Annotated in this window: 53 protein-coding genes, 1 pseudogene and 1 riboswitch (1 of these 55 only partly in view); of the genes and pseudogenes, 25 read left to right on the top strand and 29 right to left on the bottom strand. The window is 73.6% G+C overall.

Annotation, left to right across the window (positions count from 1 at the left end; genetic code table 11):
- Positions 1–46: 46 nt before the first annotated feature.
- From ACFWAR_RS13720 to ACFWAR_RS13735, 4 genes are all read right to left on the bottom strand, one after another.
- Positions 47–568, bottom strand: coding sequence for a SixA phosphatase family protein (locus ACFWAR_RS13720; protein ID WP_385776488.1), 522 nt, complete (start codon positions 566–568; stop codon positions 47–49).
- A 78-nt stretch (positions 569–646) separates the two neighbouring features.
- Positions 647–865 (bottom strand): hypothetical protein, encoded by a 219-nt coding sequence (locus ACFWAR_RS13725; RefSeq protein ID WP_385776490.1) that lies wholly within the window; start codon positions 863–865, stop codon positions 647–649.
- Positions 866–1,039: 174 nt separating this feature from the next.
- On the bottom strand, positions 1,040–1,156 hold the full coding sequence (locus tag ACFWAR_RS13730; protein ID WP_385776492.1) for an SGM_5486 family transporter-associated protein: 117 nt from the start codon (positions 1,154–1,156) through the stop codon (positions 1,040–1,042).
- 5 nt (positions 1,157–1,161) lie between these two features.
- Entirely contained in the window at positions 1,162–2,484 is a 1,323-nt protein-coding gene (locus tag ACFWAR_RS13735) for a CynX/NimT family MFS transporter (RefSeq protein WP_385776494.1), read from the bottom strand.
- A gap of 99 nt (positions 2,485–2,583) precedes the next feature.
- On the opposite strand from ACFWAR_RS13735, the gene ACFWAR_RS13740 reads away from it, so the two are divergent.
- A complete protein-coding gene (locus ACFWAR_RS13740) occupies positions 2,584–3,255 on the top strand; it encodes a FadR/GntR family transcriptional regulator (protein WP_385776496.1) in 672 nt (223 codons plus the stop codon).
- An 18-nt stretch (positions 3,256–3,273) separates the two neighbouring features.
- Here ACFWAR_RS13740 and ACFWAR_RS13745 read toward each other — a convergent pair whose 3' ends face one another.
- The 3 genes from ACFWAR_RS13745 to fabG form a co-directional block, all read right to left on the bottom strand.
- Positions 3,274–3,852, bottom strand: coding sequence for a hypothetical protein (locus tag ACFWAR_RS13745; RefSeq protein ID WP_385776498.1), 579 nt, complete (start codon positions 3,850–3,852; stop codon positions 3,274–3,276).
- Between the two features lie 237 nt (positions 3,853–4,089).
- A complete protein-coding gene (gene fabI, locus ACFWAR_RS13750) occupies positions 4,090–4,869 on the bottom strand; it encodes an enoyl-ACP reductase FabI (protein WP_354382284.1) in 780 nt (259 codons plus the stop codon).
- A 5-nt stretch (positions 4,870–4,874) separates the two neighbouring features.
- On the bottom strand, positions 4,875–5,594 hold the full coding sequence (fabG, locus tag ACFWAR_RS13755) for a 3-oxoacyl-[acyl-carrier-protein] reductase (RefSeq protein ID WP_385776500.1): 720 nt from the start codon (positions 5,592–5,594) through the stop codon (positions 4,875–4,877).
- A gap of 146 nt (positions 5,595–5,740) precedes the next feature.
- On the opposite strand from fabG, the gene ACFWAR_RS13760 reads away from it, so the two are divergent.
- The 3 genes from ACFWAR_RS13760 (at position 5,741) to tyrS (ending at position 10,035) form a co-directional block, all read left to right on the top strand.
- Positions 5,741–7,303 carry a TldD/PmbA family protein gene (locus ACFWAR_RS13760; RefSeq protein ID WP_385776502.1) on the top strand — a complete coding sequence of 521 codons (1,563 nt, stop codon included), beginning with the start codon at positions 5,741–5,743 and terminating at the stop codon, positions 7,301–7,303.
- Positions 7,303–8,703 (top strand): metallopeptidase TldD-related protein, encoded by a 1,401-nt coding sequence (locus ACFWAR_RS13765; protein ID WP_385776504.1) that lies wholly within the window; start codon positions 7,303–7,305, stop codon positions 8,701–8,703. The genes ACFWAR_RS13760 and ACFWAR_RS13765 overlap by 1 nt, the downstream gene beginning before the upstream one ends.
- 66 nt (positions 8,704–8,769) lie before the next feature.
- On the top strand, positions 8,770–10,035 hold the full coding sequence (gene tyrS, locus ACFWAR_RS13770) for a tyrosine--tRNA ligase (RefSeq protein ID WP_385776506.1): 1,266 nt from the start codon (positions 8,770–8,772) through the stop codon (positions 10,033–10,035).
- Positions 10,036–10,134: 99 nt separating this feature from the next.
- Here tyrS and ACFWAR_RS13775 read toward each other — a convergent pair whose 3' ends face one another.
- Entirely contained in the window at positions 10,135–10,413 is a 279-nt protein-coding gene (locus ACFWAR_RS13775) for a GlsB/YeaQ/YmgE family stress response membrane protein (protein ID WP_385776508.1), read from the bottom strand.
- Between the two features lie 177 nt (positions 10,414–10,590).
- On the opposite strand from ACFWAR_RS13775, the gene ACFWAR_RS13780 reads away from it, so the two are divergent.
- Together ACFWAR_RS13780 and ACFWAR_RS13785 are read left to right on the top strand one after the other, a co-directional pair.
- Entirely contained in the window at positions 10,591–10,923 is a 333-nt protein-coding gene (locus ACFWAR_RS13780; protein WP_385776510.1) for a DUF3099 domain-containing protein, read from the top strand.
- A gap of 147 nt (positions 10,924–11,070) precedes the next feature.
- Positions 11,071–11,313 carry a hypothetical protein gene (locus tag ACFWAR_RS13785; RefSeq protein ID WP_385776512.1) on the top strand — a complete coding sequence of 81 codons (243 nt, stop codon included), beginning with the start codon at positions 11,071–11,073 and terminating at the stop codon, positions 11,311–11,313.
- 50 nt (positions 11,314–11,363) lie between these two features.
- Here the strand turns inward: ACFWAR_RS13785 and moaA are convergent, their stop codons facing one another.
- The 3 genes from moaA to ACFWAR_RS13800 all read right to left on the bottom strand — a co-directional run bounded on the left by moaA (position 11,364) and on the right by ACFWAR_RS13800 (position 14,558).
- Entirely contained in the window at positions 11,364–12,353 is a 990-nt protein-coding gene (moaA, locus tag ACFWAR_RS13790; protein WP_385776514.1) for a GTP 3',8-cyclase MoaA, read from the bottom strand.
- 208 nt (positions 12,354–12,561) lie between these two features.
- Positions 12,562–14,190, bottom strand: a complete 1,629-nt coding sequence (locus tag ACFWAR_RS13795; protein ID WP_385776516.1) for a cation acetate symporter — start codon at positions 14,188–14,190, stop codon at positions 12,562–12,564.
- Positions 14,187–14,558 (bottom strand): DUF485 domain-containing protein, encoded by a 372-nt coding sequence (locus ACFWAR_RS13800; RefSeq protein WP_385776518.1) that lies wholly within the window; start codon positions 14,556–14,558, stop codon positions 14,187–14,189. Before ACFWAR_RS13800 ends, ACFWAR_RS13795 begins: the two co-directional genes overlap by 4 nt.
- A gap of 287 nt (positions 14,559–14,845) precedes the next feature.
- Here ACFWAR_RS13800 and ACFWAR_RS13805 point away from each other — a divergent pair, with 287 nt between their 5' ends.
- Complete coding sequence (locus tag ACFWAR_RS13805; RefSeq protein WP_385776520.1) at positions 14,846–16,378, top strand: S8 family serine peptidase; 1,533 nt, start codon at positions 14,846–14,848, stop codon at positions 16,376–16,378.
- 98 nt (positions 16,379–16,476) lie between these two features.
- On the opposite strand, the gene ACFWAR_RS13810 is transcribed toward ACFWAR_RS13805, so the two are convergent.
- From ACFWAR_RS13810 to ACFWAR_RS13820, 3 genes are read right to left on the bottom strand one after another with little or no spacing between them, the layout of a single operon-like run.
- Positions 16,477–17,520, bottom strand: a complete 1,044-nt coding sequence (locus ACFWAR_RS13810; protein WP_354382272.1) for a zinc-dependent alcohol dehydrogenase family protein — start codon at positions 17,518–17,520, stop codon at positions 16,477–16,479.
- Positions 17,521–17,566: 46 nt separating this feature from the next.
- Entirely contained in the window at positions 17,567–18,268 is a 702-nt protein-coding gene (locus ACFWAR_RS13815) for a lysoplasmalogenase (protein WP_385776522.1), read from the bottom strand.
- Positions 18,265–19,179 (bottom strand): sterol desaturase family protein, encoded by a 915-nt coding sequence (locus tag ACFWAR_RS13820; protein WP_385776524.1) that lies wholly within the window; start codon positions 19,177–19,179, stop codon positions 18,265–18,267. Before ACFWAR_RS13820 ends, ACFWAR_RS13815 begins: the two co-directional genes overlap by 4 nt.
- A 113-nt stretch (positions 19,180–19,292) precedes the next feature.
- Between ACFWAR_RS13820 and ACFWAR_RS13825 the strand changes: the two genes are divergently transcribed.
- Entirely contained in the window at positions 19,293–22,403 is a 3,111-nt protein-coding gene (locus ACFWAR_RS13825; protein WP_385776526.1) for an NACHT domain-containing protein, read from the top strand.
- A 31-nt stretch (positions 22,404–22,434) separates the two neighbouring features.
- Here ACFWAR_RS13825 and ACFWAR_RS13830 read toward each other — a convergent pair whose 3' ends face one another.
- The 4 genes from ACFWAR_RS13830 to ACFWAR_RS13845 are packed head-to-tail and all read right to left on the bottom strand — an operon-like array spanning position 22,435 to position 26,675.
- On the bottom strand, positions 22,435–23,685 hold the full coding sequence (locus ACFWAR_RS13830) for an amidohydrolase family protein (protein ID WP_385776528.1): 1,251 nt from the start codon (positions 23,683–23,685) through the stop codon (positions 22,435–22,437).
- Complete coding sequence (locus tag ACFWAR_RS13835) at positions 23,682–24,968, bottom strand: amidohydrolase family protein (RefSeq protein ID WP_385776530.1); 1,287 nt, start codon at positions 24,966–24,968, stop codon at positions 23,682–23,684. The genes ACFWAR_RS13830 and ACFWAR_RS13835 overlap by 4 nt, the downstream gene beginning before the upstream one ends.
- Before the next feature lie 11 nt (positions 24,969–24,979).
- Positions 24,980–25,864 (bottom strand): SDR family NAD(P)-dependent oxidoreductase, encoded by an 885-nt coding sequence (locus ACFWAR_RS13840; protein ID WP_385776532.1) that lies wholly within the window; start codon positions 25,862–25,864, stop codon positions 24,980–24,982.
- Between the two features lies 1 nt (position 25,865).
- Entirely contained in the window at positions 25,866–26,675 is an 810-nt protein-coding gene (locus ACFWAR_RS13845; RefSeq protein WP_385776534.1) for an acetoacetate decarboxylase family protein, read from the bottom strand.
- A 158-nt stretch (positions 26,676–26,833) separates the two neighbouring features.
- Here ACFWAR_RS13845 and ACFWAR_RS13850 point away from each other — a divergent pair, with 158 nt between their 5' ends.
- The 6 genes from ACFWAR_RS13850 (at position 26,834) to ACFWAR_RS13875 (ending at position 33,240) form a co-directional block, all read left to right on the top strand.
- Positions 26,834–27,499, top strand: coding sequence for a TetR/AcrR family transcriptional regulator (locus tag ACFWAR_RS13850; protein ID WP_385776536.1), 666 nt, complete (start codon positions 26,834–26,836; stop codon positions 27,497–27,499).
- A 141-nt stretch (positions 27,500–27,640) separates the two neighbouring features.
- The gene (locus ACFWAR_RS13855; protein WP_385776700.1) at positions 27,641–30,265 is read left to right on the top strand and encodes an MXAN_6230/SCO0854 family RING domain-containing protein; all 2,625 of its coding nucleotides are present in this window, start codon (positions 27,641–27,643) and stop codon (positions 30,263–30,265) included.
- 41 nt (positions 30,266–30,306) lie between these two features.
- Complete coding sequence (locus ACFWAR_RS13860) at positions 30,307–31,293, top strand: DEDDh family exonuclease (protein ID WP_385776538.1); 987 nt, start codon at positions 30,307–30,309, stop codon at positions 31,291–31,293.
- A gap of 64 nt (positions 31,294–31,357) precedes the next feature.
- Complete coding sequence (locus ACFWAR_RS13865; protein WP_385776540.1) at positions 31,358–31,591, top strand: hypothetical protein; 234 nt, start codon at positions 31,358–31,360, stop codon at positions 31,589–31,591.
- Between the two features lie 83 nt (positions 31,592–31,674).
- Positions 31,675–32,475, top strand: a complete 801-nt coding sequence (locus tag ACFWAR_RS13870) for an SURF1 family protein (RefSeq protein ID WP_385776542.1) — start codon at positions 31,675–31,677, stop codon at positions 32,473–32,475.
- Positions 32,476–32,484: 9 nt separating this feature from the next.
- The gene (locus ACFWAR_RS13875) at positions 32,485–33,240 is read left to right on the top strand and encodes an SDR family oxidoreductase (RefSeq protein WP_385776544.1); all 756 of its coding nucleotides are present in this window, start codon (positions 32,485–32,487) and stop codon (positions 33,238–33,240) included.
- Between the two features lie 39 nt (positions 33,241–33,279).
- Here the strand turns inward: ACFWAR_RS13875 and amaP are convergent, their stop codons facing one another.
- The 8 genes from amaP to ACFWAR_RS13915 all read right to left on the bottom strand — a co-directional run bounded on the left by amaP (position 33,280) and on the right by ACFWAR_RS13915 (position 38,891).
- Positions 33,280–33,876 (bottom strand): alkaline shock response membrane anchor protein AmaP, encoded by a 597-nt coding sequence (amaP, locus tag ACFWAR_RS13880; RefSeq protein WP_385776546.1) that lies wholly within the window; start codon positions 33,874–33,876, stop codon positions 33,280–33,282.
- A gap of 19 nt (positions 33,877–33,895) precedes the next feature.
- Positions 33,896–34,510: a DUF6286 domain-containing protein gene (locus tag ACFWAR_RS13885; protein ID WP_385776548.1), complete on the bottom strand. Its 615-nt coding sequence runs from the start codon at positions 34,508–34,510 to the stop codon at positions 33,896–33,898.
- Entirely contained in the window at positions 34,507–34,917 is a 411-nt protein-coding gene (locus ACFWAR_RS13890; protein ID WP_385776550.1) for a hypothetical protein, read from the bottom strand. Before ACFWAR_RS13890 ends, ACFWAR_RS13885 begins: the two co-directional genes overlap by 4 nt.
- A gap of 7 nt (positions 34,918–34,924) precedes the next feature.
- Positions 34,925–35,155 carry a hypothetical protein gene (locus tag ACFWAR_RS13895; RefSeq protein ID WP_385776552.1) on the bottom strand — a complete coding sequence of 77 codons (231 nt, stop codon included), beginning with the start codon at positions 35,153–35,155 and terminating at the stop codon, positions 34,925–34,927.
- A gap of 17 nt (positions 35,156–35,172) precedes the next feature.
- On the bottom strand, positions 35,173–35,628 hold the full coding sequence (locus ACFWAR_RS13900; RefSeq protein WP_385776554.1) for an Asp23/Gls24 family envelope stress response protein: 456 nt from the start codon (positions 35,626–35,628) through the stop codon (positions 35,173–35,175).
- A gap of 173 nt (positions 35,629–35,801) precedes the next feature.
- Positions 35,802–36,581 carry an enoyl-CoA hydratase/isomerase family protein gene (locus tag ACFWAR_RS13905; RefSeq protein ID WP_385776556.1) on the bottom strand — a complete coding sequence of 260 codons (780 nt, stop codon included), beginning with the start codon at positions 36,579–36,581 and terminating at the stop codon, positions 35,802–35,804.
- A gap of 130 nt (positions 36,582–36,711) precedes the next feature.
- Complete coding sequence (locus tag ACFWAR_RS13910) at positions 36,712–36,936, bottom strand: helix-turn-helix domain-containing protein (protein ID WP_354382253.1); 225 nt, start codon at positions 36,934–36,936, stop codon at positions 36,712–36,714.
- 356 nt (positions 36,937–37,292) lie between these two features.
- Positions 37,293–38,891, bottom strand: coding sequence for an ABC-F family ATP-binding cassette domain-containing protein (locus ACFWAR_RS13915; RefSeq protein ID WP_385776558.1), 1,599 nt, complete (start codon positions 38,889–38,891; stop codon positions 37,293–37,295).
- A gap of 278 nt (positions 38,892–39,169) precedes the next feature.
- On the opposite strand from ACFWAR_RS13915, the gene ACFWAR_RS13920 reads away from it, so the two are divergent.
- Positions 39,170–40,060 (top strand): neutral zinc metallopeptidase, encoded by an 891-nt coding sequence (locus tag ACFWAR_RS13920; protein ID WP_385776560.1) that lies wholly within the window; start codon positions 39,170–39,172, stop codon positions 40,058–40,060.
- Between the two features lie 61 nt (positions 40,061–40,121).
- Entirely contained in the window at positions 40,122–40,517 is a 396-nt protein-coding gene (locus ACFWAR_RS13925; RefSeq protein ID WP_385776562.1) for a VOC family protein, read from the top strand.
- Between the two features lie 26 nt (positions 40,518–40,543).
- Here ACFWAR_RS13925 and ACFWAR_RS13930 read toward each other — a convergent pair whose 3' ends face one another.
- Both ACFWAR_RS13930 and ACFWAR_RS13935 read right to left on the bottom strand, forming a co-directional pair.
- On the bottom strand, positions 40,544–41,959 hold the full coding sequence (locus tag ACFWAR_RS13930) for a hypothetical protein (protein WP_385776564.1): 1,416 nt from the start codon (positions 41,957–41,959) through the stop codon (positions 40,544–40,546).
- A 105-nt stretch (positions 41,960–42,064) separates the two neighbouring features.
- Positions 42,065–43,216 carry an alpha/beta hydrolase gene (locus tag ACFWAR_RS13935; protein ID WP_385776566.1) on the bottom strand — a complete coding sequence of 384 codons (1,152 nt, stop codon included), beginning with the start codon at positions 43,214–43,216 and terminating at the stop codon, positions 42,065–42,067.
- Between the two features lie 377 nt (positions 43,217–43,593).
- Between ACFWAR_RS13935 and ACFWAR_RS13940 the strand changes: the two genes are divergently transcribed.
- From ACFWAR_RS13940 to ACFWAR_RS13970, 7 genes and pseudogenes are all read left to right on the top strand, one after another.
- Positions 43,594–44,874: an anion permease gene (locus ACFWAR_RS13940; RefSeq protein ID WP_385776568.1), complete on the top strand. Its 1,281-nt coding sequence runs from the start codon at positions 43,594–43,596 to the stop codon at positions 44,872–44,874.
- Between the two features lie 20 nt (positions 44,875–44,894).
- Positions 44,895–45,116 carry a hypothetical protein gene (locus ACFWAR_RS13945; RefSeq protein WP_385776570.1) on the top strand — a complete coding sequence of 74 codons (222 nt, stop codon included), beginning with the start codon at positions 44,895–44,897 and terminating at the stop codon, positions 45,114–45,116.
- 103 nt (positions 45,117–45,219) lie between these two features.
- Positions 45,220–45,367: riboswitch (cobalamin riboswitch) on the top strand.
- 34 nt (positions 45,368–45,401) lie between these two features.
- Positions 45,402–46,394: a cobalamin biosynthesis protein gene (locus ACFWAR_RS13950; protein ID WP_385776572.1), complete on the top strand. Its 993-nt coding sequence runs from the start codon at positions 45,402–45,404 to the stop codon at positions 46,392–46,394.
- Positions 46,391–48,035: pseudogene (locus tag ACFWAR_RS13955) on the top strand (cobyric acid synthase). The gene ACFWAR_RS13950 and the pseudogene ACFWAR_RS13955 overlap by 4 nt, the downstream one beginning before the upstream one ends.
- A 126-nt stretch (positions 48,036–48,161) precedes the next feature.
- The gene (locus ACFWAR_RS13960) at positions 48,162–50,354 is read left to right on the top strand and encodes a putative cobaltochelatase (protein ID WP_385776574.1); all 2,193 of its coding nucleotides are present in this window, start codon (positions 48,162–48,164) and stop codon (positions 50,352–50,354) included.
- The gene (gene cobO / locus ACFWAR_RS13965) at positions 50,354–50,953 is read left to right on the top strand and encodes a cob(I)yrinic acid a,c-diamide adenosyltransferase (RefSeq protein ID WP_385776576.1); all 600 of its coding nucleotides are present in this window, start codon (positions 50,354–50,356) and stop codon (positions 50,951–50,953) included. Before ACFWAR_RS13960 ends, cobO begins: the two co-directional genes overlap by 1 nt.
- Before the next feature lie 5 nt (positions 50,954–50,958).
- Positions 50,959–52,359, top strand: a complete 1,401-nt coding sequence (locus ACFWAR_RS13970) for a cobyrinate a,c-diamide synthase (RefSeq protein WP_385776578.1) — start codon at positions 50,959–50,961, stop codon at positions 52,357–52,359.
- A gap of 2 nt (positions 52,360–52,361) precedes the next feature.
- Here the strand turns inward: ACFWAR_RS13970 and ACFWAR_RS13975 are convergent, their stop codons facing one another.
- Positions 52,362–53,108 carry a ZIP family metal transporter gene (locus ACFWAR_RS13975; RefSeq protein WP_385776580.1) on the bottom strand — a complete coding sequence of 249 codons (747 nt, stop codon included), beginning with the start codon at positions 53,106–53,108 and terminating at the stop codon, positions 52,362–52,364.
- A 139-nt stretch (positions 53,109–53,247) separates the two neighbouring features.
- Here ACFWAR_RS13975 and cobC point away from each other — a divergent pair, with 139 nt between their 5' ends.
- Entirely contained in the window at positions 53,248–54,648 is a 1,401-nt protein-coding gene (gene cobC / locus ACFWAR_RS13980) for an Rv2231c family pyridoxal phosphate-dependent protein CobC (RefSeq protein WP_385776701.1), read from the top strand.
- A 120-nt stretch (positions 54,649–54,768) separates the two neighbouring features.
- Positions 54,769–55,971: the 5' portion of a CapA family protein gene (locus ACFWAR_RS13985; RefSeq protein WP_385776582.1), read on the top strand. Its footprint extends 15 nt past the window's final position; only the first 1,203 of its 1,218 coding nucleotides appear in the window; it begins with the start codon at positions 54,769–54,771; the stop codon falls past the right edge of the window.

Consider the following 55,971-nt stretch of genomic DNA (forward strand, 5'->3'; position numbering starts at 1 on the left):
GGCCCCGGCAGTGTGCCGGGGCCCGTCGCCGTCGTAGGGGGCCGGGTCAGTGGTCCTTGGGGGTCCAGAAGTCCAGCAGCGTGCCGACGCCCAGTTCCAGGGACTTCCACGGGCCGGTGAAGGAGACCACGGCCAGGGCGGAGGTCGGGAAGCCGCTCCGGGTCATCCGGGTGCGGGTGTCGCCCTCGGAGCGGCCGGTGAGGCCGTCGGCGAGGGCGTGCATGCCGGGGTTGTGCCCGATGACGAGGAGGTCGGCCACCTCGTCGGGGGTCTCGTTGAGCAGGGCGATGAGCTCGCCGAGGGAAGCCTCGTACAGCCGGTCCTCGTAGAGGGTCTTCGGCCGGTGTGGCAGTGCGTGGACGGCGAGCTTCCAGGTCTCGCGGGTCCGGGCCGCGGTGGAGCAGAGGGCCAGGTCGAAGGCGATGCCGGTCTCGGCCAGCTTCAGGCCGACGGCGGGTGCGTCGACGCGGCCGCGCTCGGCCAGCGGACGGTCGTGGTCGGTACCGTCCGACCACTCGGCCTTGGCGTGCCGGAGGAGGACGATCCTGCGGGGTGATTCGGCGCTCATGGCTCCCAGCTTCGCATGAAATCAGCCACGGGGCGCAGGGTGTTGGGCGCTTCACTCCTGCGGGGCGGGTACGGGCCGTCAGCCGACGACGCGCAGGATGTGCTGGGTGACCTGGGCGAGCGGCGAGCCGTGCACCGGCGCGGCCTGGGCCTCGCCGGATCCGGCGAGCAGCAGCAGGAGCAGCCCGAAGGCGAGCGCGGGCAGGGCCAGCACCCACCAGTGCAGCCGTGCGTCCGCGACGCCGCCGGTGCGGGGGCGGACGGGACGGACGGGACGGGTGTGCAGGGGGGCCGACATGACCGCCTCCGGGGTGCTGGGGTGTTCGGCCGGGAGTGGCTCGCTCCCTTCGAATCTATGGATCCGACGGCGCGCTGCCCATCCGGGGCACACCCCACTTCACCCTGAGCCTGACCCCCTAGGGGGTGGTGGGGTTATCCCCACCACCCTCCGGGGTCCGGCCCGGTGGGGGCCTCAGCGGGAGGCGATGCTCGCGATGATGGCGATGATCACGGTCACGCCGAGCATCGCGCCGAGCACGATGCCGAGCTTCTTGTGGCCGTTCTGGGGGTTCGGTTCTAGGACTGGCATGCCGATCAGTCTCGCACGCCGCATTCGTCCTCGATCGTCCGGTCCCGGCCCGCGAGGATGCCGAGCACGAGCTGCGGCACGGTCAGGCAGGCCATCAGCGCGAGGGGCAGGTCCCAGCCGCCGCTGTGCTGGTAGAGGGTGCCGATGAGGAGCGGCCCGGGGATGGAGATGAGGTAGCCGGTGCTCTGCGCGAAGGCGGAGAGCTTGACGACTCCGGCCGGGGACTTGGCGCGCAGTCCGATCATCGTGATGACGAGCGGGAACGCGCAGTTGGAGACGCCGAGCAGGAGGGCCCAGGCCCAGGCTCCGGCGGCGGGGGCGAGGTAGAGCCCGAGGTATCCGGCGAGGCCGAAGACGCAGAGGGTGACGGCGATGGGGCCCTGGTTCTTCATCCGGCCGGCCACGCGGGGGATGACGAAGGCCAGGGGCACGCCGAGGGCCATGGTGACGGCGAGCAGGACGCCCGAGCTGGCGGCGGAGACCCCGGCGTCGCGGAAGATCTGCGGGAGCCAGCCCATCGTGACGTAGGCGCTGGTGGCCTGGAGGCCGAAGTAGCATCCGAGCGCCCACGCGGTGCGGCTGCGCAGGACGCCCGGGCCCGCGTCGGGCCGGGGCTCCGGGGTGGTCGCGCTCTCCGCGGCGGCCCGTAGCGCCCGCTTCTCCCGGCGGGCGGTCAGGGCGATGGCCAGCCAGGGCAGTACGGCGAGGACCGCGAGCACGGCCCAGACCATCAGCCCGGCGCGCCAACTGCCGCCGAGCGCTTCGGTCATCGGGACGGTCGCGGCGGCGGCCAGGGAGGTGCCGGCGGCCAGGGCCATGGAGTACAGGCCGGTCATGGTGCCGACCCGGTCGGGGAAGTACCGCTTCACGATGACGGGCAGCAGCACGTTCGTGAGCGCGATGCCCGCGAGGGAGAGCGCGCTGGCGGCGAGGAATCCGGCGGCGCTGTCGGCGAAGGGCCGGATCAGCAGGCCGCTCGCCACGGCGACCATGCCCGCGCAGACGACGGCGGCCGGGCCGAAGCGGCGGGAGAGCCGGGGCGCGGTGACGCCGAAGACGGCGAAGCAGAGGGCGGGGACGGAGGTGATGAGTCCGGCGACCGTGCCGCTCATGCCGAGGCCGGTGCGGGTCTCCTCGAAGAGGGCGCCGAGGCTGGTGATGGCGGGCCGCAGGTTGAGGGCGGCCAGCACGATTCCGACGAGGAGCACCGGGCCGAGCCAGGTGGGAGTGGGGGCGACGGCGGGCTCCGCCGCCGTCGGGTGGAGCGGCTCGGGTGCCGTGCGCGCGGCCGCGGGCCGGTTCAGGGTCTGGATTTCTTCGTCGGACATTGAACCATCATAGAATCATGGGATGATTGGTTGTCCACCCCCGGGGCCCGGCCAGTAGCCTTCCGGCCACCGGCTCCACCGATCTCCGAAGAGGGCTCCATGCCGCTGACGTCCCCCCGCCGCTCGGCGCTCGTCGACCAGGTGATCGCCCAACTGCGCAACCAGATCACCTCCGGCGAGTGGCCGGTGGGGTCCCGCATCCCCACCGAGCCGGAGCTGGTCGAGCTCATGGGGGTGGCGCGCAACACGGTGCGCGAGGCCGTGCGGGCGCTCGCGCACAACGGGCTGCTCGACATCCGCCAGGGCTCGGGGACGTACGTCATCGCGACGAGCGAGCTGGCCGGGGTGATGCACCGGCGCTTCGCGGGGGCCGACCCGCGGGACATCGCGGAGCTGCGCTCGACCCTGGAGGCCTCGGCGGCCCGGCTGGCGGCGGAGCGGCGCACCGAGCGCGACCTGGTCCAGCTCGACGCGCTGCTGGCGCGCCGGGAGCAGGCCTGGGCGAGCGGGGGCACGGAGCTCTTCGTGGCGGCGGACGTGAGCCTGCACATGGCGGTGGTGACGGCCTCGCACAACGAGGTGTTGATCGAGCTGTACGCCGACCTGGGCGACCTGGTGGCGGACTGGCTGCGCGGGGACGTGGGCGCCGTCCTGTCGCCCGAACTGCACGTGGACCACGCGCGGCTGATCGAGGCGATCCGGCGCGGCGACGCGGACACGGCGGCCTCGGAGGCAGCCGGCTACCCGTTCGTCTGCCTGGGCCGCCGCTGAGCCCGCCGCGGCCGCGGCCTACGGCCGCTGGTGGCTGACCCAGGCGGAGCGGACTTCCTTCCAGCACCGACCGCTCAGCTCGGCCCGGCCGGCCGGGCCGAGGGCGACGGGGGCGCCGTCCCCGTCCACGTCCCACCAGCGGTCGCACTCGACGTGCAGCCGGACCCGGTCGGTCTCCGTGAAGCGGTTGTGGCAGGAGGCCTTGACCTGGGACCCCTCGATGCGGGTGGCGCAGTCGGCGCCGAACAGCTCCTGGGGGGCGCCGCGCACGGGACGCGCCGGGGGTTCCACGGGCAGGTCCGCGACGCTGACGACCGCCATGTCGGGCGCCGCCGCACGGGCCGCCGGGCCCACCGGGTCCGCCGGGCCCACGGGGACGCCCCGTCCTCCGGCGCCGGAGCCCGCGGCCCCGGAGCCGCCGCCGACGCCCGCACCGGGGCCGGGATCGGCGCTCGTACCGGCGCCCGTGCCGACGCCCGCCGCCGTGACCGGGTCGGCCGCACCGGAGCGCGAGCCGGCCGTGGCCGGGAGCAGGACGCCGGTCACCACGATCGAGGTGACCAGCAGCGACACCGCCCGGCTGCGCCTGGTACGCACTCCCCGTGCCTCCTCCCCGACGCGCTCCGGGAAGATCCCGGCTCGGCCAGTTTGCAGGCATATGTCCGCCTTTTCGACTCGGGAAGATCCCGGCGGGCGGCGCACATGCGATCGAAGACCGTGCGGAAAGCGCCTCCCCACCCGGTGCCCGCACGGAAAACGGCGACGGCCGCGCTCCCCGGAAGGGGGAAGCGCGGCCGCCGCCGTACGGACGCGGTGCGGGTGGGACCGGGAGGGTCAGGCACCCATCGCGTGCAGGCCGCCGTCCACGTGGACGATCTCGCCGGTGGTCTTCGGGAACCAGTCCGAGAGCAGGGCCACGACGCCCTTGCCCGCGGGCTCCGGGTCCGCCATGTTCCACTCCATCGGGGAGCGGTGGTTCCAGACGTCGGCCAGCTCCGAGAAGCCCGGGATGGACTTCGCGGCCATCGAGCCGATCGGGCCGGCCGAGACCAGGTTGCAGCGGATGTTCCGCTTGCCCAGGTCGCGGGCCATGTAGCGGCTGGTGGCCTCCAGCGCGGCCTTGGCCGGGCCCATCCAGTCGTACTGCGGCCAGGCGTACTGCGCGTCGAAGGTCAGGCCCACGACGGCGCCGCCGCCGTTCTCGCCCTCCGGGAAGAGCGGCAGACAGGCCATGGTCAGCGACTTCAGCGAGAACGCCGAGACGTGCATGGCGGTCGCGACCGACTCGAAGGGGGTGTTCAGGAAGTTGCCGCCCAGGGCGTCCTGAGGCGCGAAGCCGATGGAGTGCACGACCCCGTCGAGGCCGCCGAGCTCCTCGCGGACCAGGTCCGCGAGACGGGCCAGGTGCTCCTCGTTGGTGACGTCCAGCTCGATCACCTTGGCGGGCTTGGGCAGCTTGCGGGCGATGCGCTCGGTCAGCGTCGGCCGCGGGAAGGCGGTGAGGATGACCTCGGCGCCCTGCTCCTGCGCGAGCTTCGCGGTGTGGAAGGCGATGGACGACTCCATCAGCACACCCGTGATCAGAATGCGCTTGCCGTCGAGAATTCCACTCATGGTGATCAGTGACCCATGCCCAATCCGCCGTCAACGGGAATGACGGCTCCAGTGATGTACGCGGCGGCGTCGGACGCCAGGAAGCTCACGGCGGCCGCGATCTCCTCGGGCTGCGCGTAGCGGCCCAGGGGGACCTGCCCGACGATGCCCGCGCGCTGCTCGTCGGTGAGCACCTTCGTCATGTCGGTGTCCACGAAGCCGGGGGCCACCACGTTGAAGGTGATGTTGCGGGAGCCCAGCTCGCGGGCGAGGGAGCGGGCGAAGCCGACCAGGGCCGCCTTCGAGGCGGCGTAGTTGGCCTGGCCCGCGGAACCCAGCAGGCCGACGACCGAGGAGATCAGGACGACGCGGCCCTTCTTGGCGCGCAGCATGCCGCGGTTGGACCGCTTCACCACGCGGAAGGTGCCGGTGAGGTTGGTGTCCACGACCGAGGCGAAGTCCTCCTCGGACATGCGCATCAGCAGCGTGTCCTTGGTGATGCCCGCGTTGGCGACGAGCACCTCCACGGCGCCGTGCTTCTCCTCGATCTCCTTGTAGGCCTGCTCCACCTGCTCCGAGTCGGTGATGTCGCAGCGGACCGCCAACACGCCCAGTTCGGCCAGGACCTCCGGCGGCTCGCCGGAGCGGTACGTGATCGCGACCTTGTCGCCGGCTTCGGCGAAGGCTCGGGCGATGGCGAGGCCGATGCCCCGGTTTCCTCCGGTGACGAGAACCGAGCGGCTCAACGGATCACCCTTTCGCTAGCAGTCTGGATACCTGAAAACCTATCGCTCGCAGATGGTTTCCAAAGAATCGGGCTCCGACAGGGCCTTGGGACGCGCTCTGTCGAGTCCCTACAGAAAGCGGTAGGCACCGGGGCCCCCGGCGCGACATGATCGAGGGAACCGATCCACACCACGGGAGGACATCCGTGACCCATTCCATCGACGCGGCATTCGCCGCGCTGCCCTTGCGGGCGCTGGCCGACGCGGCCCTCGCCCGGGCCCGCGCGCTGGGCTCGGACCACGCCGACTTCCGGCTGGAGCGGATCCGCAGCGCCTCCTGGCGCCAGCGGGACGCCAAACCATCGGGCGGATCCGACACCACGGACCTCGGCTACGCGGTCCGGGTCGTGCACGGGGGCAGCTGGGGCTTCGCCTCCGGGGTGGACCTCACGATGGACGGCGCCGCCAAGGTGGCCTCGCAGGCCGTGGCCATGGCGCAGCTGTCGGCCAAGGTGATCAAGGCGGCCGGTTCCGACGAGCGGGTGGAGCTCGCGGACGAGCCGGTGCACGCGGACCGCACCTGGATCTCGGACTACGAGGTGAACCCCTTCGAGGTCGCCGACGAGGAGAAGGCGGCGCTGCTCGCCGACTTCAGCGCCCGGCTGCTGCGCGCCAAGGGCGTGGCGCACGTGGACGCCTCGCTGCTCGCGGTGCACGAGAACAAGTTCTACGCCGATACGTCCGGGACGGTCACCACGCAGCAGCGGGTCCGGATCCACCCGGAGCTCACGGCGGTGGCCGTGGACGGCGACACCGGCGAGTTCGACTCCATGCGGACCATCGCCCCGCCCGTCGGACGCGGCTGGGAGTACCTGACGGGCACCGGCTGGGACTGGGACTCCGAGCTGGAGCGGATCCCGGAGCTGCTGGCCGAGAAGATGCGGGCGCCGAGCGTGCGCGCCGGACGCTACGACCTGGTGGTCGATCCGTCGAACCTGTGGCTCACCATCCACGAGTCCATCGGGCACGCCACCGAGCTGGACCGGGCGCTGGGCTACGAGGCGGCGTACGCGGGCACCTCCTTCGCCACCTTCGACCAGCTGAACAAGCTGACCTACGGCTCCTCGATCATGAACGTGACGGGCGACCGCACCGCGCCCCACGGGCTGGCCACGATCGGCTACGACGACGAGGGCGTCGCGGCGCAGAGCTGGGACCTGGTCAAGGGCGGCACCCTGGTCGGCTACCAGCTGGACCGGCGGATCGCGAAGCTGACCGGGCTCGGCCGCTCCAACGGCTGCGCCTACGCGGACTCCCCCGGGCACGTGCCCGTGCAGCGGATGGCGAACGTCTCGCTCCAGCCGGATCCGGGCGGGCTCTCCACCGAGGACCTGATCGGCGGGGTGGAGCGCGGGATCTACGTGGTCGGCGACCGGTCCTGGTCGATCGACATGCAGCGGTACAACTTCCAGTTCACCGGACAGCGGTTCTTCCGGATCGAGAACGGCAAGCTGGCCGGTCAGCTGCGCGACGTCGCCTACCAGGCCACGACCACCGAGTTCTGGGGCTCCATGGAGAAGGTCGGCGGCCCGCAGACCTACGTCCTGGGCGGCGCCTTCAACTGCGGCAAGGCCCAGCCGGGCCAGGCCGCGTCCGTCTCGCACGGCTGCCCCTCCGCGCTGTTCCGCGACGTGAACATCCTCAACACCACGCAGGAGGCCGGACGCTGATGTCGATCCGTACCAAGCCCCACGAGATCGTCGAGCGCGCGCTGGAGCTGTCCACCGCCGACGGCTGCGTCGTCATCGCCGACGAGGAATCGAGCGCGAACCTGCGCTGGGCGGGCAACGCCCTGACCACGAACGGCGTCACCCGGGGCCGCACCCTCACGGTCATCGCCACGGTCGACGGCAAGGAGGGCACGGCCTCGGGGGTCGTCTCGCGCTCCGCCGTCACCGCCGACGAGCTGGAACCGCTGGTGCGGGCGGCCGAGGCGGCGGCCCGCGGCGCGGGTCCGGCCGAGGACGCCCAGCCCCTGGTGAGCGGCACCCCGGCCGCGCCGGACTTCACCGACGGGCCGGCCGAGACCTCCTCGGCGGTCTTCGCGGACTTCGCGCCGGCGCTGGGCGAGGCCTTCGCGCGGGCCCGCGCGGGCGGCCGCGCCCTGTACGGCTTCGCCCACCACACGATGGTCTCCACCTACGTGGGCACCTCGACGGGGCTGCGGCTGCGGCACGACCAGCCCAACGGCACCCTGGAGGTGAACGCGAAGGCGGCCGCCGCCGACGGCCGTTCGCGCTCGGCCTGGGCCGGCCGCTACACCCGGGACTTCAAGGACGTCGACCCGACCGCGCTGGACGCGGAGCTCGCCGTACGCCTCGGCTGGGCCGAGCGGAAGATCGACCTGCCCGCGGGGCGGTACGAGACCCTGCTCCCGCCGACCGCCGTGGCCGACCTGCTGATCTACCAGATGTGGTCGGCGGCGGCCCGGGACGCGGCGGAGGGCCGGACGGTCTTCTCCAAGCCGGGCGGCGGCACCCGGGTCGGCGAGCGGCTCTCCGGGCTGCCGCTGACGCTGCGCAGCGACCCGAACGCGCCGGGCCTGGAGTCCGCGCCGTTCGTGATCGCGCACAGCTCGGGCGACGACGCCTCGGTCTTCGACAACGGCCTCCCGGTGCCGCCGACCGAGTGGATCAGCGGCGGCGAGCTGGCGCGGCTGACCACGACCCGGCACAGCGCGGCCCTGACCGGGCAGCCGACGGCCCCGGGCTTCGGGAACCTGATCCTGGACGCGGGCGGCGAGAAGTCCCTGGAGGAGATGGTGGCGGCCACCGAGCGGGGCCTGCTGCTGACCTGCCTCTGGTACATCCGCGAGGTGGACCCGGCGACGCTGCTGCTCACCGGGCTGACCCGGGACGGGGTCTACCTGGTGGAGGACGGCCAGGTCGTGGGCGAGGTCAACAACTTCCGCTTCAACGAGTCGCCGGTGGACCTGCTCTCGCGGGCCAGCGAGGCCGGGCGGACCGAGAAGACCCTGCCGCGCGAATGGAACGACTACTTCACCCGGACCGCGATGCCCGCGCTGCGGATCCCGGACTTCAACATGAGCTCGGTCAGCCAGGGCGTCTGACCCACCTAGACTGACCGAGGCGTCGGAAACCAGACGGGCGCCGGACATAGAAGGAGTCGAGAGACCGTGACGGACATCGTCGACGAACTGAAGTGGCGCGGGCTCTTCGCCCAGTCCACCGACGAAGAAGCGCTGAGCAAGGCGTTCGCGGACGGTCCCGTCACCTTCTATTGCGGTTTCGACCCGACCGCGGCCTCCCTGCACGTGGGACACCTGGTGCAGGTGCTGACCGTACGCCGGCTCCAGCAGGCCGGGCACCGGCCGCTGGCGCTGGTCGGCGGGGCGACCGGGCAGATCGGTGACCCGCGGCCCACGGCCGAGCGCACCCTGAACGACCCGGAGACGGTCGCGAACTGGGTGGCCCGGCTGCGGACGCAGATCGAGCCGTTCCTGTCCTTCGAGGGCGAGAACGCCGCGGTCATGGTGAACAACCTGGACTGGACGGCGGGCCTGTCCGCCATCGAGTTCCTGCGCGACATCGGCAAGCACTTCCGCGTCAACAAGATGCTGACGAAGGACTCGGTCGCCCGGCGACTGGAGTCCGACCAGGGCATCAGCTACACGGAGTTCAGCTACCAGCTGCTCCAGGGCATGGACTTCCTGGAGCTGTACCGGCGCTACGGCTGCACCCTCCAGCAGGGCGGCTCCGACCAGTGGGGCAACCTGACGGCCGGGCTCGACCTGATCCACCGGCTGGAGCCGAAGGCGCACGTCCACGCGCTGGCCACGCCGCTGATGGTGAAGGCGGACGGGACCAAGTTCGGCAAGTCCGAGAGCGGCGCCGTCTGGCTCGACCCGGAGATGACCACGCCGTACGCGTTCTACCAGTTCTGGCTGAACGTGGACGACCGCGACATCTCCACCTACATGCGGATCCTCTCCTTCAAGACCCGTGCGGAGCTGGAGGAGCTGGAGGCGCAGACCGCCGAGCGGCCGCAGGCGCGCGCCGCTCAGCGGGCGCTGGCCGAGGAGCTGACGACCCTGGTGCACGGCGCGGACCAGTGCGCCGGCGTGATCGCGGCGTCGAAGGCGCTGTTCGGCCAGGGCGAGCTGACGGACCTGGACGGGGCCACGCTGGCCGCGGCCCTGTCCGAGCTGCCGCACGCCCAGGTGGCCGAGCTCCCGCAGGTCGTCGACCTGCTCGTGGAGAGCGGTCTGGTCGCGAGCAAGTCGGCCGGTCGGCGCACGATCAAGGAGGGCGGGGCCTACGTGAACAACGTCAAGGTCACCGCCGAGGACGCGGTGCCCGCCGCGTCGGACCTGCTGCACGGGCGCTGGCTCGTGCTGCGCCGCGGCAAGAAGAACCTGGCCGCGGTCGAGGTCACGGGCTGAGCGCCCACCCGGACGCACGGCGCGGGGGCCGGTACGGACGCGAGCGTCCGACCGGCCCCCGCGTCATGTCCCGGTGACGCGTCCCGATGGCCGCGCCGCTCAGGTCACCTGCCGCTTGTTGCCGCGGAACATCATGTAGACCATGTCGCCGAGCCCGACGACGACGACGGCTCCGGCCAGTTGCAGCAGGTGGCGGATCCAGTCGATGCCCCGGGTGTCGTGCACACCGATCCAGCCGGCGACGGCATTGCCGAGGATCCCGCCGATGATGCCGAAGATGGTGGTCAGCCAGAGGGGCTGGTGCTGCTTGCCGGGCAGGATCGCCCGGGCTATGAGGCCCAGTACGAACCCGACGATGATCGCCCACAACCAATGCATGTCGCCTCCTCGTGGCGCGATGTGCGCATGTCAGCCCAGTCTCGGGCCGGTCCGTCGGGTCCGCATGTCGGACGACTCCGTTCGGGCGACACCCGCCCTCCCCCGCGCTCGGGGCGCGGCGTACGGTGGAAGGGTCCGGACCGGGGAGTGTCCGGCGGGTGGATCGGGTGGTGGAACGTGCAGCGGAAGAAGCGGAACGGGGCCGAGGTCTTCCGGATCACCGGGGCGCGCATGGGCCTCGCGGAGGACGTGCGGGGGCGCCAGCGCCGGTACGTGATCTCGATGGGGATCAGGACGCTGTCGGTGATCCTCACCGTGCTCCTGTGGGACGTGGAACGGCCTGTGGCGATCGTGACGCTGGTGCTGGGCGCGCTGCTGCCGTACGTCGCCGTGGTCATCGCCAACGCGGGGCGCGAGTCGACGCCCTCGCTGCCCTCGCACTTCGTGCCCGCGCCTGTGCACCCCGCACTGGAGGCGGGAAACCTCAATAAAAGCTCAGATCAATCATGAAGTTCCGGTGCACCGCACCGGGTCCTGCGTGACATACTGCCTACGCGCTCCGCATCCCCCGTCGGAGCGACGGACCGACGCCGGGCAGCTCCCCCCGTGGCTGCTCGGCGTCGCCCTTCCGTTCGTGTGGTTTGTAGGGTTGAGGTTGTGAACTCCCCTGATGCGAACGAAAACCCCACCTGCTCCGGCAAGGGCTGCCGCGACGCCGCCGTGTGGGTCCTGGCGTGGAACAACCCGAAGCTGCACGCCCCGGAGCGGCTCAAGACCTGGCTGTCCTGCGAGGCGCACCGAGAGCACCTGAGCCAGTTCCTGGGGGTCCGCGGTTTCCTCAAGGACGTCGTGAAGTTCGAGGAGTGGGTACAGCCGGAGGGCTCGGAGCGGCAGGTCTGACGACCTCGCTCCGAGCCCTCCGTCGCTCTTCCCGTCCGCTCCCGCTCCGGTCAGCCGCCGATCGCCGACATGGGGCGGTCGGGCTGGAGGAAGGTCGGGTCGTCCAGGCCGGATCCGGCCTTCTTGCCCCACATGGCGACCTTCCAGAGCCGGGCGATCTCCTCGTCCGGGGCGCCCGAGCGCAGGGCGGCGCGCAGGTCCGACTCCTCGGTGGCGAACAGGCAGGTGCGGATCTGGCCGTCGGCGGTGAGCCGGGTGCGGTCGCAGGCGCCGCAGAAGGGCCGGGTCACGGAGGCGATGACGCCGACGGTGGCCGGGCCGCCGTCGACCACCCAGCGCTCGGCCGGGGCGGAGCCGCGTTCGTCGGCGCCCTCCTCGGTGAGCGTGAAGCGGGTGCGCAGGGACTGGAGGATGTCACCGGCGGTGATCATTCCGTCGCGCTTCCAGCCGTGCTGGGCGTCGAGCGGCATCTGCTCGATGAAGCGGAGCTCGTACTCGTTCTCCACGGCCCAGGCCAGCAGGTCGGGAGCCTCGTCGTCATTGAGCCCGGGCATCAGGACGGCGTTGACCTTCACCGGGGTGAGGCCGGCCTCGCGGGCCGCGGCCATGCCCTCGATGACGTCCTTGTGCCGGTCGCGGCGGGTGAGGGTCTTGAAGACCTCGGGCCGCAGGGTGTCCAGGGAGACGTTCACCCGGTCCAGGCCGGCGGCCTTGAGGGCGGCGGCCGTGCGCTTGAGGCCGATGCCGTTGGTGGTGAGGGACATCTTGGGGCGCGGCTCCAGGGCCGCGCACCGCTCGACGATCCCGACGAGGCCGGGGCGCAGCAGCGGTTCGCCGCCGGTGAAGCGGACCTCGGTGATGCCGAGGCTGGTGACGGCTATGCGGACCAGGCGGACGATCTCGTCGTCGGTCAGCAGGTCCGGCTTGCCCAGCCACTGCAGCCCCTCTTCGGGCATGCAGTACGTGCAGCGCAGGTTGCACCGGTCGGTGAGCGAGACGCGCAGGTCAGTGGCCACGCGGCCGAAGGTGTCGATGAGCACTGTGGGCCCCCTCCCCTGTCCGGTACTAGTAGAGGTTCACGCCGCGATCGATGGTGCGGGCGTCTTATTCGAGCCTACGCGACACGTGTGTCCTGTAGGGGTGCCCAAAGGAACGAGACGTGGCCCGGCCGTGTCGTAGGGAACTACGACACGGCCGGTTCGGTCCTTCGGTCCCCCGCACAGGGGCGGGGCCCTCACGGGGTCGGGGTCAGTGGGCGCCCGTACCGGTGAGGGACCGTACCTCCAGCTCCGCGAACTTCTGCGGGTCGGCCGGCTCCTTGGACAGCAGGGTGCCGAGCCAGCCCAGCAGGAAGCCGAGCGGGATGGAGATGAGGCCCGGGTTCTCCAGCGGGAACCAGTAGAAGTCGGCGTTCTTGAACATCGAGGTGGGCTTTCCGGACACGACCGGGGAGAAGAGCACCAGGACGACCGACGAGATCAGGCCACCGTAGATGGACCACAGCGCGCCCTGGGTGGTGAAGCGCTTCCAGAAGAGGCTGTAGAGGATCGTCGGCAGGTTCGCGGAGGCCGCGACCGCGAAGGCGAGGGCGACCAGACCGGCGACGTTCATGTCGCGGGCGAGGGCACCGAGCAGGATGGCCGCCGCTCCGATGAAGACCGTGGACCAGCGCGCGGCCCGCATCTCCTCCTTCTCGGTGGCCTTCCCCTTGCGGATCACGTTCGCGTAGATGTCGTGCGCGAACGAGGAGGACGAGGCGAGGGTGAGGCCCGCGACCACGGCGAGGATGGTGGCGAAGGCGACCGCCGAGATCACGGCGAGCAGGACCGCGCCGCCGGTGGTGCCGACGCCGCCGCCCAGGTGCTCGGCGAGCTGCGGGGCGGCCGCGTTGCCCTGCGGGTGCGCCGCCTTGATCTCCTTGGGCCCGATGAGGGCGGCGGCGCCGAAGCCGAGCGCGATCGTCATCAGGTAGAAGGCGCCGATGATGCCGATGGCCCAGTTCACGGACTTACGGGCGGCCTTAGCGGTGGGCACGGTGTAGAAGCGGATCAGGATGTGCGGCAGGCCCGCGGTGCCGAGGACCAGGGCGAGGCCGAGCGAGATGAAGTCCAGCTTGGAGGTGCCGTTCACGCCGTACTTCAGCCCGGGCTCCAGGAACTTGCCGCCCTTGCCGCTCTTCTCCGCGGCCGTGCCGAGCAGGTCGGACACGTTGAAGTGGAACTTCCACAGCACCATGACGGTCATCAGCAGGGCGCCCGCGATGAGCAGCACGGCCTTGACCATCTGCACCCAGGTGGTGCCCTTCATGCCGCCGATGGTGACGTACACGATCATCAGGACGCCGACCAGCCCGACGATGAGGATCTTGCCCGCGTCGCCGGTGATGCCGAGGAGCAGCGAGACCAGCACGCCCGCGCCCGCCATCTGCGCGAGCAGGTAGAAGATCGAGACGACGATGGTGGAGACGCCGGCGGCGGTGCGCACCGGGCGCTGGCGCATCCGGAAGGCGAGCACGTCGCCCATCGTGTAGCGGCCGGCGTTGCGCAGCGGCTCGGCGACCAGGAGCAGCGCGACCAGCCAGGCGACCAGGAAGCCGATGGAGTAGAGGAAGCCGTCGTACCCGTAGAGCGCGATGGCTCCGGCGATGCCGAGGAAGGACGCGGCGGACATGTAGTCGCCGGAGACGGCGAGCCCGTTCTGGAAGGCGGTGAACTGGCGGCCGCCCGCGTAGAAGTCGGAGGCGCTCTTGGTCTGCCGTCCGGCCCAGACGGTGATGCCCAGGGTCGCGGCGACGAAGACCGCGAAGAGGGTGATGATCAGCGGCCGGTGCTCGGCGGTCGAACCGGCGGCGAGCTGGATCACGGCGGAGCTGCTCATGCGTCGGCCTCCATGCGGGACTTGATGGCCTCGGCCTGGGGGTCGAGCTTCGTCGAGGCGTGCCGGGAGTAGAACCAGGCGATGAGGAAGGTGCTGAGGAACTGGGCGAGGCCGAAGACCAGGGCGACGTTGATGTTGCCGAAGAGCTTGGTCCCCATGAAGCCGCCCGCGTAGTTCGAGAGGAACACGAACAGCAGGTACCAGGTGACGAAGGCGATGGTGAGCGGGAACGCGAAGCTGTGGTGCGAGCGGCGCAGGGCCGCGAACTCGGCGCTCTGCTGCACCTGGACGAACGCTTCGGGCGTGGGGCCCGGGGAGAGCGCCCCGGGATCCGCGGCGTCGGGGGGCGGCGCTGCTTTCGAGGTCACGGGCGGCTCTCCTTGCGACGTGGGCGCGGTGGGGACGACGGACAAGACGACCTCCATGGGGGGGGTGGTGGTGCTGAGCCCCCCTGTCAACGGCACGGTCGGCGCGTCGGGACGGTTCAACACCCGCTGAATCTTCGGAAAGTGGGCTTCCGGATCGGTTTCGTGGGGGACTGATTTCTCGAACTGATGGCGCGGACACGAACACCGGCGCTAGCTTCACCTGTCATGAACCCGTCGTGACGCGACCCGCGTCACGACGGCTTTTTCACGGATGATGTGGAGAACCCATGGCTCATCTGGGATCCGCCCGCAGGCGTGCGCTCGCCGTGCCGGTCGGCCTGCTGCTCACGGCCTCGCTCGCCTTCCTCCCGTCGGCCCTGGCTTCCGCCGCGCCGCTGGAGCCGGTGGCGGCCAAGTCCGCCGCCACCGCCGGACCGGAGCTGTCGTACGTGGTGAACCTGACCACCTACGCCTCGGCCAAGGAGGCGAAGAGGGCCGTGGAGCGGGCCGGTGGCACGGTGGTGACGGCCTATGAGCAGATCGGGGTGGTCATCGCGCACTCCTCGAACCCCGACTTCGCCAAGACGCTGCGGACGCAGCGCGCGCTCGTGGTCTCGGTGGGCGCCACCCGTACGGCTCCGCTCAAGGCCGTCCAGACGGACGAGGAGGGCACCACCCAGAAGCTCAGCGCGGCGGACGCCGCGAAGGCGGCGGCGCAGGCAGCGCCGGGCGAGGAGCCGCTGGAGCCCAACCAGTGGGACCTGCGGGCGATCAAGGCCGACCAGGCTCACAAGATCAACGATGGCAGCCCGGACGTGACCGTGGGCGTCATCGACACGGGTGTCGACGACACCCACCCCGATCTGGCGGCCAACTTCTCCAAGTCCCAGTCGGCCAACTGCGTCGGCGGGATCGCCGACACCACCGACGGCGCCTGGCGCCCGTACGTCGACGGCAGCGACCACGGCACCCACGTGGCCGGGACCATCGCGGCCGCGCGCAACGGCATCGGCATCAGCGGGGTGGCGCCCGGGGTGAAGGTCGCCGCGATCAAGGTGGCCGAGCCCGGCACCAACCTGTTCTTCGCCGAGGCGGTGGTCTGCGGGTTCGTCTTCGCCGCCGAGCACCACATCGCGGTGACGAACAACAGCTATTACATGGACCCCTGGTACTTCAACTGCAAGACGGACGACGACCAGAAGGCCCTCGTCGAGTCGCTCACCCGGGCGAGCCGCTACGCCGAGCGCAAGGGCACCCTGACGGTGGCCGCGGCGGGCAACGAGAACTGGGACCTGGCCGCGCCCTCGATCCTGGACGGCACCAGCCCCGACGACGCGACCCCCGTGCCGCGCACCGTCGACCCCAAGGTCTGCCCGTCCCTGCCCGCACAGCTGCCGGGCGTGGTCACGGTGACGGCCACCGGTGACCAGGGCCTGCGCTCGTACTACTCCAGCTACGGGCTGGGCGTGGCCGACGTGAGCGCGCCGGGCGGCGACAAGTGGCAGCTCCCGGCCACCCCGGACGCCAACGGGCGGGTCCTGTCGACCCTGCCGGGCGGCGGCTACGGCTACAAGCAGGGCACCTCGATGGCCGCCCCGCACGTCGTGGGCGTCCTGGCGCTGCTCAAGAGCGCGCACCCGTGGGCCGCGCCCGCGCAGCTCCAGTCGCTGCTCAAGCTCCAGGCGGACAAGAAGGCCTGCCCGGACAAGATCTACGACGCGACCGGCGCCCTCGTGGACGCGACCACCTGCACCGCCAAGTGGGGTCAGACGAGCTACTACGGCGCGGGCCAGGTCGACGCCCTCGACGCGGTGAAGTAGCCGCGCGGGAGCGGAACACGACGCGGGGGCCGGGCGGGGAAGTTCCCGCCCGGCCCCCGCACCGCGTCGAGGCCGTCAGGCCGTCGGCGGGCCGCCGATCAGGCCTTGATCATGACCTTGAGGGCGCTGCGGTCGTCCATCGCGCGGTAGCCGTCCGGCACCTCGTCCAGGGCCACGGTCCGGTCGAAGACGGGCGCCGGGTCGATCGTGCCGTTCAGCACGTCGGTGAGCAGCTCCGGGATGTAGGCGCGGACCGGTGCCACGCCGCCGCGCAGGGTGATGTTGCGGTCGAACATGACCCCGAGGTCCAGGCCCGTCCCGCTGCCGTGCGGCACGCCGACGTAGCCGATGGCCCCGCCGTCGCGGGTGATGTTCACGGCGGTGCGCATGGACTGCTCGGTGCCGACGGCCTCGATGACCGCGTGCGCGCCCTGCCCGCCCGTCAGCTCGCGCACGGCCGCCTCGGCGGCCTCGCCGCGCTCGGCCACCACGTCGGTGGCCCCGAAGAGCTTCGCGATGTCGGTGCGGGCGGTGTGGCGGCCCAGCGCGATGATCCGCTCGGCGCCGAGGCGCTTGGCGGCGAGCACGCCGCACAGGCCGACCGCGCCGTCGCCGACGACGGCGACCGTGGAGCCCTTGCGGACTCCGGCGCCGAGGGCGGCGTGGTGGCCGGTGCCCATGACGTCGGAGAGGGCGAGCAGCCCGGTCAGGAGGTGCTCGTCGGAGGCGGCCTCGGCGGGCAGCTTCACCAGGGTGCCGTCGGCGTGCGGAACGCGGACGGCCTCGCCCTGGCCGCCGTCGAAGCCGACCGAGCCCCAGAAGCCGCCGTGCACGCAGGAGGTGTGCAGGCCCTCGACGCAGTAGTCACAGGTGCCGTCGGACCACATGAAGGGGGCCACGACCAGGTCGCCCGCGCGCAGCCCGGAGACCGCGGAGCCGGTCTCCTCGACGATGCCGAGGAACTCGTGCCCGATGCGCTGGCCCGGCTGGCGCTTGGCCTCGCCGCGGTAGGCCCACAGGTCGCTGCCGCAGATGCAGGCGCGCAGCACGCGCACGACGGCGTCTTCGGGTCGCTGGACCGCGGCGTCGGGCACCTCCTCCACGCGGATGTCGTGCGGGGCATGGATGACGGTGGCGCGCATGGTGCGGTCCTTCGGTGACTTCAGGGGATCAGAGTGGCCAGGGCGGTCAGACTGGTACGACTTCCCTACGGTACGCCCGGTCGTTGGCGAGGGCGCCCGCGGCCAGCAGGTACTGGGCCGCCGCGTAGGTCGCCATGACCCAGAAGTCGGGCCGGGGCAGCTGCGGCCAGTCGGCGACCCCGGTCGCGATGAGCGTGTCGGAGAGCAGGAAGAGCGCCCCGCCGACTCCGGCCCGCCACCCCAGCGCCCCGGACCGCCAGGCCATCGCGGTCAGCAGCAGGCTGTATCCGGCGACCGGGATCCGCAGGTCGGCCGGGAGGTCCCCCCAGAGCAGGGTCACGGTCCCCAGGAGCGCGCCCGCGTACCCGGCCCCGGCGAGCGGGGAGGCCGGGCGGCGCCCGAAGAGCGCCAGGTAGCACAGGTGCCCGACGGCGAAGGAGCCCATGCCGACGAGGAAGGCGGGGTCCGCGTCGGAGAGCAGGGCGAGGTCCCCGCCCCACCCGAAGAACAGCGCGGCGACCAGCGCCCGGGGCGCGCCGCGGGTGAGCGCGTAGCCGATGAGCAGGGGCATCAGCAGGGGCTTGAAGAGCAGGTGCCCGGTGTCCCAGCCCGCGAGCAGGGAGCCGAGGTCGGCGGCGGTGGCGACGGCGAAGCCGACGAGCGCGGCGGATCCGAGGGCGGTGGTCCGGGAGTCGGCGGGCCGGGAGGCGGCGGGCCCGGCGGCGGCTCCGGTGCGGGCGGCGCTCACGCGGCGGGCTCGGCGGGAGCGGGGGCCTGCGCGGCCGCGGCGGCGGGTGCGGGGGTCGGGGCGAGCGCGGCGGCGGCCGTCGGCGCGGGCTGCCAGCCCGGGCCGCGGAAGACCCGGCCCGCGCGCTCGCGCCAGCTGGTGGCGGCCCGTACGTCCCGGGCGATGGCGGCGTACTCGTGCGTGGCCACGCGCAGCGGGTTGTAGGTCGCGATGTTCTTGGTCAGGCCGAACTCGGGCCGCTCGGTCTCGCCCACCCACGAGCCGAAGATCCGGTCCCAGAGGATCAGGATCCCGGCGAAGTTGCGGTCCAGGTAGCCGCCCTGGGAGGCGTGGTGGACGCGGTGGTGGGAGGGGGTGTTGAAGACGTACTCGATCGGCCGGGGCAGCTTGTCGATGCGCTCGGTGTGGATCCAGAACTGGTAGACGAGGTTGATCGAGTAGCAGAAGGCGACGGCGGCCGGGTGCACGCCGAGCGCGATCATCGGCAGGTAGAACGGCCAGGAGGTCCAGCTGGTCCAGGGCTGGCGCAGCGCGGTGGTGAGGTTGAACTTGCGGCTGCTGTGGTGCACCACGTGGCAGGCCCACAGGACCCGGATGACGTGGTGGCCGCGGTGCTGCCAGTAGTAGAGGAAGTCCTGCACGAGCAGCATGAGCGGCACGGTCCACCACAGGACGGGCACGCGCAGCGGGGTCAGCTCGTAGACCGCCGCGTAGATCAGGGCGATCGGGATCTTCCAGACGAAGTCGAAGGCGAGGCTGCCGATCCCCATGCCGAGGCTGGTGACGGCGTCCTTGGTCTCGTACCCGGCGGCGTCCTCGTCGGGATGGAACCGGTAGCTCACCAGCTCCACCACGGTGAGCAGCACGAAGGCAGGTATGGACCACAGCACGACATCGGGCAGGTTCGGCATGCCCGCACCATAGAGGCGCTCTCCACCGGCCCGCTAGATGTTGTTACCGATCGGTATCCATCGGTGTTACCGACGGTACCGACGATACTGTCCGACCGGGGCGGGGAGGCCATGTGAGCGGGTGGGAAGCGGCTCTGCTGAAGGTCGCGGGCACGGCGGTGGGCGCGCTGGTGAAATCGGTCCTCGCGCAGGCGCCGGGGGCGGGGACGACCACCGGCCCGGCCCGCCCGGCCCCGCGCTGGCGGCGCCCGACGGAGCTGGGCGAGGCGGAGCTGGCCCACCTCACCGCCACCCTCGCGGCGCGCCTGCACGCCCCCGGCACCCGACTCCCCGAGCACGAGCGGCTGGCCGCGCTGGACGCCGTGCGCGACGCCTTCGGCGCGCTCGGCCCGCTGGACCCGGACGCCGTGTTCGCCCTCGACCTCGACCCGGTCCGGCTCGCCGCCGCGCTGCCCGGGCCGCCCGCCGGCCTCGGCGGCGGCGCGCGGGCGCTCTACGGGGAGCTGCTCGACCTGTGCTGCCGCCACGCGGTGGAGTACATGACCACCCTGCCGTCCTTCGCCGCCCGCGCCGACCTGGAGCTGATCCGGCGCACCGGCGACCTCGGCCGCGCCCTGGACCTCGTACGGGAGCGACTGGGACCCGCGCCGGGATCCGCGGCGGCCGCCTTCGAGGAGCGGTACGCGGCCTACGTCGCGGCGGCGCACGGGCGCCTGGAGCTGTACGGGCTGACCCTCGGCCGGGACCACCGGGACTGGCCGCTGGACCTCGCCTACATCGGCCTGTCGGTCAGCGGCGACCAGCCCTGCGAGGAGCTGGGGCGACAGACCGTGAGCTCCGTCGACAAGGCGCTCGCCGCCTCCGGCCGGGTGCTGCTGTCCGGTCCGGCGGGATCGGGCAAGTCCACCCTCGTGCAGTGGCTGGCGCTCAACGCGGCCCGCCGCAGCTTCGGCCCGCAGCTGCGCGAGCTCAACTCCTACGTGCCGTTCGTGCTGCGGCTGCGCGCCTTCACCTCGCGGGACGAGCTGCCGATGCCGGAGGACTTCCTGCGCGCCTGCGGGGTGCCGGTCCACGGCGAGGCGCCGCCCGGCTGGGCCGGTTCGGTGCTGCGCGCCGGCCGGGCCCTGGTGCTCGTCGACGGCGTCGACGAGGTCCCCCAGCGGCTGCGCCGGCGGACCGGGGCCTGGATCCGGTCGCTGATCGACGCCTACCCCGACTCCCGCTACCTCGTCACCACCCGCCCCTCCGCGGTCCACGACGACTGGCTCGCGGGCCACGCCTTCACCCCGATGTCGCTGCTGCCGATGGAACGGGCCGACGTGCGCTCCTTCCTGACGCACTGGCACGACGCGGCGCGCGCCGAATGCCCCGCGGCCGACGGCCGGGCCGAGCTGGACCGCTACGAAGCCGCGCTCGGGCGGGCCGTGGGGCTGCGCCGCGACCTCGGCCGACTGGCCACCAACCCGCTGATGTGCGCCCTGCTGTGCGCGCTCAACCGCGACCGGCACACGCACCTGCCGCGCGCCCGCAAGGAGTTGTACGACGCGGCGCTCGACATGCTGCTGGTCCGGCGCGACAGCGAGCGCGAGATCACCGACGTCGAGGGGGTCTACCTCACCCGGGACGAACAGACCCTGCTGCTCCAGCGGCTCGCCTACTGGCTGATCCGCAACGGCCAGGTCGAAGCGGACCACGACGAGGCCGTGGAGCTCTTCGACCAGTGGCTGGAGGCCATGCCGCAGGCCCGCGCCCAGGGCGGCGCCGCGGAGGTCTTCCGGCACCTGCTGATCCGCAGCGGACTGCTGCGCGAGGCGGTGCCCGGCACGGTGCACTTCGTCCACCGCACCTTCCGCGACTACCTGGGCGCCAAGGCGGCCGTCGAGGCCCGGGACTTCGGCGTCCTGGTCCGCAGCGCGCACGAGGACGAGTGGTACGACGTCGTCCGGATGGCCGTGGGGCACGCCCGGCCGGACGAACGCGCCCTTCTGCTGCGCCGGTTGCTGCGCCGGGCCGACCGGTCCGCCGGGGACGGCGACCGGCTGGTGCTGCTCGCGGCCGCCTGCCTGGAGCACGCCCCGGAGCTGGACCCGCAGGTCTGGCGGGAGGTCCGCGACCGGACCGCGCCCCTGCTGCCGCCGCGCTCGGCGCGCCAGGCGCAGGAGCTGGCCAAGGCGGGCGAGCTGGTCCTGGAACTGCTGCCGGAGCCGCAGGGCCTCACCGAGGCCGAGGCGGCCGCCACGGTCCGCACCGCGGCCCTGGTCGGCGGGGACCGGGCGCTCCAGGTGGTCGCGGGCTTCCGGCGGGACGACCGCTTCGAGGTGGGCCACGCCGTCGCCGAGGCGTGGAGCCTGTTCCCCACCGAGGAGTTCGCGGACGCGGTGCTCGCCGACGCCCCCCTGCGCACGGCGCACCTGCACGTGCGCAGCGCCGCACAACTGGCGGCCTGGCAGCGGCTGACGCACCTGCGGCGGCTCCACCTCACCTGGGACACCGGGGTGCCGCCCGCCGTGTCCGGGCGGCGGGACCTGGAGTGGCTGGTCCTCTTCCGCAATCCCGGGCTGACCGGTCTGTCGGGGCTGGCGGACCTGCGGGCGCTCGGGCACCTCGGGATCTACGACTGCCCGCACCTCACCGGCATCGAGGGCGTCGAGGACTTGGCCGCGGACCGCCTGGCCTTCGGCTACCTGCGCGACGGCCTGTCGCTCGCCCCGCTGGCCGGGGTGCGCGGGCTGCGCGCGCTGACCATCGGCTACGAGCCCCGGGAGCGCCGGATCGGGGACGTACCGGCCGACGCGGGCCTGACCTCGCTGTCGCTGTGGCAGGGCGCGCGCGGGCTGTCCCTGGACGGGCTCGAACGGTGGCCGGGGCTGGTGGACCTGGCGATCGCCGGGCCCCGGCAGCTCGCGGAGCTGATGGCGCGGCCGCCGCTCGACGGGCTGCGGAGCCTGGAGGTCCGACACACCGCTCCGGTCTCCCTCGACGCCTTCACCGGGTACCGGGGGCTGACCGAGCTGGTGCTGCGCCGCTGCGGGATCGAGGGGTCGACGGCGGCGGTCGCCGAGCTGCCGGCGCTGCGGCGGCTGGTGCTGACCGAGTGCACCGGGCCGGTGGACCTCGCCCCGCTCGCGGACCTGGAGCGGGTGTGCGTCGAGCTGGACCGGCGGACCGCGGTCGTCGGGGCCGAGCGGTTCCCGCCCGGGCGGCTCACGTACGTCTTCAACTGAGCCGCCCGGCGGGAGGGTCGTGGCGGTGGCGCTACCAGACCCGGACGGAGGCGCCGCGGGCGAAGGCCGGGCTGGTGGCCTGCGGCGGGACCTGGGTGAGGGGCTCGGCGACCTCCGAGACGAGCGGGCCGTGCTTGGCGGCCAGTGCGTCCAGGAGCGGCAGGTCGAACCCGTACACGCGGGCCGCGTTGCCGCCGACCATGGCGGCGACCTCGGCGCGCGGCAGGCCCGCGTAGGCGATGCGGAGGCCTTCGCGGGAGAAGGGGGTGGTGCCCTCGTCGTGGGGGTAGTCGCTGCCCCACATGATCTTGTCGAGGCCGATCCGGTCCCGCAGCGGCACCTCGTGGGGGCGCATGAAGCTCGCGCCCACGAAGCAGTTGTCCCGCCATACCTCGGTGGGGCCCTTGCCCATCGATTCCGCCAGGCCCGCACCGAACTTGGACTCCGCGGTGGCGGCCCTCGCCGCCGCGTTCACCAGGCGGCCGTGGTAGTAGTCGAGCATCTCCAGCACGCCCGGGATCCAGCCCGACCCCTGCTCGGTCAGGACCAGCTTGAGGCCCGGGTGGCGCCGGAAGGCGCCGCCGAACATGAGGTGCCACAGGGCGCGGTGCGAGAACCAGGTGGTCTCCACCATGAAGACGGCGCGGGCCGCCGGTTCGTCGCCGAGCGGGGGCGAGGCCGAGCCGCCGTGGTGGTTGACCGGGACGTCCAGCTCGTCGCAGACCGCCCAGATCGGGTCGTACGCCGCCGAGTACAGCTCCGGGACGGGCGAGCCCGGCGGAACGCCCGGCAGCAGGATCCCACCGGTCAGCCCGGCCGCCTTGGTGCGCCGGATCTCCGCGACCGCCGCGTCCACGTCGTTGAGCAGGATCTGGACCACTCCGGCCCGCCGCCCCGGCGCGTCCGCGCAGAAGTCGGCCAGCCAGCGGTTGTGGGCCTGGAGCCCGGCCCAGCGCAGCGCGTACTCGGCGGCGTCGGGCGGCTGCGCCATCAGCGAGGCCTTGGGGAAGAAGGGCGGGATCGTGTTGGGGAAGAGCACCTCCGCCACGATGCCGTCCGCCTCCAGCTCGGCCAGGCGGCGCTGGGAGTTCCAGTTGCGGTCGGCGGTGTCGGCGAGGAGGTCCTCGTAGGGGTTGACGTAGCCGGCGGCCCAGGCGTCGAACTCCTCGTGGTGGCGCTTCTCCAGGTACGGCTTGTAGTCCAGGAGGTCGGCGCCCGCGTGGCAGTCCGCCGAGATGACCGTGTAGCGGTCCTCGGCGGTCGTCGGCCGGTCGGAGGTCATCGGTCGACCCCCAGCACCGGGAAGTCGTTGTCGGTCAGCCAGTGCCGGCCGACCTCGCGGGAGCGGGCCCAGGAGGCCGTCACGGCCGCCTGGTCGGCCGACTGGCCCAGCTCGGCCGGGGTCGGTCCGATCCGGCGGGCCAGCGGGGCGAGCGCGGCGGTGTCGAAGCCGAAGACCTCGGCGGCGGCCAGCCCCAGCATGCGGCGGGTCTCGTCGACCGGGATGTCGTGGAAGGTCTTCTTCAACCAGCCGCGGGTGTTCGGCCAGGTGCCCTCGGGGTGCGGGAAGTCCGAGCCCCACAGGATGTTGTCCACGCCGATCTCGTAGCGCTGGGCCAGCTCGCGGCGCTTGGTGTTGGTCGCGCAGACGAAGACCTGCCGGTCCAGGTACTCGCTGGGCGGCCGCTTCAGCTCCGCGAAGGGCGAGAGCTTCTTGCCGCCGTGCGCGCCGAGGTAGAGCCGGTCCATGAACCACAGTTGGTTGGGCAACCACCAGCAGCCGGACTCGGCGACCCCGAACTTCAGGCCGGGGTGGCGCTCGAAGACCCCCGACCACAGCAGGAACCACAGGGGCCGGGCGGGCCACCAGGTGACCTCGGAGACGTAGATGCCGAGGTGGTCGCCGTACTCGTGGCGCGGCGCCGCCCCCGAGTGGGTGACGATCGGCATCGCGGTCTCGGCGGCGGCCGCCCACACGGGGTCGTAACGGCGTTCGTGGTAGGGCGCCTTGTCCACCCACATGGACGGGATCATCAGGGCGCCGAGCCCGGACTCCTTGGCCCGGTGGATCTCGGCGACGACCCGGTCCGGCTCCCCGGTGATGGGGAGCAGGGCCACCCCGCAGTGCCGTTCGGGGTTCTGCGACACGAACTCGGCGAGCCAGCGGTTGTGCGCCTGCGCGCCCGCCATGCCCAGCTCGGGGTCCTGGTCGCCGGAGAGGCCGAGGCCGACGCCGAAGGGAGCGGCGGTCTGGCTGTCGACCGCGTCGGCGTCGGGGAAGACGACTTCGGCGGCCACGCCGTCGCCGTCGAGCTCCTTGAGGCGCTGGGTGGCGTCCCAACCGCCCTTGAGGCCCTCTTCGTGGTCGTGGAACCACTTCTCGGCGAAGGCTTCGTTGCGCACCCCGAGCCGGGTGGCCTCCTCGCGGCGGGCGTCGCGCTGGCCGAGGAACTCGTCGAACTGGGGGTGGAAGCGCCGGTCCAGGTAGGGGCGGTACTGCTCGGTCGGCAGCCCGGCGTGGCAGTCGGAGGAGATGATCAGGTACGGGTCTTCGTACGCGTTCACTGCGAGGCCCCTCAGTCGAGGATGAAGCTTTCCAGGTAGGCGGGGTTGGCCCGGTCGAGCATCGACTGCGACCGGGCGCGGATCTGCCGGTCGCTGTGCTCGCTCGTCGGGAGCATCCAGAAGCGGTCGGCCCTGATGCCGTCGACCACGTGCTCGGCGACCTCCTCGACCGGCGTGAAGTTCACCTCGTGCCCGGCCTGCTTCATCGCCGCCTCGTACTGGTCGAGGGTGCGGTACGGCGCCTTGCGCGGGCGTTCCTTGGCGTAGCGCTCGGGCCGGTTGCGGTGGGACTCCCACAGTCCGGTGCGCAGCATGTGCGGCCCGGGGAAGAGGACGGAGGCGCCGACCTGCGCGCCCTCGGCCTTGAGGTGGGCGTAGAGCGACTCGGTCATGGTGACCACGGCCGCCTTCGTGACGGCGTAGACGGAGGCGGTGGGCAGCGGGGCGATGCCGCCGTCGCCGGAGGAGGTGTTGACGACGTGGCCGGGGACGCCGCTCGCGATCATGCGCGGGACGAAGGCCTGGATGCCGTGGAAGACGCCCCAGACGTTGACGGAGAAGGCCCACTTCCAGTCGTTGGGCTCGTGCTCCCACATGCGGCCCTCGGCACCCGATCCGACGCCCGCGTTGTTGCAGAGCACGTGGACCGCGCCGAAGGTGTCGTAGGCGGCGTCGGCGAGGGAGCGCACGGAGTCGCGGTCGCTGACGTCGACGGTGCGGGCGAGCACTTCGGCCCCGCCCGCGGCGAGTTCCTCGGCCGCCTCGCGCAGGGCGCCCTCCTCGACGTCGGCGAGGACCACCTTCAGTCCCTCCGCGGCGAAGCGGCGGGCCATGGCGAGCCCGATGCCGCTGGCCGCGCCCGTGACGACGGCCACCTGTCCCGGTTCGAGCCGCATCTCAGGCACCCCCCGCCGACGAGCCCTCGGGGGGCGCGTCGAGGATCTGCATCGGGTCGTCGTAGCGCTGGTGGATGTAGGGCAGCAGCGCCCGGGCGCTGACCCGTTCGACCACCTTGCCCTTCTGGTCGGTGGTCTTCTCGCCGATGGTGATCTCGACGATCCGGCGCACCGGCAGGTCCGCGATCGGGTCGAACATCGACTCCCGCAGGACGACGTCCCCGGTGATGTGCTCCAGCTTGCGGACCTTCTCGTTGCGGGTGCAGTGCACGAGGACGGGGTCGGCGTCGAAGCCGTCGCCGTCCACGGCGGGCAGGAACTTGAAGTAGAAGTCGGTCTTCGTGGTGGGCTCGGGCAGCGGCAGCTCGCGGTCCACCGCGCCGCGCACCTCGACGAAGGCGATCCCGTGCCGGGCGAGGGAGGCCCGTACGACCAGGCCGTCGCGCTCGACGGCGACCTCGCCCAGCTTCTTCGGTTCGCCGAACACCTCGCGGCCGCCGACCAGGGCGCGCTCGTGGGTCATCGGCATGACGAGCGGGTACCAGCCCTCGACCGCGCCGTGCCGGGCGGCGACGGCCACGGAGCCCGCGCCGAGCGGGTAGCCGGGCAGGTCGACCTTGCTGATGTTGGCCCGTACGAGCGGCCGTTCGGCCGGTTTGAGCGGCGGCGGGAGGACCGCGGCCACCACGTCCGGGTCGCTCTCCCAGACGGCCACCACACCGGTGGACCAGATGTCGGGAAGCTTGGAGCTCTTCTCGCGCGAGGCCGAGATCTCGGCTTCGGTCCGCGCGCCGTACCGTACGCGTGCCATGGGAAGCACCACCCTTCGCGGGGTCTCCCCAGCGGTGGCCGGGGAGGTCTGTAACACAGTTACACCGCCACCGATGAAGGGTAAAGAGGGCTGCACGTACGAGAACTGACGGACCGCCAGATCAATTGTTGCTCCACCGGACAGAGTTGGGGGCCTCGATGGCCAGAAGTGCGCTCACCCGCGAGGAGGTGCTGGAGACGGCCGCGTCCCTGGTCAAACAGCACGGTCCGGCCGCCCTCACCATGCGCAAGCTGGCCGCCGAACTCGGCACGGCGGTGACCTCGATCTACTGGCACGTCGGCAACCGCGAATCGCTGCTCGACGCGCTCGTCGAACGGACCGTGCGGGACATGGGCGCGGTGCGCCCCACCGGCCGCACCCCGGTCGACCGGATCGTCTCGGTGGCCCGGACCCTGCGCCGCGAGCTGCGCGGACGCCCGCACCTGATCGCGATGGTGCACGAGCGCGGGCTGACCGAGCGGATGTTCCTGCCCGCGCAACAGGCCCTCGTGCACGAGGTGCACGCGGCCGGGCTGCGCGGGGCCCGCGCGGCCGACGTCGTGCGCGTGGTCCAGTTCCAGATCGTCGGCTTCGTCCTCATCGAGCGCAACCGCGAACGCTCCCCCGCCCAGTCCCCCGCCGAGGGGGAGGTCTGGGACCCGGCCGCCGCCCCCGACGATCCCGCCCTCTCCCGCGCCCTGGCCCGCCCGGCGGACCCGGAGCGGCTCTTCCTGCTGTCGGTCAGGACCCTGGTGGCGGCCCTGCTGGCACCGGACGCACCGGACGGACGCGCCGCACCGGCGCCCGGCCCACCGCCCGGCTAATCGCTTTGCGCGGCCCGGCCGTTCCGTGATGGGATCCCTGGACACGGGGGCGGCTCCCCGGCGCGCATCCTTCTCACCTTCCTGAAAAGACCCCGCGCGCCCACTCTCCGCCCCCGTTCCTCACGTCCAGGAGGGGCACCCATCACCACCGTCGAATCCGTACTGCTGCGCCGGATCCAGACCGTCTACGTCGACCCGGTGCCCGTGTGGGCCCCCGACGGCGGGCCCGCCCTGCGCCGGCTCGAAGCCGCGCTCCTGGAGCGGGGCCACATCCTGCGCCCCGAGCTGTACGCGGCGCTGGCCGCACTGCCGGCCGAGGCGCTGACCGACGCCCGGCGCGACCTCGTCGCCCTGATCGACGACCTGCTCGGCGCGGACCGGACCCACACCCCGCTGCTGCGGCGCTTCCCCTCCCTCGTGCGGGGCGTGGTGCGCGACACCGACCGGCTCTACGTGGACCGGGTCTTCGCCCACCTCCTCCAGCAGGCGGACCACCCCTGCGTGCTGTGCGGCGAGCAGCGCACCGTCTTCCCCGTGTCCCCCTGCGCCCACCTGGTGTGCCGGCTGTGCTGGGACGGCGCCGACTACTCCGGCTGCCCCCTGTGCCACCGGCGGATCGACCCCGCCGACCCCTTCCTGCGTCCCCTGCGCGCCGCCGTCGGCGCCGAGCCCGTCCGACGGGGCCCGCTGCGCCTGCTGGAACTCGGCACCGACCGGGCCGCCGACGCGGGCCGCGTCGTCGCGGCGCTGCTCGCCCGGCGCACCCCGCTCTCCCCGCAGGACCGCGAGGACCTGCTCGTCCTGCTGCCGCTGAGCCCGGCCGCCCGCGGCGATCTGCCCGAGGAGATCCCCGTACGGGAGACCAAGGCCCTGGTCCTGGGCACGCTCCTGGCCGGATCCGGGACGCGGGAGGCCGCACGGGCGCTGCTCGCCGAGCGGCTGACCACCGCCACCGACGTGCTGCGGCTGCTGGCCGTGCTGTCCTCGGGTGACCCGGGGCTGCTGCCGCTGCCGACCCGGTTCGTCTCCGTCGGACGGCCGCTGCGGCGCGCCCTGCTGGCCGTACTGGACACCTTGCCGACCTCCTACGTCGTGGAGGACCTGCTGCGGCACCCCACCGCGTGGAAGCGTGCGGCCGAGGTCCTGCACCCCTTCGAGCAGCACGCCCGGCACCCGCGCGCCGCCCTCGCCTTCGCCGTCCTGCGCGGCACCCCGCTGACCGGAGCCCTGGGCGCGCGCCTGCGGGAGAGCGCCGCCGCGCACCCGGACGCCGTGCGGATCGACCCCGACGGTTCCCGGATCCGGCCCGCGACCTGGGGCCACCGGATGGAGGGGGCCCTGGCCCAGGGCGTTCCCGGGGCGGCCGCCGCGGTGGCCGGAGCGCGCCCCGGCGAACTGGTGCGACGGCTCGACCACCTGATGCGCCTGCACGACGGGGACCACCCGGTGCCGGAACTCGCCCGGGCGCTGGAGCACGGGCTGCCCGCGGTGGGCCCGGGCCCCCTGCTGTCGGCGCTGGGAGCGCTGCGCGTGCGCGCCGAGGACCGGCTCGGCACCCGCCGGGTCTTCTTCCCCCGCGGCGAGGTCACCCGCGCCCTGTCGGTGACGGAGACGCGCCCGCCGCTGCCCGGACCGCTGGTGCGCGAGGTCGTCGGGCAGCTGGAGGACGAGGTGCTGCGCCGCTTCGCCCGGCCCGAGGAGCGCCCGTACGAGCTGGCCGTCCTCGACTCCGGGCTCGGCGACCTCGCGGTCCCCTTCGCGGAGCGCGACTCGGCCCGGTCCCTGGTCGCGGTATCGCGGGGCAGCACGGCGGCCCTGCCGCCCGGCGAGGTGCTGCGGCTGTTCCTGCACTGGACGGAGCCGACGGGCCACCGCACCGACCTCGACCTGGCGGTGGCCTTCTTCGACGCCGACTGGCGCTTCACCGGTCAGTGCGACTACACCCGCCTCGCGCACGGGCCGGACGGCGCCGCCGTCCACTCCGGCGACCTCACCTCGGCCCCCGCCCCGGAGGGAGCGACCGAGTACGTCGACCTGGACCTGACGAAGCTCGCCGCGCACGGGGACGCGTACGCCGTCCCCCTGGTCTTCAGCTACAACAACGTGCCCTTCGACGAGCTGCCCGACGCCTTCGCGGGGTTCATGACCCTGGCGGCGGACGGCCCGCGCGACGCCCGCTACGACCCGCGGACCGTGCGCCAGCGCTTCGACCTCGCGGGCCGCTCCCGGGCGTACCTGCCGATGGTGGTGGACCTGGGCGCGCGCGAGGCGCTGTGGGCGGACGTCCACCTGCCGCCCTCCACGTCGTTCCAGAGCGTCGACGCCTCGGGTGGCCAGCAGCTGGGGGCGGCGGCCCGCGACCTGCGCGCGCACTTCGACTCCGGCGCCCGCACCACGCTGTGGGACCTCGCGGTGTGGCGCTCCGCCGCCCGCACCCGGGAGGTCGCCGTGCTCTGGCGGGCGCCGCTGCCCGGGGCGCTCGACGAGCTGTGGCTCTACCGGGCCGCCGCGGGCGAGGAACCGGCCGCCTTCGCCGCCCGGATCGCCGCCCTGGACGCTCCGCAGGAGCGCCGTCCCCACCCGGACGCCGACGGCGCGGCCGCCGAACTGGCGGCCGGGAAGCACGCGTTCCTCGCGCTCACCCGCGCGAGCGTGGCCCCGCAGGGGGGTTCGGGGACGGCGTACCGGCTCTTCCCCGGCCCCGCCGAAGTGCCCGCGGGCTTCGCCCGGGTGAGCGCCGGCGACCTCGTCGCCGAGCTGGGCTGAGGCGGACGGGCCACGCCTGTCGGTCCGGGCCGATATCCTCTGTGACCATGCTCGACGACCGTACGACCGCAGAGACGACCTGGCCGACCGCGTACCCGCAGGGGTACGCGGTCGTCGACGTGGAGACCACCGGGCTCGCGCGCGACGACCGGATAATCTCCGCGGCCGTCTACCGGCTGGACGCGCGGGGCAACGTGGAGGACCACTGGTACACCCTGGTCAATCCGCAGCGCGACCCCGGGCCGGTCTGGATCCACGGACTGACCAGTGACGTGCTGCGGGACGCGCCGCTCTTCGGCGAGATCGCCGAGGAGTTCGCCGAGCGGCTCGCGGACCGGGTGCTCGTCGCGCACAACGCCATCTTCGACTGGCAGATGATCGCCCGGGAGTACGCGCGGGCCTCGGCGACGGCGCCGGTCCGTCAGCGGCTGTGCACCATCGCCCTGTCGAAGGAACTGAACCTCCCGCTGCCCAACCACAAGCTGGAGTCGCTCGCCGCGCACTTCGGCGTGGTCCAGCAGCGCGCCCACCACGCGCTCGACGACGCCCGGGTGCTGGCCGAGGCCTTCCGGCCCTCGCTGCACGCGGCCGCGCGCGACGGGGTGCGGCTGCCGCTGCTGGAGTGCCGCCCGCTGACCGAGTGGTCCGACACCCCGGCGACGCCGCGCATCGGCCACCAGGCCTCCTACCGGAGCGCGGGCACGGGCAGCTGGCGCCAGTCGCGCAAGCGGCCGCCGTGCCCGCACCCGAACCCCGGCCGCTGGGCGGACGGCAGCCCGCTCAAGCAGGGCATGCGCGTCGCCTTCTCGGGCGACACCTCGGTGGACCGGGAGCTGCTGGAGGACCGCGCGGTCGAGGCGGGACTGCACGTCGCGACCAGCGTGTCGCGGCTCACCAGCCTGCTGGTGACCAACGACCCGGACTCGGCGACCTCCAAGACGGTCAAGGCGAAGTCCTTCGGGACCCCGGTCGTCGACGAGGCCGCCTTCACCCAGCTGCTGCGGGACGTGGCTGCGGCAGACGGGTGAGCATCGGGCGACTCGCCCGGTGACCGCTTTCCCGGTCGGCCCGTCCGGTCCCACTCTGTGGCGCATGGCACGTTGTGAGGTTTGCGGAAACGACTACGGCATGTCCTTCGAGGTGCACGCGCAGGGCGCGGTGCACGTCTTCGACTGCTTCTCCTGCGCCATCCACCGCATGGCACCCATCTGCGAGCACTGCCGGGTCCAGATCATCGGCCAGGGCGTCGAGGTCGACCAGCAGTGGTTCTGCGGGGCGCACTGCGCCCGTGCGGAGGGGAAGGTGGGCGTCGTCGACCGCACCTGAGCGACCGCACCCGGGCGTCCGCGCCCGAGCGGGCGGGTCACCCGCCCGCCGACCCCCGCGCGCCGAGGGGTACCGTCTTGGGCGTGTACCGCTTCGTACTGACCCGGCAGTGGCTGGGCCTGCACCTCCTGGCCCTCGTCCTGATCCCCTCGATGATCCAGCTGGGGTTCTGGCAGTTCCACCGCCATGAGCACCGGGTCGCCCAGAACGAGCTGATCGCGCAGAACCTGACCGCGAAGCCGGCTCCGATGACCGAGCTGACCTCGCCCGGGCACGAGGTCCCGCGCGCCGACTTCTGGCGCGCGGTCACCGCCACCGGCACCTACGACACCGCGCACGAGGTCGTCGTGCGGATGCGGACCTCCAACGGCGACAAGGTCGGCTTCCAGGTGGTCACCCCGCTGGTGCTGGGCGACGGCCGGGTGGTCCTGGTCAACCGCGGCTGGGTACCGGGCGGCGGCGATCCGACCGCCTTCCCCCCGGTGCCCGCCGCGCCCCCGGGCGAGGTCACGGTGACCGGCCGGCTCAAGGCCGACGAGGTCAACGGCGACGGCGGCATCCGGGACCGCAAGGGCCTGCCGGACCGCCAGGTGATGCTCATCAACAGCGGCCAGCAGGCGAAGTACCTGGGCAAGCCGGTGCTCGGCGGCTACCTGGAGCTGACCGCTCCGGTCCCGCCCGGCGGCAGCCCCGAGCCGGTCGCCGAACCCGACCACGACTCGATCGGCCCGCACATGGCCTACGCCGTGCAGTGGTGGCTCTTCACCGCGGCCGTGCCGGTGGGCTGGGTGATCCTGGTCCGGCGCGAGAAGCGCGACCGCGAGGAGGCGGCCGCGAAGGCCGCTGCCGCGCAGGGCGCCGAGGCCGAGCCCGCGACGGCGTAGCGTACCTGTATGGATCTTGAACTGAAGGACCGCGTCTACGTCGTCACCGGGGCCACCCGCGGCCTGGGCTTCGCGAGCGCCCGCGAACTGGCCGCGGACGGCGCGCGGGTCGTCATCACCGGCCGGGACGAGCAGCGGGTCGCGGACGCCGCCGCCGCCCTCGGCCCGAACGCGGTCGGCGTCGTCGCCGACAACGCCGATCCGGACGCCGCCGCCCGCCTCGTCGCCACCGCCCGCGAGCGCTTCGGCCGCTTCGACGGCATCCTCATCAGCGTCGGCGGGCCCGCCCCGGGCGCGGGCGCGGACAACACCGACGAGCAGTGGCGCTCCGCCTTCGAGTCGGTCTTCCTGGGCGCGGTCCGCCTGGCCCGCACGGCCGCCGCCGAGCTGGGCGAGGGCGGGGTCATCGGCTTCGTGCTCTCCGGCTCGGTGCACGAACCGATCGCCGGACTCACGATCTCCAACGGGCTGCGCCCCGGGCTGGCGGGCTTCGCCAAGTCCCTCTCGGACGACCTCGGCCCGCGCGGGATCCGGGTGGTCGGGCTGCTGCCCGCGCGGATCGACACCGACCGGGTGCGGGAGCTGGACGCGCTCTCCGGGGACGCGGCGGCCTCCCGGGCCGCCAACGAGTCCCGCATCCCGCTGCGCCGTTACGGCACGGACCGGGAGTTCGGCCGTGCGGCCGCCTTCCTGCTCTCCCCGGCGGCCTCGTACCTGACGGGCGTCATGCTCCCCGTCGACGGCGGCGCCCGCCACGGCTTCTGACCTCCCCCGTCCGACCCCTCGGCCCGGCGCCTCCCGGGCTCAGCTGACGCGCTGGGCCCGGTGGTCGGCGACCTGGAAACGGATCTCGGTGGGGAGTTCGGCCAGGCCCGCCGAGGCGCGGGCGTGGTCCAGGACCGGGCCGGCCAGCGCGGCGAGGACGTCCGCGGGCACGGCGTGCGGCTCCAGTCGCAGGTCGAGCCGCAGCACGGGGGCCGTGCGACGGCCCCGCAGGGCGACCCGGCACCGGGCGACCCCGTCCAGTGCGCCCGCCTCGACCGCCACCGCCTCCTCCAGTGCCCGGCCGCGCAGCAGGGCGAATGCGCCGTCCCCGGTGTCGACCAGGACGGCCGGGAGCCGGGAGCGGCGCAGCTGGGCCGAGAACCACCACAGGGCGAGGAGCACGCACAGGGCGAGGACCGCGACCACCGCCCACCACCACCAGCCCTCCGCGTGCCAGTGGCGCCGCCGGGCGGCGCTCAGCAGGGGCGCGCGGCGGCCCTCCAACGGCCCGCGACCGGTGAGCAGGACGGCGCCGCCCGCCAGCAGCGCCAGGGCCACGAGGGCGAGCAGGATCCGGTTGACCGTGCCGAGCGGCTGCGCGTGCGCCTTCATGGGCCCCTTCGTCTGGGCGTTCATGTGCCCCCTCGTGTGGCGGTCATCCCTTGTCGGCCGGGCCGACGCGGACGCGCGGCCGCGGCGCGTGGGCCAGGCCCAGTTCGGCGAGCCCGACGGCGAGGACCGCCTCCAGGTCCGCCCGTACGTCGTCCAGTTCGCGGAAGTGGGAGGCCGCGCGCACGGTCACGTGCGAGCGGCCCACCCTGACCCGGGCCGAGCGGACCCCGGACACCTCCATGGCACGGTCCCGCAGCACCAGCGCGGCGGCCTTGCGCCCGATGCCGGCGCGCACCTCGGGGGGCCCGCCGGTGGGCCGAGGGGGTCCCGGGGAGCGCAGCGGCAGGACCGAACGCAGCCCCGGGGCCAGGGCGAGGAAGAGCAGCGCCGCCCCGGCCAGCACCAGCACCGCCCCGGCGACGACCACCCCGGTGTCCGCCGGGGCGTGCCGCTCCAGCAGCCGGGCCAGCTCGCGGCGCCAGCGCATGGCGGGGCGGTGCGCGCGCACGGCGGCGAGGTCGTAGAGGAAGAGCCCGGCGCCGCCGAGCACCACGAGCGCGGTCAGCGCGGCGGGGACCCGGCGGACCGAGCGCGGGCGCGGGGCGGCGCCGCGGTCCGGGTCCGCGCGCCGCTCGTCGAGTGCGGCGGGGGCGCTCACCTGAGCCGGTCCCGCCGGGCGGGGCCGACCTGGGCGGGGTGCAGCCGCTCCACGTCGATGTCCACTTCCGCCGCCGTCATCCCGGCGCATTCCTCGACCCGCTGGGCGACCCGGCGGCGCACGGCGGAGCACTCGGTGGCGAGATCGGCGGGGTAGCCGAGCTCCAGGCCGATCCGCACGCGCGCGATGTCGTGGTGCACGGTGACCGTGGCGTGCGGGGGCGCGGCCCCGGCGGGCGGTGCGGCGGGCAGCGCCGCCAGGGCCTCCCGGGCCGCCTGCGCCGCGATCTTGGCGACGACCCGGTCGGCGATCCGGGTGGCACCCCGGTCGGCGGCGGCCACCTTGGGCGGGGTGCTCCGCGGGGCGGCGGACGCGCGGGGGACGCCGTCCTCGCGGGGGACGCTCATCGCGGCCTCACCGGCGCCGGTCGTCGCGGCGACCGCCACCGCGGTCGTCGTCGCCCGGGGAGCCCCGGTCGCGGGGGCGGAAGAAGTCGGCGGGGTCCAGGTCGCCGTCCAGGAAGCGGCCCGCGAAGAAGCCGACGGCGCCGAGCGCCGCCACCAGCAGGAAGGCCCCGAAGCCGCCGAAGTACCCGGCGAACCCCAGTGCCATCCCGGCCATCAGGCCGACCACAGCCATGCTCATGCCGGTTCCTCTCGGCGCTACTGGAGCCGGGATTCCGGTGCCCCGTCGTCGTCCTCGTCGTCGGGGAGTTTGACGTCGCTCACCGCGACGTTGACCTCGACGACCTCCAGGCCGGTCATCCGCTCCACCGCCGAGATCACGTTCTCCCGCACCGCACGGGCCACCTCGCGGATCGACACGCCGTAGTCGACGACGATCTCCACGTCGAGGGCGGTCTGCACCTCGCCGACCTCGGCCTTGACGCCCCGGCTGACGGAGGCCTTCGCCCCGCCGGGGACCCGGTCGCGGACCGCGCCGAAGGTGCGGGAGAGGCCGCTGCCGCTGCCCATCGCGTGGACGCCGATCACCTCGCGGGCGGCCAGCCCCGCGATCTTCTCGACCACGCCGTCGGCGATGGTGGTGCGGCCCCGGTCGGCCGGGGGCCTGGTGGGGCCTCCCGATGCGGATGCGGATCCGGATCCCGATTCGCTCATCGCCGTGTCCTTTCGCGCGTGTGGACTTGCGACCACGGTATGCGCGCTGCACCGCCGATGCGTCGGCACTACGCCGGTCGGCCGCGAGGAGATTCGTCGATCGGGTCCGTGCGCGGACCACGCCTCCGGCGGCCGCGAGGGACCGCGGGCCCGCGCCGGAGGCGTGGGCGGGGTCAGTCGGAGAGGCCCGCGAGGTCGCGCAGACGGCGGGACTGGGCCGCGCGCTCGGCGGCGCGCTGGTCGTCGTAGGTACGCCCCGATGCTCCCCGCAGCAGCGCCTTCGTCTCGATGACCGCGTCCCGCGGCGGGGCCACCAGGGCCGCCACCAGGTCCTGCACGGCGGCGTCCAGCTCGGCCCCGGGCACCACGAGGTTGGCCAGGCCGATCCGCTCGGCCTCCTCCGCGTGGACGGAGCGCCCGGTGGCGCAGATCTCCAGGGCGCGGGCGTAGCCGACCAGGTCGGTCAGCGGCCGCGTGCCGGCCAGGTCGGGAACCAGCCCCAGGCTGGTCTCGCGCATGGCGAACTGCACGTCGTCCGCGACGACGCGCAGGTCACAACCGAGCGCGAGCTGGAAGCCGGCACCGATGGCATGACCTTGCACCGCGGCGACGGAAACGATGTCGTTGCGCCTCCACCAGGTGAAGGCCTCCTGGTACTCGGCGATGGTGGCGTCCAACAGTTCGTCGGAACCACGCGCCAGGTCCAGGAAGGACGGCTCGCCCTCGAAGCCTTCAGGCGTGAACGCCTGTCGGTCGAGTCCGGCGGAGAAGGATTTGCCTTCGCCGCGCAGCACGACGACCCGGACGGTGCCCGGCAACGACCGACCGGCCTCTGCCAACGCCCGCCAGAGCGCGGGGGACTGAGCGTTTCGCTTGGCCGGATTGGTCAGTGTCACCGAGGCGACCGTGTCGTCGACGGTGAGCCGTACGCCGTCCTTGTCGAGCAGAGCCATGTGTGTGCCTCCGGTGTGCAGTCGGCCGCGGACTCGGCCTTAAGTGACTGCACAGTAACCACCCAGCCGGCCGTACGGCCGACCGGGGGTCACCGAAGGAACTCTAGGAGCGAAGCCTGCGGCCTGTGCCTCAGGCAGCCGATGTCGCCTTCTTTCCGCGCGTCGCGCCACCGCGACCACGCAGCGTGACTCCGGACTCGCTGAGCATCCGGTGGACGAACCCGTAGGACCGGCCGGTTTCTTCGGCCAGCGCCCGGATGCTCGCACCGGAGTCGTACTTCTTCTTCAGGTCTGCCGCGAGCTTGTCGCGCGCGGCGCCGGTTACCCGGCTGCCCTTCTTCAGAGTCTCGGCCACCCGTGCCTCCTCATGGGAAGTGCGCTCTGGACTTCTCATGATCACCCCTCCCGGGCTTCCTGGCCACCCATTCAGCAAGGTCGGCGCGAGCGCTTTTCCCGAGGAGTGGACACCCGAGCAGAACGGAATCTCCTCTTCCGCCCCTTGCCCTCCGTCACGCTCGGCGACCCAGGGTAGGAATCTCCAGGTCAGGAGCTGCGCGGGAAAAACAGCGGGCCCCGGCCGCGCGACGATGAGTGCGCGGCCGGGGCCGTTGTACAGGGTGCGGGAATACGAGACGTTCTCACTCAGATGATGGATCACTCGTGGGCCGAATGATCCATAAGCGACTGGATCAACGGCCCCGGCGGGGCGCGTCAGGCCAGGGCCACCAGGTCCCGGTAGTCCGGGCCCCACAGGTCCTCGACGCCGTCGGGGAGCAGGATGATCCGCTCCGGCTCCAGCGCCTCGACCGCGCCCTCGTCGTGCGTCACGAGGATGACGGCGCCCTTGTACGTGCGCAGCGCGCCGAGGATCTCCTCGCGGCTGGCCGGGTCGAGGTTGTTGGTGGGCTCGTCGAGGAGCAGCACGTTCGCCGAGGACACGACCAGGGTGGCCAGGGCGAGGCGGGTCTTCTCACCGCCGGAGAGGACCCCGGCGGGCTTGTCGACGTCGTCGCCGGAGAACAGGAAGGAGCCGAGCGTCTTGCGGACGGCGACCAGGTCCAGGTCGGGGGCGGAGGAACGCATGTTCTCCAGGACCGTGCGCTCCGGGTCCAGGGTCTCGTGCTCCTGGGCGTAGTAGCCGAGCTTGAGGCCGTGCCCGGGGGTGACCTCGCCGGTGTCGGGCTTCTCGGTGCCCGACAGCAGGCGCAGCAGGGTGGTCTTGCCCGCGCCGTTGAGGCCGAGGATGACCACGCGCGAACCCTTGTCGATGGCCAGGTCGACGTCGGTGAAGATCTCCAGCGAGCCGTACGACTTGGACAGGCCCTCGGCGGTCAGCGGGGTCTTGCCGCAGGGCGCCGGGTCCGGGAAGCGCAGCTTGGCGACCTTGTCGGAGACGCGGACCGCCTCCAGGCCCGCGAGCAGCCGGTCGGCGCGCTTGGCCATGTTCTGCGCGGCGACGGTCTTGGTCGCCTTGGCGCGCATCTTGTCGGCCTGGGAGTTGAGGGCCGCGGCCTTCTTCTCCGCGTTCTGGCGCTCGCGCTTGCGGCGCTTCTCGTCGGCCTCGCGCTGCTGCTGGTAGAGCTTCCAGCCCATGTTGTAGACGTCGATCTGGGCGCGGTTGGCGTCCAGGTAGAAGACCTTGTTGACGACGGTCTCGACCAGGTCGACGTCGTGGGAGATGACGACGAAACCGCCGCGGTAGTTCTTGAGGTAGTCCCGCAGCCAGACGATCGAGTCGGCGTCGAGGTGGTTGGTCGGCTCGTCGAGGAGCAGGGTGTCGGCGTCCGAGAAGAGGATCCGGGCCAGCTCGACGCGGCGGCGCTGACCACCGGAGAGGGTGTGCAGGGGCTGGCCGAGCACCCGGTCCGGCAGGCCGAGGGCGGCGGAGATCGTCGCGGCCTCGGACTCGGCGGCGTACCCGCCCTTGGTGAGGAACTCCGTCTCCTGGCGCTCGTACTGCCGCATCGCCTTCTCGCGGGTGGCGCCGGAGCCGGAGGAGATGCGCTCCTCGTTCATGCGCATCTTCTTGAGCAGGACGTCGAGGCCGCGCGCGGAGAGGATCCGGTCGCTGGCCAGGACGTCGAGGTCGCCGGTGCGCGGGTCCTGCGGGAGGTAGCCGACCTCGCCGGAGCGGGTGATGGAGCCCGCGGCGGGCGTCCCCTCCCCCGCGAGGCACTTGGTCAGCGTGGTCTTGCCCGCGCCGTTGCGGCCGACCAGGCCGATGCGGTCGCCCTTGGCGATGCGGAAGGAGGCGGACTCGATGAGGACGCGGGCGCCGGCGCGCAGCTCGACGCCGGTGGCGGTGATCACGGAAATACTCCAGGGCGGTGGGGACGGCGGAAGGGGGGCAGGGACGCGAGTCTTCGACGCCGCTAATCCGCGAGGAGATTTGCCATGGGAGTCATTCTACCGGGGGCGCGCAACTACTTTGCGGGGCGCCCGGCGGCGGGCGGGCGCCGACCCGCGTCCCCCGTTCGGCCCCCGTACGGCGCCGCCGCGGGGCCGGGCGTACCAGGATGAAGGGATCGGTACTCGCCGCAGGGGCGGACACGTGACCTCCCCCACTTCACGATGAGAGGGCGTGCGGGATGCAGTTCGACGACGACGCCAATCTGGACACCTCCGAGGTCAAGGACGTCCGGAACAGCCGCATCCCCGGAGGCAGGGCCACCATCGGTGGCGGCATCGTGGGCTTCATCGCGCTGGTCATGGGGCTGCTCTTCGGGGTGGGGCCCGAACAGCTCGGGCTCTCCGACGGCAGCCCGGAGCCCGCCGCCACCTCCTCCTCGGCCGCCCAGGTGCAGCAGACCTGCAAGACGGGCCGGGACGCGAACGCGCGCGAGGACTGCCGACTGGTCGCCGTGGTCAACAGCACGCAGGACTTCTGGAAGCAGGAGTTCACCAAGCGGGGCGGGCAGTACACGCCGGCGCAGACGGTCTTCTTCACCGGGAAGGTCGGGACCGCCTGCGGCACGGCCACCTCGGCGGTGGGCCCGTTCTACTGCCCCGGCGACCAGAAGGTCTACCTCGACCTGGGGTTCTTCAACGAGCTGCGGACCAAGTTCGGCGCGAGCGGCGGCCCGTTCGCCCAGGCCTACGTGATCGCCCACGAGTACGGGCACCACATCCAGAACCTGACCGGCACCCTGCAGAAGGCCCAGGACGGACGGCAGGGCGCGAACAGCAACGCGGTCAAGGTCGAGCTCCAGGCCGACTGCTACGCGGGGGTGTGGGCGCACAACGCCACCAAGACCCCGGACAAGAGCACCGGGCGGCCGCTGATCACCAGCCTGACCGAGCAGGACATCAAGGACGGCCTCGACGCGGCGGCGGCGGTCGGCGACGACCGGATCCAGGAGAAGTTCCAGGGCCGGGTGACCCCGGAGTCCTGGACGCACGGCAGCGCCGAGCAGCGCCAGCAGTGGTTCTACCAGGGCTACCGCACGGGTGACATGGCCCAGTGCAACACCTTCCGCTGACTGTCGCACCCTGCTGCGAGACTGGTGACCCGGGTCACATAGACGAGAGGGAGTGATCGCCGTGGCAAGTGCCGCGACCATCTTTCCGACGCTGCTCTACCGCGACGCCCAGGCCGCCATCAAACAGCTGACCGAGGCCTTCGGCTTCACCCAGGCCGCCGTGTACGAGGGCGAGGACGGCGCGGTCATGCACGCCGAGCTGGCCTACGGCAACGGCATGGTGATGCTGGGCAGCAAGGGCCGGGGCGGGGCCTTCGACGCGGCCATGGCCGACGCGGGCCCGACCGGGGTGTACATCGTGGTCGAGGACGTGGACGCGCACCACCGCCGGGCCGCGGAGCACGGGGTGGAGATCCTCATGCCGCCGACCGACCAGGACTACGGGTCCCGGGACTACATGGCCCGCGACGGCGAGGGCAACATCTGGAGCTTCGGGACGTACGCGCCGCAGGTCTGACCCGCGGCGCGCACGTCGGCGTCGACTCAGACCCCGCCGGTGTGCACCTGGAAGGCGGCGCGGCGCATCGCCTTGGCCAGGGCCGGGTCGGGGTGCGCGGCCGCGAGCGCCACGAGCACCTGCACGGTGCGCGGGTGACCGACCGCGCGGACCTCGTCCAGCAGCCGGGGCACGGTGGTGCGCACGGCCGAGTCGAGGTGGCGGGCCAGCAGCTCCGCCTCGCCGTGGTCGGCGATGGCCGCGGCGGTGTCGACCCACAGCCAGGTCGATTCCTCGCGGGTGAGCACTTCCTGGGCCTCGTCGGGGTCCACGCCGTCGTGCTCGGCGAGCCAGAGCAGGGCGTAGGGGCGCAGCGCGGCCTCGCGCGATGCGGCCCGGACCTCGGGCTCGGCCCGGGCGCCGACCACGCGCAGCGCCTCGAAGGCCAGGCCGCGCAGCAGCGCGTCCTCCCCGCGGGCGGCGTGCAGCAGCTCGCTGACGGCGTGTCCGACGGGGCGGGCGGCGAGCCAGGCCTGGTACTCGGCGCGGGCCGGGCCGGGGGTGAGCCGGGCGCAGCCGTGCAGCATGGCCGCGGCCGACTGCTCGATGTTCCCGGCGGGGCTCTGCGCGGCCACGCAGATCTGCTCCAGCTTGACCCAGACCGCCCAGCTGCCGAGCGGGGTGAGCGCGGCCATGGCGGGGCCCAGGGTGACGGCGTCCACGGCGGCCAGGCCGCCCAGGGCCCAGCGCAGCAGGCGGGCCAGCGGGACGGGGCGGTCGCCGGCGCCGGGCGCCTGGGGGTCGGACGCGGGGGCGTCGTAGGGGACTTCGCAGCGCTCGTCGCGCAGTTCGACGACGCGCTGGCCGAGCAGGTCCAGCAGTGCGGGGACGGTCACCGGGCCCGCGGAGAGCTGGAGCAGGGAGAGGACCTGGGGCATCGACTCGACCACGTCGGCGACGGCCGAGGGGGCGATGTCGGCGGGGGCCGGGTGGACGAGCGACCAGGCGTCGAAGAGCGCGACCCAGCCGCGCAGGACCGCCGTGTCGTCGCGGTCCCAGGCGCGCAGCCGCCAGCCGGGGCGGGCGTGGCCGCCGTGCACCTCGACGAGCCCGGCGAGGCGGGCGCGGTCCCAGCCGACCTGGATCTGGCCGTGCGTCAGGCCCAGGTGGTGGGCGGCCCGTTCGACGTCGGCGGCGGGCAGCGCACCCGCGGGGGCGGGCCGGGAGCCGTCGGCCGCGCCGAGGTGGTGTTCGGCCCAGCGGGCCAGGCGCACGGCGTCCGCCAGCGAGGCGCGGGCCCGGTTCGCGAGGTCGGGCGCGGCGGGGGTGCCCGCCGGCGGCCGGGGCGTCGGCCGGGTGCTCCGGTCCGTCACTGCCTTGCGGGCCGTGGCGACGGAGCGCGGAGAGACGAGTCGGAGTCTGGAGTCGCGAGCCAACTGCTCATCAGGCTTTCGGGACGTCACGGAAGCAGTCTCGCCCGTCACCGCCCGAAAGCCCAAACGGAACCGTTCGTTACCACTGGAGGGGATGGTCGATAACGGCACAAACCACCCTTCCCGTCACGATGGCTACATAAGAGGGGTGAGGAACCTGCGCAGGGCTTCCTCGTAGCCCGCGGGGTCCGCGTTCCACATCGCCCCGTGCGGGGCGCCCGCGACGGTCCGCAGGGTGACGAGGTCGGGCCGGGCCGCGGCGAGGCGGCGCGAGGGCTCCCAGGGCGCGAGCGCGTCGTCCGGCCCGTGGAAGATCAGTACGGGCATCCGCAGCGCGGTCGGATCGACCCCCGGGGGCGGCTCGTCGACCCGGAGCCCGGTGCGGCCCTCGGCGGCCCGCACCGCGAGCGGGAGCAGCGCGGCCGGGGTGCCCCGGGCGGCGGCGAGCCGCTCCAGGGTGGTGCGCCGGTCCAGCACCGGGGAGTCGAGGACCAGGCCGGAGATCTTGCCGGCGAGGGCGGAGCGCTCCGCGGCGAGCAGGGCCATGGTGGCGCCGGTGGACCAGCCGTGCAGGACGACCCGGCGGGCGCCGAAGCGCAGGGCGTAGCGGATGGCCGCGTCCAGGTCGCGCCACTCCGAGGCGCCGAGGTGGCCGAGGCCGTCCGGCGGGAGGGGGGCGCCGAGGTCGCCGCGGTAGGCGAGGTCGAGGACCGGGAGGCGGTGGTGGTGCAGGAAGGGCATGACCACCATGGGGTGTTCCCGGGTGCCGCCGAGTCCGTGGACGGTGATCACCCAGGTGTCGCGGGCGGCGGGCACGAACCACGCGGGCAGGGCGCCCAGCTCCCCCGGCACGTCCACGTCGGCGTGGTCGAGGCCGAGCGCGGTGCGCGGGTTGCCCACGTGGATCTGGGGCGTCAGGCGGACCCGGGTGCCGGGGGCCAGCGTGCCGTGGGTGACCCCCACCAGTCGGCGCACGACGGTGTCCGGGTCGTGCGGGGCGTCGGGCAGGACGGCCCCGACGACCGCGTGCACCCCGGGCGCGGACAGCGCGTAGGTACCGGGCCGCAGGGAGGCGAGCGAGAGGGTCAGCGCGACCCGGTCCGCATCGGTGGAGTGGACGCTGAGCCGGGGGCCGCCGGGCAGCGGCCGGCCGGGCTCGATGCGCAGGGCCGCGTCGGCCGCGTGCCGGCCGACCGCGACCGCGGCGACCGTGGCCGCCGCGGCCAGGCCTGCGGCGGCGGTGAGGGAGGCGGTGACGGCCGCTGCCGTCGTCGTTGCGGAGCGCACCGCTCCAGTGTCGACCGGCACGCCCGCCCCGGCCAGTGGAGCGGTTGGTTCCGGCCGGCGGAGCGGCTCGTTCCGCGGGACCCGGATCGCGCTCCGCTCCGGGTCCGTTCCGCGTCCGCTCCGGGTCCGTTCCGGGCGTGATCTGGGTCTCGTCCGCCCGCCCGGACGAGCGGCCGGGCGGGCCGGAAGGCCCCCATATGGCCGATGGCCAACCCGGGCCTGACGTGCGTAAATCGATGTATCGACCTATCAACCGGGACGAGGCCCCCAAACCGACCCCCGGCCGGTACACCGCTCCGCCCGTTCCAGTTCATCTTCCGTTCACCCAGGTTGCCTACGGTCGGCTAGCCACTGACGTCAAACAGAAGCCTGGGTAAATGGAGCACATAACGCTTCTCCTCGGGATCGTGATCATCACCGCTCTCGTGTTCGACTTCACGAACGGTTTTCACGACACGGCCAACGCGATGGCTACCACCATCTCGACCGGCGCGCTCAAGCCCAAGACGGCGGTGGCCATGTCCGCCGTGCTGAACCTCGTCGGCGCCTTCATGTCCGTGGAGGTCGCCAAGACGATCTCCAAGGGCCTGGTCAACGAAGAAGGCATCCAGCCGGAAGTGATCTTCGCCGCGCTCGTCGGCGCGATCCTCTGGAACCTCGTCACCTGGCTGGTCGGCCTCCCCTCCAGCTCCTCGCACGCCCTGATGGGCGGCCTGGTCGGCGCGGCCGTCGCCTCCGCCGGCCTCGGCGCCGTCAACGGCGGCACGCTCGTCACGAAGGTGCTGCTCCCCGCGGTCGCCGCGCCGATCGTCGCCGGTGTGGCCGCGATGCTGGCCTCCAAGCTGACCTACAAGCTGGGCGGCAACGTCGACAAGAAGACCTCCGCCAAGGGCTACAAGGCCGGTCAGATCGCCTCGGCCGGTCTCGTCTCCCTCGCGCACGGCACCAACGACGCGCAGAAGACCATGGGCATCATCACCCTCGCGCTGGTCGCGGGCGGGGCGCTCGCGCCCGGCTCCAACCCGCCGGTCTGGGTCATCGTCTCCGCCGGCATGGCGATCGCGATGGGCACCTACCTGGGCGGCTGGCGCATCATCCGCACCATGGGCAGCGGCCTGACCGACCTCCAGCCGCAGCAGGGCTTCGCGGCCCAGACCTCGGCCGCGAGCGTCATCCTGGCCTCCTCCAGCCTCGGCTTCTCCCTCTCCACCACCCACGCCTGCTCCGGCGCGGTCATGGGCGCGGGTCTCGGTCGCAAGGGCGGCGTGGTCCGCTGGTCCACCGCCAGCCGGATGTTCATCGCCTGGGGCCTGACCCTTCCGGCCGCCGCCCTGGTGGCCGCGGGCGCCGAGCTGGTCATGCGCACCGGTGACGTCGGCGTCGCCGCCGTCGCCCTCTTCCTCGTCGGCTCCTGCGTCGCCATCTGGCTGATCTCGCGCCGCCAGGTCGTCGACCACACCAACGTGAACGAGGCCGCGGGCACCGCCGACAGCACGGTCGAGGCGCCGGGCGTGGTCACCACCGCGATCGCCGCCGTGGCCGTCCCCCCGGTCGCGGGCACCACCGCCGCGGTCACGGACGAGGCCTTCAAGGCGACCATCCCGACCCCGGCCCCGGCCGCTCCCCCGGCACCGGCGGCGCCCGCCGCCGCGGTCTGACCCACAGAGGAATCGGCAGTATGAAGATCGACTGGGCAGCACTCGGCTCCGTGTTCGGCGTCAGCCTCTCCGCGACCGTCGCCCTCGTGACCCTCTTCACCCTGGGCATCGTGGGCCTGTCGAAGCACGAGACCGCCACCGGCCAGGGCGACACCGCCCACCTGGCGCGCACCGGCGCGTACGCCTGCTTCGCACTGTGCGCGGTGGCCGTCGGCTACGCGATCTACCTGATCGTCAGCTGACACCCCGGACACCCCCGGGCGCCCCTCCCGCACCAGCACGTCCGAAAGCTCCCTCCGGCCCGCGGCCGGGGGGAGCTTTCGCAGGTCAACGGCAAGTTGACGGGCGTTCGCGGTGCGTGGTGGACTGCCCGAGCCAATACGGCGGCATGAAGAGGAAGTCCGGTGCGAATCCGGCGCGGTCCCGCCACTGTCACCGAGGAGCCGAAGGCTCCCGGAAGCCAGGAACTCTCGCCACCGGACACGTCGAACCAGGGCGCGGACCCTGAGTGAGGACCTACCTGCCACATGCGTGCCGATCGCGTTTTCGCGTACGGCGCGACGGCCGGCCTGATCGGCGACCGGATCCTCGGTGATCCGCGCCGCGGGCATCCCGTCGCCGCCTTCGGGCGGGCCGCCGCCACCGTCGAACGAGCCCTGTGGGGCAAGAGCCGCGCCCGGGGCGCGGTCCACGCCCTGGTGTGCGCCGGGGGCGCGGCCGCCGTCGGCGCGCTCGGCGCCCGCGCCGTGCGCTCCCGGACTGCCGCCGCCCGCATCGCCCTGACCGCCGCCGCGACCTGGGCGGTGGTCGGCGGCACCTCGCTGGGCCGCGAGGCCCGCGCCATCGGGGGCGCGCTCGCCGCCGGGGACACCGAGGTGGCCCGCGAGCGGCTGCCGCACCTGTGCGGGCGCGACCCGCAGGCCCTGGACGAGCAGCAGATCGCCCGCGCCGTCGTGGAGTCGGTCGCCGAGAACACCTCCGACGCCGTCGTCGGCGCCCTGGTCTGGGGCGCCCTGGCGGGAGTGCCCGGGCTGCTGGGCTTCCGCGCCGTGAACACCCTCGACGCGATGGTCGGCCACAAGTCCCCCCGCTACCTGCGCTACGGCTGGGCCTCGGCCCGGCTCGACGACGTCGCGGGCTGGCCGGGCGCGCGGCTGACCGCGCTGGCCGCCGTGCTGGCCGGACCGGACCGGCGGGGCGCCGTACGGGCCTGGCGCGCGGACGCCTCGGCGCACCCCAGCCCGAACGCCGGACCGGTGGAGGCCTCCTTCGCCGGGGCGCTCGGGGTCCGCCTCGGCGGGACCCTGGCGTACGCCGGGCGCGTGGAGCACCGGGCGGTGCTGAACGGGGCGGCGGGCCGCCCGGTCGAGGTCGCGGACATCGAGCGGGCCGTACGGCTCTCGCGCCGGGTGACCTGGATCTCCCTCGGGGCCTGCGTGTCCTTGCGGCTGTTGGTGGCACATTGCACGTCGGGCCGCAGCGGTCCGACCCGTACGACGAAGGCGAAGGGACGCGGATGAGCGGCGCACGGCGCGGCGGGGGGCTCCTGGTCGCCGGGACCACCTCCGACGCGGGCAAGAGCGTGGTCACGGCGGGCATCTGCCGCTGGCTGGCCCGCCAGGGCGTGAAGGTGGCCCCCTTCAAGGCCCAGAACATGTCGCTGAACTCCTTCGTCACCCTGGAGGGCGCCGAGATCGGCCGCGCCCAGGCGATGCAGGCCCAGGCGGCCCGGGTCGAGCCGACCGCGCTGATGAACCCGGTGCTGCTCAAGCCCGGCAGCGACAGCAGCAGCCAGGTGGTGCTGCTGGGCAAGCCGGTGGGCGAGATGAGCGCGCGCGGCTACCACGGGGGCCGTCAGGAGCAGTTGCTCGGCATCGTCACGGACTGCCTGGAGCAGCTGCGGGGCACGTATGACGCCGTGATCTGCGAGGGGGCGGGCAGTCCGGCCGAGATCAACCTGCGGCGCACGGACATCGTGAACATGGGGATCGCGCGGGCCGCGCGCTTCCCGGTGGTCGTGGTCGGCGACATCGACCGCGGCGGGGTCTTCGCCTCGTTCTTCGGCACGACGGCGCTGCTGTCCCCCGAGGACCAGTCGCTGATCGCGGGCTACCTCGTCAACAAGTTCCGCGGCGACGTCTCCCTGCTGGAGCCGGGCATGGAGATGCTGCGGGGCCTGACCGGGCGGGCGACGTACGGCGTGCTCCCCTTCCAGCACGGCCTCGGCATCGACGAGGAGGACGGCCTGCGCGTCTCCCTGCGCGGCGCCGTACGGGAATCCGTGGTCGCCCCGCCGGTCGGCGAGGACGTGCTGCGGGTCGCCGTCTGCGCGGTGCCCCTGATGTCGAACTTCACGGACGTCGACGCGCTGGCCGCCGAACCGGGCGTCGTGGTGCGCTTCGTGGACCGGGCCGAGGAACTGGCCGACGCCGACCTGGTCGTCGTACCGGGCACCCGCGGCACCGTGAAGGCGCTGGCCTGGCTGCGCGAGCGCGGGCTCGCCAACGCGCTGGCCCGGCGGGCCGCCGAGGGGCGCCCGGTGCTGGGCATCTGCGGCGGCTTCCAGGCGCTGGGCGAATCCATCGACGACGAGGTCGAATCCCGGGCCGGGGTCGTCGACGGGCTCGGGCTGCTACCGGTGCGCGTGCGCTTCGAGCGGGAGAAGACGCTCGCCCGGCCGAGCGGGCACGCGCTGGGCGAGGCCGTCGAGGGGTACGAGATCCACCACGGCGTGGCCGACGTGCGGGGCGGGACCCCCTTCCTGGACGGGTGCCGGGTCGGCGAGGTGTGGGGCACCCACTGGCACGGGTCGCTGGAGAGCGACGGCTTCCGGCGGGCCTTCCTGCGGGAGGTCGCGCGCGCGGCCGGGCGGCGGTTCGTACCGGCGCCGGACACGTCCTTCGGGGCGCTGCGGGAGGAACAGCTCGACCTGCTGGGCGATCTGATCGAGGAACACGCGGACACCGGTGCGCTGCTGCGGCTGATCGAGGGCGGGGCGCCCTCGGGCCTGCCCTTCCTCCCCCCGGGTGCGCCGTGAGGGCGGCCCGGGCCCTGCGGGCGGCCGTCTCTTCCCCACCCCTCCCCGAACCCGGCGGGATCCTCGCCCCCGACCACCGCGTGGACCCTTCGATCCCCGCATGCGCGGGGAGCACCAGCGGTGAACACCACATGAGCACGCCGTACCCGGGGCCATCCCTGCGCAGGCAGGGAGCACTCGGCAACCCTTGCGCGATCGGAGCACGTCGGCTCGCGTATCGGCACGAACCACTCGAAGGAGCGACCGTCTCATGAGCAGCCCCCGTTTCCCCTTCTCGGCCGTAGTCGGGCAGGACGACCTGCGCCTGGCGCTCCTGCTCAACGCCGTGAGCCCCGCGGTCGGCGGCGTGCTCGTGCGCGGCGAGAAGGGGACCGCCAAGTCCACCGCCGTCCGCGCGCTGGCGACGCTGCTGCCGCAGGTCGACGTGGTCCCCGGCTGCCGGTTCAGCTGCGCGCCCACCGCGCCCGACCCGGCCTGCCCCGACGGCCCGCACGAGAGCGGTCCGGGCACGGCGCGGCCCGCGCGGATGGTGGAGCTGCCGGTCGGTGCCTCCGAGGACCGGCTGGTGGGCGCCCTCGACATCGAACGCGCCCTGTCAGAAGGCGTGAAGTCCTTCGAGCCGGGCCTGCTGGCCGACGCGCACCGCGGGATCCTCTACGTCGACGAGGTCAACCTGCTGCACGACCACCTCATCGACCTGCTCCTCGACGCGGCGGCGATGGGCGCCTCCTACGTGGAGCGCGAGGGCGTCTCCGTCCGGCACGCGGCCCGCTTCCTGCTGGTCGGCACGATGAACCCGGAGGAGGGCGAGCTGCGGCCGCAGCTGCTGGACCGCTTCGGGCTGACCGTCGAGGTCGCCGCCTCCCGCGAGCCCGGGCAGCGCGTCGAGGTGGTGCGCCGCCGACTCGCGTACGAGGACGACCCCGCGGCCTTCGCCGAGCGATGGGCCGATGACGAGGCGGACGTACGCGACCGGGTCGTCGCGGCGCGGGCCCTGCTGGGCCGCGTGGTCCTGGGGGACGGCGCGCTGATGCGGATCGCCGCGACCTGCGCAGCCTTCGAGGTGGACGGGATGCGGGCCGACATCGTGATGGCGCGCACCGCCACCGCGCTGGCCGCGTGGGCCGGGCGGACGGACGTGCGCAAGGAGGACGTGCGGCAGGCCGCGCTGCTGGCGCTGCCGCACCGGCGGCGGCGCAACCCCTTCGACGCGCCGGGGCTGGACGAGGACAAGCTCGACGAGATCCTCGACTCCTTCCCGGACGAGGAGCCGGAACCGGAGCCCGACCCGGAGCCCGAGCCGGAGGGCCCGGACGACGGCGGACCGGAAGGCGGACCGGACGGCGGCCCCGACGGCGGCCCCGACGGCGGGCCCGACGGCGGCGGGGTGCCGCCGCAGGACCACGGCCGCGATCCGGCGCCGGAGTCCGAGACGGAATCCGACACGGAGTCCGCCCCTGAGGGGGACCGGGAGGGCGAGCCCGAGCCCGCGCCGGCCCGTGCCGACGCGGCCGACGGTCCCACCCAGGCGGCCGTGGGGGCCGCGGAGCCCTTCCGGACCAAGATGCTCAGCGTCCCGGGGCTCGGCGAGGGCGCGTCCGGACGGCGCTCGCGGGCCCGTACCGCGCACGGGCGCACGACCGGCGCCCAGCGCCCCCGGGGCCAGCTGACCAAGCTGCACCTGGCGGCGACCGTCCAGGCGGCCGCCCCGCACCAACTCGCCCGCGGGCGCAGCGGGCGCGGCCTGGTCGTGCGCACGGACGACCTGCGCCAGGCGACCCGGGAGGGGCGCGAGGGCAACCTCGTCCTCTTCGTCGTCGACGCCTCGGGTTCGATGGCGGCCCGCAAGCGGATGGGCGCGGTCAAGGGCGCGGTGCTGTCCCTGCTGATGGACGCCTACCAGCGGCGCGACAAGGTCGGCCTGATCACCTTCCGCGGGACCGGCGCCGAACTGGCGCTGCCGCCCACCTCCTCGGTGGACGCGGCGGCGGCCCGGCTGGAGCAGCTGCCGACCGGCGGGCGCACCCCGCTGGCGGCCGGTCTCCTCAAGGCCCACGAGGTGCTGCGCGTCGAGCGGCTGCGCGATCCCTCGCGCCGCCCGCTGCTGGTCGTCGTCACCGACGGCCGCGCCACCTCGGCGGGAGCGGCGGGCGGTGACGCCCGGGCGCTCGCGCGCCGGGCGGCGCTGCTGCTCCAGGGCCAGCACATCGCCTCGGTGGTCGTGGACTGCGAGTCGGGGCCGGTCCGGCTCGGTCTGGCCGGGGTACTGGCCACCGATCTGGGCGGTCCCGCCGTGACCCTCGACGGGCTGCGGGCCGATTCGCTGGCCGGGCTCGTCAAGGACGTGCGCACCGCCGTGTCGGCGCAGCACCCGCACCAGAAGCAGAACCAGCACGCGCAGCAGACCCAGAACCGGACCCGCATCCAGAGGAAGGCCGCCTAATGCCCCAGGGACAGCCCACCGTCGTCCCCGACGACGGACTCACCACGCGCCAGCGCCGCAACCGCCCGCTGGTCTTCGTCCACACCGGCCCCGGCAAGGGCAAGTCGACGGCCGCCTTCGGCCTGGCGCTGCGCGCCTGGAACCAGGGCTGGCCCGTCGGGGTGTTCCAGTTCGTCAAGTCGGCGAAGTGGAAGGTCGGCGAGGAGAACGCGCTCAAGGCCCTCGGCGAGACGGGCAAGGGCGGCCCGGTCGTCTGGCACAAGATGGGCGAGGGCTGGTCCTGGGTCCAGCGCGACGCGCAGCTCGACAACGAGCAGGCGGCCAAGGAGGGTTGGGAGCAGGTCAAGCGCGACCTGGCCGCCGAGACGCACGCCCTGTACGTCCTGGACGAGTTCACGTACGCGCTGCACTGGGGATGGATCGACGTGGACGAGGTGATCGAGGTGCTGCGGGACCGTCCCGGAACCCAGCACGTGGTCATCACCGGCCGCAACGCCCCCGAGAAGCTCGTGGAGTTCGCCGACCTGGTCACCGAGATGACCAAGGTCAAGCACCCCATGGACACCGGCCAGAAGGGCCAGAGAGGCATCGAGTGGTGACGTCCGTGACCGTCCCGCGCCTGGTGATCGCCGCTCCGTCGTCCGGCAGCGGCAAGACCACCGTCGCGACGGGCCTGATGGCGGCCTTCACGGAGCGCGGCCTCGCCGTGTCCCCGCACAAGGCCGGGCCCGACTACATAGACCCGGGCTACCACGCGCTCGCCACCGGCCGCCCGGGCCGCAACCTGGACTCCTTCATGTCCGGGCCGGAGCTGATCGGTCCGCTGTTCGCGCACGGCTCGGCGGGGTGCGACCTCGCCGTGGTCGAAGGGGTGATGGGCCTCTACGACGGGGCCGCCGGGCGCGGTGAGCTGGCCTCGACCGCGCAGGTCGCCAAGCTGCTGCGGGCGCCGGTGGTGCTCGTGGTGGACGCCTCCTCGCAGTCCCGCTCGGTGGCGGCCCTCGCGCACGGCTTCGCGTCCTTCGACCCGCAGGTGCGGATCGGGGGCGTGATCCTCAACAAGGTCGGCTCCGACCGGCACGAGGTGATGCTGCGGGAGGCGCTGGAGGAGGCCGGGATGCCGGTGCTCGGCGTGCTGCGCCGGGTGCCGCAGGTCGCGGCGCCCTCGCGGCACCTGGGTCTGGTCCCGGTCGCCGAGCGCCGTGCGGACGCGCTGGCCTCGGTGGCCGCGTTGGCCGATCAGGTGCGGGCGGGGTGCGACCTGGAGGCCCTGATGGCGCTGGCGCGGACCGCGCCGCCGCTGGAGTGCGAGGCGTGGGACCCCGCGCGGGTGCCCGGGGACGAGGCGTGGCACGTCCCCGCCGCGGACGCCGGGCGGCGCCCGGTCGTCGCCGTCGCGGGCGGCCCCGCGTTCACGTTCTCCTACGCCGAGCACGCGGAGCTGCTGACCGCGGCCGGTGCGCGGGTCGTCACCTTCGACCCGCTGCGGGACGAGGCCCTGCCGGCGGGCACGGCCGGGCTGGTCATCGGCGGCGGCTTCCCCGAGATGTACGCGCCGGAGCTGTCGGCCAACGCGCCGCTGCGCGCGGCGGTGGCCGCCTTCGCCGCGTCGGGGGCCCCGGTGGCCGCCGAGTGCGCGGGGTTGCTCTACCTGGCCGGTTCGCTGGACGGGAAGCCGATGTGCGGGGTGCTGGACGCCGACGCCCGGATGTCGGACCGGCTCACCCTCGGCTACCGCGAGGCGGTCGCGATCTCGGACAGCCCCCTGGCGGCGGCGGGGACCCGGCTGCGCGGGCACGAGTTCCACCGCACGGTGATCGAGCCGGGCGCGGGGGACGCGCCCGCGTGGGGGTTCACCCACCCCGAGCGCCGGGTCGAGGGCTTCGTCCGGGGCGGTGTGCACGCCAGTTACCTGCACACGCACTGGGCCGCCCGGCCGTCGGTGGCGTGGCGCTTCGTGGCCGCCGCGCGCGCGGCGGACGCCGGGGCAGCGGACACCCCGTGAGCTCAGTCCGCGAGGCCGACGACCAGCCAGATGCCCGCCACGCCGCCCACCGTGCACATCAGCGTGGACAGGGCGGGGTGGCGGTGGTGCGCCTCGGGCAGGATCTCGGCCGACGCGAGGTAGAGCAGGATGCCGGCGAAGAAGCCGAGGTATCCCCCGAGCGGTTCCTCCGGAAGGGTGAACAGCAGGGTGGAGGCGGCGCCGACGACGGGGGCCACGGCGTCCGCGAAGAGCATCATCAGGGCCTTGCGGCGGGCGTTCCCGTACAGGCTCGTCAGGGTGTAGGTGTTGAACCCGTCGGCGAAGTCGTGGGTGATCACGGCCAGCGCGACGGCCACCCCCATCCCGCCGCCGACCTGGAAGGCCGCGCCCAGCGCCACCCCGTCGGCGAGGCTGTGGCCGACCATGGCACCCGCGGCCGTGAGGCCGACCTGGGGGACCCTGCCCCCGTGCTCCCCGTGTCCGGAGCCGTTCTCGCCGCCGTGCGCGGCCTGGCGGACCGCCAGGACCCGCTCCACCACGTGCGCGACGAGGAACCCGGCCACGAAGAGCAGCAGGGCCAGCGGCACGCCGAACACCTCGTGCCCGGCCGCCCGCATCGCCTCGGGCAGCAGGTCCAGGCCCACCACGCCGAGCATCAGTCCACCGGCGAGGCCCAGCACGAGGTGGCGGCGGTCGGTGACGCGTTGCGCCGTCCACCCGCCCGCCAGCGTCATCAGGAACGCGCCCAACGCCACGATCACGGCCATAGGCCCCTGAATACCGACTGCCGGGCCCGCGCGCACCTTCGCGCGCGGGGTGGCGGACGATGCGATGTTGACGGCTGACGATGCCGAGGGAGCGAGGACCCGGGTGGGCGAGCAGGGCGGTTACAGCGGATACGAACGGGTGGTCGTCGGAGTCGGCGGGCGCTCGGGGGTCACGGCGCAGGAGATCTGCTCCCTGGTCGAGGGCACCCTGCGGGACGCCGGGCTGACGGTGGCCGCGGTCACCGCGCTGGCCACGGTCGAGTCGAAGGCCGCCGAGGCGGGGATCTCCGGCGCCGCGGAACGTTTCGGCGTACCGCTGCTGACGTACGGGCCCCAGGAGCTGGAGCGGATCGCGGTTCCGCATCCGAGCGAGGCCGCCCGGGCGGCGGCCGGGACTCCCTCGGTGGCGGAGGCGGCGGCGCTGGCGGGGGGCGGTGAGCTGCTGGTGCCCAAGCGGAAGTCGGCGGCGGCCACCTGCGCCGTGGCCCGGGCGGAGGCGCACGACCTGCGCCACCACGGGGACGCCGAGGTGCTGGACGCGCCGGGGCAGCTGGTCGACCTGGCCGTCAACGTCCGGTCGGACACTCCCCCGGCCTGGCTCAAGGAGCGGATCGCCGCCTCGCTGGACACCCTTTCGGCGTATCCGGACGGGCGGGTGGCGCGGGCCGCGGTGGCCGCGCGCCACGGGTTGCCGGTGGAGCGGGTGCTGCTGACGGCCGGTGCGGCGGAGGCCTTCGTGCTGATCGCGCGGGCGCTGGGCGCCGTACGCCCGGTGGTGGTGCACCCGCAGTTCACCGAGCCGGAGGCGGCCCTGCGGGACGCCGGGCACCGGGTGGAGCGGGTGCTGCTGCGGCCGGAGGACGGTTTCCGGCTGGATCCGGCGGCGATACCCGAGGACGCGGACCTCGTGGTCATCGGCAATCCGACCAATCCGACCTCGGTGCTGCACCCGGCGGCGGCCCTGGCCGCGCTGGCCCGGCCGGGGCGGACGCTGGTGGTCGACGAGGCGTTCATGGACGCGGTGCCGGGCGAACGCGAGGCGCTGGCGGGGCGGACGGACGTGCCCGGGCTGGTGGTGCTGCGGAGCCTGACCAAGACGTGGGGGCTGGCGGGGCTGCGGATCGGCTACGTGCTGGCCGAGCCCGCCGTGATCGCCGCGCTGTCGGCGGCGCAGCCGCTGTGGCCGGTGTCGAGCCCGGCGCTCGTGGCGGCCGAGGCGTGCGTGTCCCCGGCGGCGCTGGCCGAGGCGGAGGCCGCCGCGCGGCGGATCGAGGTGGACCGGGCCCACCTGTTGGCGGGGCTGGCCGAGTTCGACGAGGTCACGGTGGCCGGGGTGGCGGCCGGGCCCTTCGTCCTGATCCGGGTGGACCGGGCGCCGCAGGTGCGGGCCCGGCTGCGGGCCCTCGGTTTCGCCGTCCGGCGCGGGGACACCTTCCCCGGTCTGGACCGGTCCTGGCTGCGGCTGGCGGTGCGCGACCGGGCGACGACGGGCCGCCTGCTCCAGGCGCTGGACCACGCGCTGACGCTGACGTCGCCCTGACCGGTTCCGGGCGCCCCCTGCCGCCGTCTCCCCTCGCCCGGCACGAACGACCGTGCGAGAGTGTGCCGACACGCACGGTGGCCGGGACCGGCCGGCCCGCCGGTTCGGGGGAAGGCCGCGATGAGGACGTCCGCGAAGATCACGACCGGGGTGGCCGGGCTGGCGCTCGTCGCCGGGGGCGTCTACGCCGTGCCGAGGCTGGCGGGCGACGGGGACCGGCCGCCGGCGGCGCAGCGGCTGGGCGGCGCGCCCGAGCCCGCCGGGAGCGGCGCGCCCACGCCGCCCGCTGCCCGGCCCTTCACCCTGGTGGCCACGGGCGACATCATCCCGTACCCGTCGATCATCGAGCGCTCGGCCCTCGACGCGGGCGGCGACGGGCACGACTTCCGCAAGATACTCGGGGGCGTCAAGGCCGTCGTGAGCGCCGCGGACCTGGCGGTGTGCCACCACGAGATACCGTACGGCGAGCCCGGCGGCCCCTACACCGGCTACCCGACCTTCAAGGCCCCGCACGAGCTGGCCGACGCCTTGAAGGACACCGGGTACGACAGCTGCTCGACGGCCTCGAACCACACGCTGGACGCCGGTTACCCCGGCCTCGCCCGGACCCTGGACCACCTCGACCGGGTCGGCATCAAGCACACCGGCTCGGCCCGCGGCGCGGCGGAGGCCAAGACGCCCGCCCTGCTCGAGGCGGGCGGCGCGAAGGTCGCCCAGCTGTCGTACACCTACGGCACGAACGGCATCCCGCTCCCCGAGGGCAAGCCCTGGTCGGTGAACCTCATCGACCAGCAGCGGATCGTCGCCGACGCCCGCGCGGCGCGGGCCGCGGGGGCGGACGTGGTGGTGCTCAGCGTGCACTGGGGCACCGAATGGCAGACGGCCCCCGATGAGCAGCAGCTGGAGCTGGCGCGGGCGTTGACCGCGTCGCGGACCGAGGAGGGGCCGGACCTCGATCTGATCCTCGGCACCCACAACCACGTGCCGCAGCCGTACGAGAAGGTCAACGGCACGTGGGTGGTCTACGGGATGGGCGACCAGGTCGCCAGCTTCGCGCCGCCGGAGATGAAGCGCGGCAACATGGGCTCGATCCCGCGCTTCACCTTCACCCCGTCGACCGCGCGGCCGGGCCGCTGGGAGGTGACGAAGGCCGAGTTCCTCACCGAGTACTCGGACATGACCCCGCCGTTCCGCGTGGTGTGCGCCGCCTGCGCCGCCTCGGACACCGCTCTGGGCGCCGCGAAGCGGGCGGAGTACGCGGCCGTCGACCGGCAGGTGACCGAGGCCGTGCTGTCGCGCGGGGCCGGCGAACAGGGCCTGGCG

Source organism: Streptomyces sp. NPDC059917, from assembly GCF_042730635.1.
Classification (GTDB): Bacteria; Actinomycetota; Actinomycetes; order Streptomycetales; family Streptomycetaceae; genus Streptomyces.

Coding starts and splice junctions, on each gene's coding strand:
- ACFWAR_RS13875 (WP_385776544.1), top strand. CDS start 32,485: ATGGATCTTGAACTGAAGGACCGCGTCTACGTCGTCACCGGGGCCACC.
- ACFWAR_RS13975 (WP_385776580.1), bottom strand. CDS start 53,108: ATGGCCGTGATCGTGGCGTTGGGCGCGTTCCTGATGACGCTGGCGGGC.
- ACFWAR_RS13760 (WP_385776502.1), top strand. CDS start 5,741: ATGATCGAGGGAACCGATCCACACCACGGGAGGACATCCGTGACCCAT.
- amaP (WP_385776546.1), bottom strand. CDS start 33,876: ATGAACGCCCAGACGAAGGGGCCCATGAAGGCGCACGCGCAGCCGCTC.
- ACFWAR_RS13740 (WP_385776496.1), top strand. CDS start 2,584: ATGCCGCTGACGTCCCCCCGCCGCTCGGCGCTCGTCGACCAGGTGATC.
- ACFWAR_RS13950 (WP_385776572.1), top strand. CDS start 45,402: ATGCGTGCCGATCGCGTTTTCGCGTACGGCGCGACGGCCGGCCTGATC.
- fabI (WP_354382284.1), bottom strand. CDS start 4,869: ATGAGTGGAATTCTCGACGGCAAGCGCATTCTGATCACGGGTGTGCTG.
- ACFWAR_RS13850 (WP_385776536.1), top strand. CDS start 26,834: ATGGCCAGAAGTGCGCTCACCCGCGAGGAGGTGCTGGAGACGGCCGCG.
- ACFWAR_RS13765 (WP_385776504.1), top strand. CDS start 7,303: ATGTCGATCCGTACCAAGCCCCACGAGATCGTCGAGCGCGCGCTGGAG.
- ACFWAR_RS13805 (WP_385776520.1), top strand. CDS start 14,846: ATGGCTCATCTGGGATCCGCCCGCAGGCGTGCGCTCGCCGTGCCGGTC.
- ACFWAR_RS13795 (WP_385776516.1), bottom strand. CDS start 14,190: ATGAGCAGCTCCGCCGTGATCCAGCTCGCCGCCGGTTCGACCGCCGAG.
- ACFWAR_RS13895 (WP_385776552.1), bottom strand. CDS start 35,155: ATGAGCATGGCTGTGGTCGGCCTGATGGCCGGGATGGCACTGGGGTTC.
- ACFWAR_RS13810 (WP_354382272.1), bottom strand. CDS start 17,520: ATGCGCGCCACCGTCATCCATGCCCCGCACGACATCCGCGTGGAGGAG.
- ACFWAR_RS13720 (WP_385776488.1), bottom strand. CDS start 568: ATGAGCGCCGAATCACCCCGCAGGATCGTCCTCCTCCGGCACGCCAAG.
- ACFWAR_RS13900 (WP_385776554.1), bottom strand. CDS start 35,628: ATGAGCGAATCGGGATCCGGATCCGCATCCGCATCGGGAGGCCCCACC.
- cobO (WP_385776576.1), top strand. CDS start 50,354: ATGCCCCAGGGACAGCCCACCGTCGTCCCCGACGACGGACTCACCACG.
- ACFWAR_RS13735 (WP_385776494.1), bottom strand. CDS start 2,484: ATGTCCGACGAAGAAATCCAGACCCTGAACCGGCCCGCGGCCGCGCGC.
- ACFWAR_RS13845 (WP_385776534.1), bottom strand. CDS start 26,675: ATGGCACGCGTACGGTACGGCGCGCGGACCGAAGCCGAGATCTCGGCC.
- ACFWAR_RS13920 (WP_385776560.1), top strand. CDS start 39,170: ATGCAGTTCGACGACGACGCCAATCTGGACACCTCCGAGGTCAAGGAC.
- ACFWAR_RS13905 (WP_385776556.1), bottom strand. CDS start 36,581: ATGGCTCTGCTCGACAAGGACGGCGTACGGCTCACCGTCGACGACACG.
- ACFWAR_RS13725 (WP_385776490.1), bottom strand. CDS start 865: ATGTCGGCCCCCCTGCACACCCGTCCCGTCCGTCCCGTCCGCCCCCGC.
- ACFWAR_RS13865 (WP_385776540.1), top strand. CDS start 31,358: ATGGCACGTTGTGAGGTTTGCGGAAACGACTACGGCATGTCCTTCGAG.
- ACFWAR_RS13730 (WP_385776492.1), bottom strand. CDS start 1,156: ATGCCAGTCCTAGAACCGAACCCCCAGAACGGCCACAAGAAGCTCGGC.
- ACFWAR_RS13940 (WP_385776568.1), top strand. CDS start 43,594: ATGGAGCACATAACGCTTCTCCTCGGGATCGTGATCATCACCGCTCTC.
- ACFWAR_RS13890 (WP_385776550.1), bottom strand. CDS start 34,917: ATGAGCGTCCCCCGCGAGGACGGCGTCCCCCGCGCGTCCGCCGCCCCG.
- ACFWAR_RS13830 (WP_385776528.1), bottom strand. CDS start 23,685: ATGACCTCCGACCGGCCGACGACCGCCGAGGACCGCTACACGGTCATC.
- ACFWAR_RS13775 (WP_385776508.1), bottom strand. CDS start 10,413: ATGCATTGGTTGTGGGCGATCATCGTCGGGTTCGTACTGGGCCTCATA.
- ACFWAR_RS13840 (WP_385776532.1), bottom strand. CDS start 25,864: ATGCGGCTCGAACCGGGACAGGTGGCCGTCGTCACGGGCGCGGCCAGC.
- ACFWAR_RS13960 (WP_385776574.1), top strand. CDS start 48,162: ATGAGCAGCCCCCGTTTCCCCTTCTCGGCCGTAGTCGGGCAGGACGAC.
- ACFWAR_RS13820 (WP_385776524.1), bottom strand. CDS start 19,179: ATGCCGAACCTGCCCGATGTCGTGCTGTGGTCCATACCTGCCTTCGTG.
- ACFWAR_RS13945 (WP_385776570.1), top strand. CDS start 44,895: ATGAAGATCGACTGGGCAGCACTCGGCTCCGTGTTCGGCGTCAGCCTC.